This is a genomic window from Sphingomonas sp. MA1305 (assembly GCF_016107325.1).
Lineage (GTDB): Bacteria > Pseudomonadota > Alphaproteobacteria > Sphingomonadales > Sphingomonadaceae > Sphingomonas.
The window spans coordinates 170665-218703 of sequence record NZ_RCVT01000005.1 but is presented as its reverse complement, the minus strand read 5'-3'; the positions used below and the strand labels follow the sequence as shown (position 1 = coordinate 218703).

The window sequence follows — 48039 nt, the reverse complement described above, 5'->3', positions numbered from 1 at the left end:
TTGGCGCGCGTTGCGGTGATCTGCTGGCGCCACTGCGCCGCGGTCTCCTGGTCGGCGGTCTGGTAGAAGACCTTCGCCTGTTCGACCCGGTCGAGCATGTTGTCGACCATCGCATTGAGGAGGTCGACCGCGACGATCTCGGACAGCGTCTGGATCTCGCCGTCGGTCAGCGCATAATGCGCATAGGCCTGCACCGCGAGGATCTTGTAGAGCGGCACCGTCGCCATGTTGAGCAGCTGCTTCTCGGGCGCGGTCAGCGCGGAATCGCTCCTGATCTTGCCGCTCATGCTCTTGATCATCGCCGAGATGCGCGGCCGGAGCGCCGACGCCTCGGCGATGTTGAGCGTCTGCTCGCCGACGTCGGTGCAGGGATCGTTGTTGCACTTGAGGATCTTGACCGTCGGCGCGTTCGCGGTGCCGTCGAGCAGCGCGGTCACCACCGCCTCCTCGGCCGGCCCGTAAATGACGACTTTCGGCCCGGTGTCGCTGCCGGTGGGCGGCGTCGTGACGATGGTGCCGACCAACGTCATGACGTATTCCGAGAAGCTCTGGTCGAACGCGCCGAACTTCGAACTCTTCTTTAGCGCCTCCCAGGTGTAATTGTGCGGCTCGCCGACGAGCTGGTCCTTCATCCGCGGATCGGTGTTGCCCGCGATCGTGCCGTCGCGCTGCCCGCCGTTGTTGCAGCCCTGGCGGGCGGCCGCCCAGTCGGAGAACACGCCCTGGCTGTTGCCGACCGCCTCGCAGATCGTCGAGCGCGTCGTCTCCATCTGTGGCCAGATGCCGCCCACGAGCGCCTGCGCGGTCTCGCAGCTCGAGATATTCATCTGGTTGAGCAGCTGCGCCTTCTGGCTGAACTCGTCCATCACCTTGCCGATTTCCGGCGAGACGCTGTCGATCGCGAGCTTGAAGGCGAACCCCAGCGCATTGTTCGCCGTCGCCTTCAGCATGGCGACGATCTCGCTGGCGTTGATGAACGAGAAGGAGCCCGAGAACAGGTCGATCCCGCCGCAGCCGGCGCGCGCGCTCGGCAGCTGGAGGTTGAACGGACTGACGCTCTTCTGCGGAAACCGCGTCCACACGTTGCCGAGCGAGTAATAGCCGGCCGACTGGCCCTGGAAGGCGGTCGGGCCGGTGACGTTGGCGGCGCCGCCGGCGTCGTTGAAGAAGCTATTCATTTCGGCGCCCACGTCCGCATGGGCGACGTTGATGAGCGCGAAATGCGACGCCGCGACCAGCGCGACGAGGTGGCGAGCACGCCGGCCGAAGCGCGAGCGACGACGCGGGCGCAGAGAATCGTTGGCCATCAATAGTCGCTCCCCACCTTGGTGTTGGTCAGCATGAAGATGCGCTCCATGACCTCGTCGGCGCTGAGGATGCCGTAGCCGACCGGGATCGTGCGCTTGGTGGCGGTGTCGAAGAGCACCAGCGCCGGCGTCTCGTTGCCCTGGAGGCCCATCCGCGCACGCTGGCCGCTGTCTACGACGTAGCGCGGGAAGTCGCGGTTGGGGCCGCCGTCCATCGACACCGCCATGACGGCCATGCGGTGGCTGTCGGCGACCGAGCGGAGGATCGGCGAGAACACCTCGCACGCGGCGCAGCTCTGCGCGAAGAAGTAGAACAGCCCGTAGCGCTTGCCGAGATTGGTGAGCACCTGGTCGCGATCGACCTTTCGGATGTCCAGCCAGGCACGCTTGGCCACCGTGTTGACCGGGCGCTGCAGCGTGTAGTCGATGTCGGGGTTCTGCCAGAGCGCACGCTGCCAGGTGTCCGAGAAAGTCGATGCGCGATCGAGCTGCTCGCGCTGGAAGCGGACATAGGCGACCACGTTCGCCTCGGAGGGATCGAGGATCGCCTTCGCCTTGAGTTCGTCGAGCTCCTGCTTGATCGCCGCCATCCGCTCGGTCGCGCTCGGCTCGGGAACGCTCGACTCGGGGGCGGCCGTCTCCGGCTTGGGCTCGGCCTTCGGACGGGTGCAGTAGAACCACTGCCCCAGCCGGCGCTCCGCGCAGTAGAAGTCATCACCGCGATCCGCCCGCTCGACGCCGGCGGCTTCGGTCGATCGATCCTGCGCGACCACCGGGGGCGTGGGTCCGGCGAGCAGCAACACGAGCAGCGAGAGCGGAGCGAGCTTCATGGCATAATCTCCTCGGCCGACGTCGGCAGGCAGGATGCGGAATGGGGTGGGAGCGGGAAAGACGGACGCGCCTGGTTTGGGCGGATGGGTGCCGTCCGGCGCGCAGCGTAGGCCCGGGCATCAAGCCGGACACGCGATGCCCGGCGTCGCGACTGGCCGGCCGCCTCACTGACCATCGGGCGCATCGTCGAGCTCCCCCTGGCCGAGCCGCAGCACCGTCATCATCAATGCGACGTCGACCAGCCGCGTGCCGTGATCGATCATGCGGATGATCCCGGCCACCAGCGGACGGGCGGCCGCACGCCCCTCGCCGGTCGCAACGAGACGATCGCCTTCGACCGCGAGCCAGCGGGACGCGACCATGTGAGCGATCGGCTCCGCGGCCGTCTCGGGCGCGATCGGCTGCTCGAACCAGCCGCTCACGACCCGCGCCAGCTCGGCGATCTCAGGGGCGCGCCGCGCGCGGAACACGCCCATGAACAAGGCGAGCTCGAGCACCGTCATACCCCAGGCGCCTCCTGGGCCAGCGCCCGGCGCGAACAGGTCATTTGCCGTGTAGGGCATAATAATCCTGGATCTTCTGCTGGATGTCGGAGGCCGCCTGGACTTCGCTCGGGAGCTTCGCGGCATCCATGAAGTCGGCATAGACTTCGGTGAAATCCATTCGGCTGAGATCGAGCCGCGCGAACTCGTCGAGCGTGAAGCCGGTGCACTGCTCCTTCTTCGGGTCTCCCCACGGTTTGCCGAGCTGGGCGCGTCCCTGCTCCTGGAGGATCCGGCTCAGCTTGCTCTCGAAGCAGCAATGGGCCTCCTTCTTGGTGACGCAGATGCCGAGCACCTTGTCGGAGCAATAGGACCCGACCTTGTGGCACAGGCCCTTGTCGTCCTTGCGATCGAGGTCCTGCTCGGCGGCATCGCACAGCCAGGGCGTCAGCAGCGGCACGCCGCGTCCCGAACAGCAGTTCGACAGGCCGAACAGCTTGTGGTGGCAGGTGCTGCGCTGGCCCGAGAAGACGGTCAGGTTGTTCGGATCGAACCCTTTGGACGCATCGTCGACGGCGTGGAGCGCGACCAGCGCATCCTTGAACTCGGTCGACGCTTCGCGGACGATCGGCTCGCAGTCGCCGTTGATGCAGTAGACGTCGTTGCCGCAGATATACTGTTTGGGATCGTTGCCCGGTGCGGCCGGCGTTGGGCAGCGGTAGACCTTCTCCGCCACCTTGCACGGCCCGGAACGAGGGTCATCGAGACAGTCCTCGCGGAGATAGGTGCATTGGCCGTTCGCCGACAGCGCACTGCAATCGTTCGCCGGCGACAGCCGGTGGCAGGTATAGCGCCGCTCCCAGCCCCAGCAGGCCTTGGTGACCGACACGCCGTTGACGGTGCGCGTGATCGGATCGGGGTCGCTGCAGACTTCCTCGGCCAGCTCGCAGGTCTGATTGGCGGGCGCGGCGGCGCACTGGCTCTCGTCGCGCCGTTCGGTGATCGTCCCGCCGACCTGCTCGACCGTGTAAGGCCGCGCGACCGCCGCGCTGTCGCACTCGTAGGTGATCCGCTCGCCCTCCTCGATGTCGGGCTCGGTGCAGAACCGGGCATTGCCCTGGCGGCAGACCGGATAGGAGACGGTCTCGCGCGAACGCTCGCGGCACACCCCTCCCGCCACGGGGGCGACGAAGAGGTTGCCGCAGCGCCGCGCGCTGTTGCTCGGCCGCAGCGTCGCAAACGCATCGCACGTATAGATATATTTCGAGACGCCGGGGGTCGCGTCGACGACGAGCGGCACACGGCACGACGCAGTGCCTTCCTCGACCTTCGTGCCGCTGTTGCACGTCGCCTCATACCAGCCCTGATTGCCCTGCCCCGGCGGCAGCGGCGTGCAGCTGCCTTGCGACGAGCCCATGGTCTCGCCGGCGAGAAACGTCGTCGGATCGTTCTCGACCCCGGTCGCCCGCGCCGTCGTCGACAGGATCTCGGCGTTGCTGAACGTCGGGCGCGTCCGGTCGGCGTTGGTCGCCGCCCGATAGGACTGGTCGGTGCTGGACTGCGCCCGTCCGTCGGCCGCCAGCCGATCGGGATCGTCGAAATAGCCGCTTTGCGGCAGGGTTGTGCCATTATAGCCGGGGACGGCCCGCGCCTGCGCGTCGGATGTGGGAACGAGGGTCTGGTCGGCGCGCTTGCCGGTGGCGAGCGCCTTGCCGGCCTCGCGCGCCTCCTGGATCGTCATCTGCGCTGCACCCGCCCCCATGAGGACGAAGCCGAGCACGAATGCGAGGAGCGATTGCCGGATCACGGGATCTGCTCGCGATGCAGCCGCTTCAGCGCCACCTGCGCGACGCGAGCGCCTGGCCCCGAACCGCCGGCGAAAGCGTCGAGCGCATAGTCGACGCTGACATTGCCTTCCAACCGGTCGTGGGGCGGCACCCTGGTCCGGCATTCGAAGCCGGCGCACAGATCGAAGCTGGACGATACCGCGACGAAGGTCGGAACCGCCTGCACGTCGAACGCACGGAACAGCCGCGGATCGATCCCGATGCTGCTCGTGCTCTCCTTGCCGACGGCTTGACCGAGCCGCGCCACGAATTCCTTGCCCGAGTTGGCCGGGAAGCCGCGGAATACGACTACACCCCCGGCGCGGGCGGTATCGGCGATCAGCGGCTTGAGCGACGCCGGCGGCATCGACAGACTGGCGAAGACGATAAACTGCGGCGCGTCGCCGGACGGCGTCCGGGCGTTCGAGGCGGCGCCCTTGACGATCGCGTCGAAGTCGACCGCCCCGGCCGGGCCCGTCGGCAGGTCGGTGGCCGCGACCCGGCGCAGGTTCGCCATCCCGTCGTCGCGGCTCTTCGCCGCATCCTCGCGAAACGCGTCGCCGCGGTCCTTGACGTGCTGGACGAACGCCTGCGCGTCGGCCTGGAGATCGGCGGCGCGCTTCTTCACCGCCGCGAGGTCGACGCCGTCGACCGTCTGAGCGAGGAGAGCGGAGAGGCCGACCGTGGCGAGGAGGGAGGCGAGACCGAGGGTGGCGAGGCGCATCGTTCTCCTCCGTTAAAAGGCGCAGCAGTTGCGTTTGCGCCAGACGAGATACCCCATGTCCTCGCCTCCGGCGGGGTAGGCGCGGCCGGCATCGGGGGGCAGGGTCGAGGCGCCGATCGCCGAGCAGGCGAAGCGCCCGCTCACGGTCGGGATCGGGTTGACCATCTGGAACCGGTATTGCTGCTTGCGCATGATCGGCATCAGATACTTGGAGCACAGGCCCTTCGAACCCATCGTCCCCCAGGCCAATCCCTCGCGATGGAGCTTGTAGGCGAAGCGCGACAGCGCGAGGCGCGACGACTGGACGTGACCGATCGAGGCGGGGACGTTGCCGTTCAGCGGATACATCGAGCCCTGGCAGCCGGCGCACCAGAACAGCTCGTCGAGCGGGAGATGCGCGGTGCCGGCGATGCAGTCGCCCGCGCAGGCGGCCTGGGCGATCGGATTGGCGAAGACGACCGCTTCCGGGTTGATGATCGCGGTGAGCGAATCGTCCTGCCAGAGCGGATCGAGCTCGGTCATGTAGGCGATGTCGAACGAGGCCTGCTCGAAACAGGCGAAGTCGGTGAGGATCTCCATCCAGTAGAGCAGCGGATAGACGTACCAGTGGACGTGCCACTTGGCGGTAGATTGCGACCGCCCGCCGACCATCGAAGGTCCGGCGAGATAGCCCTGTCCGATGTCGAAGCCGGGCGCGATCCGCATGCCGCCGAGATTGGGGAAGCACCACGGCTTCATGGTCACGTCGGCGAGGCGCGCCGGCTCCCAGAACCCGACCGAGATGCCGATGCGCGGGATCGGCGAGCCGCAGGCGCAGACAGGGAGCACCGGATTCCTGGTGTCGGGTCGGCTGCTCGGCCACACCGGGAGCGCGCCGACCGAGAGCGGGAACAGGCACGACCAGCATACGTCGGTGATCGGATTGACGAACTTGCCCGTGCAAGTCGGCGCCGCCTCCGCCGGCGGCGTGAGCGCCAGCGCCGCCACCAGGAAGCCGAGCATGCCGGCGGCGCGGCGGAGCCAGCGCGTCACGCGCCTTCCCCGATCCGCAGGAGGAACGCGGTGTCGGCGCGGTGCTTGCGCACGAGATAGAGCCCGCTGTGAAGGACCAGCGCCACGAGCAGCCCCAGCGCGAGCGCGGCGGCCCGCTGGCCGAGCCAGGCGTGGAGCGGGCCATACCCCCCGATCGTCGCCGCGGTGAGCAGGCAGAGCAGCTGCCAGCTGCGCCGGAGACGCTTGAGCGCGCGGGTCTCGGGCGCCGCCATCGGCGTGCGCAGAAGGTCGAGCCACAGCGGCATCACCCTTCCCTCCCCTGCGGCAGCACGATCTCGGAGACGCGCAGCACCCGCCCGGCCTGGCTGACCACCGCCGGCACATGGGCGATCCGGAAACGATTGGTGAGCTTGCCCTCCTGATCGAAGAAGAAGCGCCGTTTGCGCGCGGTCATTTCCTCGAACGGCGAGCCCGACACGAAGACGATCTTGGCCTTGAGCTCGGGATAGCGCCGCGTCGCCCAGTCGAGCTGGCGCGGATCGTCGCCGTCGACGAAGACGATGTCCTGGCGCAGACCGACGAAATCGAGCGGGTTGATGCGCTGGCCGGCTGCCGCGATGAGGTTGCCCTTCTGGTCGCGAATGTCGCGCTCGAGCGCGACCGTCGGATCGAACGTCCAGCTGCGCGCCTCCTCGGTCGCGCCGATCCCGGCGACAGGCGCCGGCCGCCGGACCCGTTCCTCCACCCGCCTGGCGAAGCCCGCATTGACCCGTGCCATCTCGCCCGACGCCTGCGCGGCCCGCAGCCGCGACTCGATCGTCGCGAGCAGGTCGGGCTCGGCGATCGGGAACGTCGCGCCGAGGCGGCCGTAATCGCGCGCTTCGGTGCGCTGGGTGGCGACGATGAGCACCGCACCCGCGAGCGCGCCGGCACCGATCAGCGAGGCGAGCAGCCGCCTCACAGGATCGGCGTCCCGGTGCCGACGATCTGCCGCCGGCAGACGAAGCCTATCTCGGCGTAGCGACTATCGAACCCGTCCTTGTGCGGGGTGCCCGCGAAGTAGCAGCCGCGCGGCACCGCGCCGGTCGCGCCCGGCGTCAGCGGCTCGCCGAACCGGGTCCGGGGCTTCATCCGGGCGACGGGGCGGCCGTTGATCAGGACCAGCGGCCCGGCATGGCTGACTATGTCGCCGGGCATGCCATAGACGATCTTGCCGAACGGATGCGGCGATGCTCCGAAGTGCCGGCGCAGCAGCGCGCTCGGCGGCGGATCGAAGAACACATAGTCGCCGCGCATCGGAGTCGCGCCGAGATCGAGCACAAACGCCCAGTTCGGCAGCGATTCCGAGGCATTGACGAGCAGGGCGTGCCGGGCCCGCCAGTCGCCGAGCGCGGTCAGCGCGACGCTGCCGGCGACGAAGAGACCGAGCGCGGCCCACAGCCGCGGCCGCGGGCGCCAGCCCCCGGCGGCGGGGCGGCGATCAGCGGTTGCCGCCGGCATCGGGACCTCCGAAGGTCGCAACGGCAGCCGTCGGCATGGGGGAGGTCGCCGCGGGTGCCCCCGGTTCTGCCACACCGACCGGGGCCGCGGGTGGCAATGGCGCCGTGGGGCCGGCGAAGGCGGGCGCGGCATAGGGACCGGCCGCCGCCGGCAGGGCCTGGACTGCGGCCGCCTGCTGCTGGAGCCGCTGCAGGTCCACCGCCGACGCCTGGTGCGGCAGCGGCACGCCGCTCGCGAAGACCGCGCGCTTCAGGCTGTCGGTGATATCGGGCACGTTCTTGGTGAGGACCGCCTCGCCGACCAGGACGACCTCGCCGCTCGCGCTGCGGCGCTGGATCTCGCGATCGAGCCCGGCCATGAACGCCTTCATCTCGGCTTCGACCTGCGCCGGCGGGGCCGCCGACCGGGCCTGGGCGGTCACGTACTCGCCGACGATGCTCGACAGCCGCGCCGAGACGATCCTGTCCTGATGGGGGCTCGCCAGCGACCGCGTCACCCACATCGCCCAGATCGCGGCGCCGAGGAGCAGGACGCCGACCAGCAGCTGTGCCCGCGTGAGGCCGGCGAAGCCGCGCGCCGCCGCCGGCGTCGGTTGGCGCGGAAGGGGTGGCGGCAGGTCGAGTTCGGGTTGGTCAGCCATGACGGGGGCTCCGATCGTCGGCGGGCGGGAGAAGATGGTGGCGGCGCAGGACGATGATCGCCGCCGCGAGCAGCGCCTGCGCGACGAGCACGATCGTCTTGAACGACGCGACCCGTGCAGCATCGGCGTGGACGTAGCGGTCGGCGAGGTTCGCTAGCTGCGCCATCATGCCGTCGAGCGAGAACCCGCCGAGCGCGAGGAAGAGAAGCACGAAGCAGCCCCAGCTGAGGAGCAGCGTCGATGCGACGAAGCCGAGCGCGCGGAGATAGAACCAGGCAAGGAAGCGCAGGTCGATCGCGGGGCGCGGGCGATGCCTACCCGAGGATGCGGGCACGCGCTGGAGGACGGTGGCCATCGTTTTCACTCCGCCGCGACCGCGGCCGGCTCGTCGGCGGCGGTCCATTTCTCGGGATTGTCGGGGAAGGCGATCCGCTCGATCGCCTCGTCGATCGCGAGGCCGTCGGCGACCATCGCCTCGATCGCGGCGAAGGTGCGCGGACTCGAGGAGAACAGCGCCGCCGAGAACGGGTCGAGCACGAGGCGGCCGACCGCGAGGGTCTCGGGACCCTTGATCATCACATCCGAATATTCGAATCCGTTGCGCTTGAGCGAACGCAACAGCGCATCGGTATAGTCGTCCATCTCGAAGCGATCGTGCTTCTTGAAGTCGGCGATCGTCTCCGGCTTCTGCTGGAGGATCATGAACCAGTCGCTGTTCTCGAGCGCTGCGATCGAACCCGCCGACCGATAATAGTCGTTGAGCGACTGGGTCGCGGTGACCAGCGCGGCGCCGTATTTGCGGCAGGTGCGCGCATAGGTCTCGATGAACTCGGCCATCGCACCGCCGCGCAGCATCTGCCACGCCTCGTCGAGGAGCAGCGCCTTGGGGATCGCGCGATCGACCTTGCGCATCATCTGCTGCGACATGAACATGATCGCGGTCAGGACCACCGACCGCAGTTCCTCGCGCGAGGAGAGGTCGGACAGCTCGAACACGGTCAGCTGCGCCTTCAGTTCGAACGAGACCTCGCCCTGGAAGAACTTGCCGTAGGTGCCGGTCGACGAGAACGGCAGCATCGCGATCGCGAGGTGCTCGGCGAGGTCGTTGCCGATGCCCTGGAGCGCGGCGATGACATCGTCGATCGAGCCGCGCCGCCCCTTCGCCTCCCAGACCCGGTTGACCGCGGCGTCGATCAGGCCGCGCTCAGTGTCATTGAGCCGGTCCATGTGCCGCGACATCTGGTTCACGATGGCCTTGAGCATGGCCATGCAGTCGAGGAGATAGTCCTCGTCCTCCTTCGCCTGCTCCTCGTCGATCATGGAGAAGGGGTTGAGGCAGAAGCCCGAGCTCATCGTGAACTCGACGAAGGCACCGCCCTGCAGCTTCGCCGAATGCTCGAACGAGCGCCCGTCGTCGATCACCACGACCTTGGCACCGGCGCCGCACAGCGAGGCACAGAGCTCCTGGAGCGCGACCGACTTGCCCGAGCCCGACTTGCCGAAGACCGCGACATTGTGGTTGCCGGCGGCATTCTCGAACGGCGACCAGAAGAAGGGCTGGCCGCGGCGGCCGATCAGCAGCAGGTGCGGCGTATGGCCGCCGAGATATTCGCCCTGCAACGGCGCGAGATTGGCGGCCGTCGTGCTCAGCAGCGTCCGCATCCGCTTCATCCGGGCGAGGTCTTTCGCCAGCCCGTTGGCCATCGTCATGGGCATCGCGCAGAGCAGGCCCATGATCTGGAGGTAGCGGTCGTCGAGCAGGTCCCAGCCCGCCGCGCGATACACCGACTTCAGCACCCGCTCGTTGGCGTCCCCCCTGCCCTTCGGCGAGAAGCTCGTGACGCTGTAGAACAGCCGGACGAGCTTCCTGCCCTGCCGGATCTCGTCGTTGACGTATTTCCACTCCTGGCTCTGGTCGCGCAGCTGCGGCAGGAAGCGCGCCGACTTCGAATCCGCGAGGCTCGTCGTCCGCATGAACTTGAAGCCGGCCTTGCTGGCGAGCGCCTGCGCGTCCGGGAATTCGAGACAGAGATTGGTCGCGACCGGGCACGGCATGCGCAGCTTGTCGGCGAACATGTCGCCGATCAGCCGGGCGCAGTCCCAGGGCGCCCAGCGCTGCGGCAGGTTGCGGACCGAGAAGGAGCGGACGTCGAAGGTGTCGGGATAAACCTCGCCGATCTCGGGCGCGCCGCCGACATCGCGGCCGGTCGGGCGGAAGCGCTCGGTCCGCAGCAGGATCCGGTCCGGGTCGATCCGCATCTCGATGTCGCGCCGCACCGCCTGGTCGGCGATCGGGTCGAACGGATTGTAGCTGACGACGTCGTCCCCGGCAGCCGTCGTCGGCGAGGTGATGTCGTCGATCCAGCCGATCAGCGCGACCGGGTCCATGCGCCGTGCGGCGACGCCGATCGAGCCGAGGCAGGAGATGAGACCCTCCATGACCGAGACGATCTCCTCGGTGCCGACGCTCGAGCCTTCGGGCGTGGAATAGGAGATCGCGACACGGTGGTTGCGCAGGCAGAAGGGCGCATCGGCCGACAGCGTCTCCCAGACCCCGCGGGTCAGGAAATCCACCCGGTGCTTGGCCATGCGCTCGTAGACGCCGCTCGCCGAGTAGCGCGGCAGATACCATTTCGAGAGCCGCTCGCTCACGCGCGGGCTCATCCAGTTGTGGAACTGGAGGCAGCCCGGGCTCGGGATCGCCTCGGACAGGAACTGGGTCAGGATCTCGCCGGTCCGCTCGTCCGCCCCGACCAGCGCCGCCGCCTCGATGACGAAGCCGCGCGACGCGCTGTTGTAGAAGATGCCGGTCTTGGGATCGTAGCTGCGGTAGGGCAGCCAATGCGCGAGCATCGGCACGCCGAGGTCGGGGCGGTCGCCCTCGGGCCGCGCGGTATCGCCGACCGCTCCGGTCAGCAGGCGATCGACCAGGCCGGATGCGCCGCCCATGTCAGTTCTCCTCGTTCGTCACGCCGGGAAAGCTGGTCGCGCGCATGACCGGCGTCCCTGCGGCAGCGCTCGCCGCGGTGCGGGCGGCGTCGGGTGCGGCCGTCGCCGCGCTCTTCCATCGCGGGTCGCCCCGCACGCGGGCGGCGGCCGCCTCGGCCGAAAGCGCCGGCGGACGCGCCGGCGCGGCGGCAGCGGCCGGCGCGACCGGTACGGACGATCGGGGCTGCGGGACGACGGTCTGACGGGCGACCGGCGCCGGCGACGCTCCGGCGATCACCCGGCGACGCGGACGCGCGGCGAGCCGCGCCGCGACGTCGGTCTTGATCGCCTCGACCGGGTCGGGCCTACGGGCGCGGGCCGCGGCCACCGCGGCCGGGTCGGGCAGGTCCGGATCGACCGCGGCCAGGGCGACCGGCGGATCGCCGCGCTCGACCGCCTCGGCGAGGCTGACGGCCGGCTCGCCGGGACGGAGCGCAGGCGAGACCGGCAGTGCCGCTTCGGCCGCCTGCCATTCGCCGCGGACCACCGTTCGGACCGCACTCGCCTCGTGGAGGCGACCATAATCGTCGATATAGGGCTGGAACACGATCCGCAGCATCCGCTCGCTCGACCGGCTGACACCGGCGGCGGGTTGGGCGGGGCGGGCGGCGGCGATCGCGCCGCGCCGCGGTTGCGCCGCCGGCGGCTCATAGGGTCCGGCGGGGATCGCCATGTCGCCGGCTTCGCCCGAGATCATCGCCAGCGCGCGGTCGTCGATCGTGGACGAGGGCGCGCAGACTCCGGCCGGGGCCTGGCAGGAAAAGCTGCCCTTCACGTTGCCGCCGAACGTGGCGCAGCCGTTCAGGAGCGCGAGCGCGGCGAGCGAGGGAACGAGCGGCGCGACGCGGCGGGCAGTCACGACCGGGCGCCCTTGATCCAGGCCTGCAGCACCTCTTTGGGTCGGTAGCCTTCGAGCACCTCGCCATCGCTGCGGACGATCACGGGGGTGGCGCCGAGCCCGTGCGCGCGCGCGAACCGTTCGTTGGCATCGAGCCCGCCGGTGTCGCACGCCGCGACCCGCTTCACCGGCTCGCCAGCATAGGCGGCGTGGAGCGCCTCCTCCCGGTTGCGCGCGCAATAGACCTGGTCGGCGAGGTCGCGGCTGCCAAGGACCGAGATTGGCCGCTCGACCACCCGCACGTCCATGCCGCGCAGCACGTTCGACAGCGCGCGGCAGTAGCCGCAGCGGAAATCGGTGAAGACGGTGACGGTGCGCCCGCCCGGGTTGCCCCAGACGATCGCCCCCTCCTTGGGCAACCCGTCGAGCGAGAGGATCGCGGGCCGCGCGGCAGGCGCCGCTGCCCCGGCCGCCGCGACGCGCCGGACCGGCGGGCCGCCGTCCTCGTCGCCGGTCCGGCCCGCGGCATTCGCCCTGGCGGCGCCGCCGACGAGGAGGTCGGGATTGATCTCGAGCAGCCGCGCGGCGGTCAGGTCCTGGCGCGTCTGCATGTCGTAGACCCGGCCGATCACGAGGTAGCGGGCTCCGGTGTCGACGTAGAAGAGGTTGGCGCCGGCGGTTACTTCGCACAGTCCCGCGACCTTGGTGCAGTCGACGTGGGACAACGCGGTTTTGGGCAGCCGCGTCTTGAGCAGCGTCGCTACCTTCGTGTCGAGCGGCGCGCGCAGGTTGGTGGCGAGCGCCACCCCGGCGAGACCGCCGACGGCGGCGGTGACCGCGAGGATCGCGGCGCGCACGCGCATTCGGCGCGGACGGTCAGTTGCGGACATAGACCCCCTCCAGGAAAACGATTTCGACGTCGATGCCGGTCGGCATCTCGATGACGGGCTGGTACTGCTCGGCGCGCTCGATCAAATATTTGGAGACGTCCTTGCCGGACTCGGCGGCGCCGGCGCCGAGCGCGCGGAGGCCAACCGACCCCAGGCTCGGTGTCCGGCTCAGCGCCCCGTCGCCGTCGCGGCTGAACGTGGCGAGCGGCTGCTGGAACGCCGAATTAAGCGCGTTGCCGCCACCGCTGACCAACCCGGCGAGGAACGCCTGCATGGTGAGCGCGCCTTCGCGGCTGACCACGCGGCCCCGCACGCCGGTCTTGCCGCCGAAGGCGATGAAGCCCTTGACCTCGGACACCGCGTAGCGGCCGCCGGGCTGCGGGCAGGTCATCTTCTGCAGCTTGACGTAGACCTTCTCGCTCGAGAGATCGCCGCGCGCCGCGCCGTTGACCAGGCAGCCCTGGATCTTGGTCATCAGCAGCTTGCCGTCCTGATAGACCGAGCGCGCCGGCCCCGTGACACGCAGGACGACCGGCAGCGGATCGGACTGGCTGTTGACGCCGGCGCTCGCGTCGACGCCGACGACGACCTTGGCCGAGGCGAAGCTGTTGGGCGGCAGGTAGTCGGGGCTGTCCGAATAGACCGTCGTGCCCTTGCCAACCTTGGAGGCGGTGCCGCCGTCCCCGGTCTGGAAGCTGACCATCTTCACTTCGGCGCCGTGCACATCGGCGGGCGCGGCACCGCCGGCGGCATCGGGACGCTGGTAGGCCGCGACGCCGCCCGGGCCGTACATCGCGCTCGGCCCCGGGGTTGGCGGCGGCGCTGCCGCCGAGCGGTCGGCGACCTGACGGCGGAGCTGCTCGTTCTCGGACTGGTAGGCCGAGAGCACGCGCTGGCCATCGGCCTGCATCGCCTGGTTCTGCCCGCGCAGCGCCTCGATCTGGGCGGCGAGCTGGTCGACCCGGCCCTGCTGGCCGTTGACCGCCTTCAACTGGTTCTCGGTCGACTGGAAGCGGTTCTCGGACAGCGCCATCCACTCCTGCTGCGACAGGTTGCGGTTGACCATGTCGGCGGTCGAGACCTCGACCTTCTCGGGTCCGTTGGGGTCCTTCACCTTGCGCTCGTCGTCGCCGCCGAAGATCCAGAAGGAGGAGAGCAGCAGCCCGACCCCGCCCGCGCCGGCGAGCAGCATCCGCTGCTTGCGCCGCACCGCCTCGTTCGCGCCGAGTTCGCCGCCGACCGGCGAGACGTCCGCGCCCTCGCCGCCGTCGAGCGGCTTGCGCCGGCGATTGAAGATGTCCGAGAAGGCCATGGCTACCTCGCGTTCTGGGAGACGAGGTAGGCCGTGGTGACCTTCCCCGGGGCGAGCTTGGGCTCGGCGATAGTGACGGCGAGGGCGCTGGCCGGCGCGACGGTCTGCTCGGTGAGCTCGACCGGGCCGTCACCGGTGTTCTCGATGCGCAGCACGCGCCCGGTCAGGTCGCGCCCGCGATATTCGGCGATCATCTGGACCTTGAGCTTGCCGACGAACACCGGGCGGAGGCTGCGCTGGCGCATCTCGTAGCCGTCGGCGACGCTGTTGGCGTACATCGCCTGCACGAGCCCGACGGCCGCCTCCTGCGGCCCGACCGGCGCCGCGGCGGCAGTGCTCGCCGGCGCACTCTTCTCCTTGGCGATCGTCGGATTGGAGACGAACACCTGGACCGCCTGCTCGCCGGCGATGCGGCAGACGAACTTGTAGACGTAGCCGCGCTTGCTGGTCGCGAAGAACGAGAGCGCGGTCTTGCGGAAGCCCTCAGGGACCGACAGGTAGATGTCGCCGCGCACCGGCTCGTTGACGACCGAGAAGTCCTCCTGCGGGCTGCCGGTAGTGATCTTCGAGACGCTGGCGAACCCGTCCTCGACCAGGCTGATCCGGGTGAGGTCCTTGGCCGACGCCTGGCAGTCGACCTGCGCGCTGTCGGCGGCGACCACCGTCTGATCGGCATGCGCGGGGGCGGCCCAGAGGAAGATCGCGGCACCGATCAGGCCGGCGCCCATCAGCCGGCTGAGCCAGCAGAAGACGCGGGTGACGAGGAGGCCGCCGGCGAGCGCGCAGCCGGTCGCGAGTGCGGGCGTCATCGGCCCTGCTCCTTGCCGGTCCTGACCATGCCGAAGCCGATCAGGCGCAGCGACAGACCGGTATATTCCCAGGTGTAGCGGAAGGTGCGCCGCTCGTTGCTCACCACCTTGTCGCCGACGACGGTGTGGAGATCGCCGCTGACTTCCGAGGTGAGGTGGGCGGGGTCGATCTCGAGCGACTGGATCGTGAAGAACTGCGCGATCGAGGAGCCGCGCTGCTCTTCCAGGATCTTGAGCAGGTCGGCCTTGACCTGCCCCTGGGTGCGCGGGCTGGTGATCGCCAGCACCTGGCTCATCCAATAGTCGAGGTTCTGCGGGCTGCGATCGAGCGTGAGGACCGCGACGTCGCGCGTCACCATCTCGAGATAGTCGCGGCTGACGCCCGAGCTGCTGATCGTCACCGGCGAGCGCAGGACCGGCTGGAGCACCACTTCGCGGTCGCGCGACATGCCGAGCAGCGCGAGGAGCGCGGTCACGCCGGCGAGCGCGGCGGCGACGATCACCAGCAGGTTCCGCTGCCGGAGGACGCGCTGGTTCAGCGCGTGGCTGTAGCTGAGTTCCATGTCACCCCGCCATCAATCGAAGGTAGGAGGGTGGCGTGGCCTTCAGACCGGTGAAGCCGGCCGGAAGATGCCAATAGGCGAGATGCAGCAACCAGGACGCGGCACGACCAGCCTTGGCTTTCTTCAGTCCCCACCAGCCGGTGAATGCCATCACCATGCCGACGAGAATGTGCTGGGTCATGATCCCCCAGACGAAGGGGCAAACCATCGCCAGGAACTCATCCAGGGTCCACAGCCCGATCAGCTCGGGATCATCCAGATGAGACGGGATCGCGTACTTGTCGCCTGCCATTCACCACCCCCAGGTCCGGCGCGGGGCTGCCACCCCGTCCGGCCCGTTCCGTTGCGTCAGATCGTCGCCGTCACCGTCGAGGTGACGATCGGAATGCCCGTCCCGGCGCCGACACCGACGCCGACCGGGATCGCGATCTGGCCCATGGAGAAGCGGCCCGACGCCAGCGCGACGATACCGCCCGCGAGCGACAGCACGGTGATGACCTTGCCGCCCGACCCTTCGAGGAAGTCGGAGAACTTGGTCAGTGCCGTGTTGAAGGTGGTGTCGGCACCGGCATAGGCCGGCCCCGCGAACCACAAGAGCGCGAACAGGAGAACGGCGAGCGCGAAGACCGCCGTTTCCATGCGCGTGCCCTGCCTCAGCAAGGTTTGCATTGATGCCTCCCTGATTGGAGGCGCGGCCTGTCCGCGCCCAAGGAGAGTTGGCGCCGCGATCCGGGAGCCAACAATGCGAAACCCGGCGGAACCTTTCGGTTCGAGGCGCTTTATGCAGATCGACCCGCGTTGCGTCGCTCCCATGCGAGACGCCCGTCCCGGCCACGGCCCATTCCGCATCACCAGAGTGACAAGGCGTCCCGGATCCGTGACGCTCGGCGCCACGAGCGAGACATTGCCGCGCGGTCGAAGCCTGCATAGGTTCCGCACCGTCCGATCGAGTCGCGCGCGGTGGCGCGCATCACGGCGCGACGGCGGGTCGCGCAGCAACGTCCAGGTGAAAGAGGTCGGATGCCAGCGTTCCGCACCGCTCGAATGATCGAAGTCTCCGAACCGCTGTTCCGGCTCGTGACCGAGGGGGTCCGGCTCCACTCGAACGAGGTCGTCGCGCTTTCCTCGCTGGCAATGCTCGTCGAAGCGCGCCGCCGCACCTTTCTCCTGTCGCTGCGACGGCACGAACGGGCGACGTTGCAGGCCCATTTCGCCGCGGTGCCCAGCGCCGGCGTCATCCGCATCGACCTCGACCTGTCGCCAGCCGCCGCCGACTGCCTCGCGAAGGCGCGCGCCTGGCTCGCCGCCGAGCTGGCGATGGAGGCGAGCGCTGCCGATGCGCTGTCGGCGCTGCTCTTCGATTACGCGGTCGAACGCGCCGCCGCGCGGATGCTGGAGCGCCTCGAAGCAGACAGCAGTTCAGCGCAAGGCGGCGCCGTGCCGGGCGGAGACGACTCGGCGAAGCCGATCCCGATCAGATAGTTACGTTTCCGTTATCGTCCGATCTGGATGTATAAAATTGTTGCTCGATCTTGAGCCTGTTGGTTACCTTTGAGGCCGAATCGGTCCGGGGGTAATCATGGCGTCCGTAGCGTGGGCGCAGGAACCTCTCCGCGTTGACGACGCGGACGGGTGTTCCCGCGTCGAAGATCGCTGGGTGGGTTATGTGTCGCTCATCCAGCACGAAATGGAGGCTCAGCATCTGAGCCTCCGCGCACTCGAGCTCAAATCGCGCGTCAATCGGGCGCGCCTCGGTCGCATCCTCCATCGCGATGCGTCGAAACGGCATCCGATGACGTTGGCCGAGTTCCAGGCGCTGCTCCGCGCCCTCGACATCGATCCGTTCGAGGCGATGGTCGCGGTCGAGCTGAACGACGATCTCGCCATCGCGCAGGACGAACGCTTCGCGAAACTCGCGGTGATGCTGTCCACCCTCTTCCGCGGTCTTCCGCAGCGGCTGATCGCAGCGCTCCACGACCTCGACGGGATGGACGGCTCGGAGATCCGCCAGGAGTGGGGCACCTATTTCCAGAGTGCCGTCGTCAACCGGATGGTGCAGGAGATCGGTCAGATCCTGGAACGCCGCGCCCGCATGTCGGCGAGTTCGGACCCTTTCTCCTTCTAAGCCGCTAACGGAAGGCCAGCAGCGTCGCCGAGCGCGCGAGGTTCGCCCGCGACGCCGTCACGTCGCTCGTCAGCCGGCGCGCGGCGACCGACTGCTCGAAGCCGCTCAGCCGGCCCCAATTGCGCAGGATATCGTCGACATAGGCCCGCGTCTCCGGGATCGCAGGAACCGCACCACGCACCCGGCCCGGACCGGCATTATAGGCCGCGAGCGCGAGATGATATTGGCCGAAGCGATCGAGCTGGCTGCGCAGATAGCGCGCGCCGCCGCGCAGGTTCTGCATCACATCGTAGCGGTCGACCCCGAGCTCGGCGGCGGTGCCCGGCATGAGCTGGGTCAGGCCGAACGCCTTCTTGGGCGAGACGACGACGGGATCGTAGCGGCTCTCGCGGATGATCATCGCGTCGAACAGCCCGACCGGCAGGCCGTAGTCGCACGCGATCCGGCTCATCATGCCGTAGAAGTTCAGCCGACGGGCCTCGGCGCCGACCGCGAGAAATCCGCTCGGCCGATAGGGCCGAGCGTCGCACCCCGGCGCGAAGCTGGTGCTCGACACGGCAGGCATGGTCACCGCCTGCATCCAGCCGGGGATGCCGACCACGGCAAGCGAGACGCCTGGTACGGTGCCGGTGAGGCTCGCACGCTCCTGCACCCTGAACGGATCGCCCGCCGCCGCCACGGCAGGCGCGCTGCCCTGCAGGCGCTGCGCCATCTGGAACTCGACCCAGCGCCGGCTGAGGTCGTGGGTCTGGAAGCCCGGCGGCGGAGCCGCCATCGGCTCCGGCGCGGCGTCGCCCGAGCCGACGTCGGCCGGCGCGTCGGACGTTGGCGGCGGCGGCGTCATCGAGATCAGCTGAACCGTCCGCACCGGCCGGTGCGCGATATGCGTCCGGGCCGCTGCCGGTGCGGCCGCGACGATCAGTCCGACCAGGAGAATGGACGATTTCATCGGCATGGTGGCCCTCCCCGAGCGTTCACAGGACCAGTCGGTCCGTCGAGAAATCGCTTGTCAAGCGCGGAAAGGTCGATCGAGACTTTGCGCGAAAGGGAGGCGGGGCGAGTCATGTGGCTGGTCCGACGGGATAGCGATGGGACCGGCGCGGGGCGGATCGAGCTCCCGGATGTCCTGCGCGCGGCGCTGGTCCGCTGGTATGTCGGGCGGGGAACGCGCGACGACGAGGAGGCAGGCATCGCGCTCGTGCAGCAAGCCCGGATCGGGGCGCGCTGGATCGCATGCGACTGCCTCGCCGGCGATGTGCCGCCGCCGATCCTGACGCCGGCGTTCCTCTCGGAAGCGGAGACCTACTACCTCCGCCGCCTGACCAGCGCGAAGCGACCCGAGCACCAGGCAGATTGCCCCTTCTTCCGCGATCAGGTCACGCACCGCCTGAGCGAGGTCCGCCATCCCGACGCGCCGGCCGACCCGCCCGACGGTTGGTTCGAGGTGCTGAAGCCCGCGCCGGAGAAGCTGGCGCAGCGACCCGACGAGACCGCGAGCGACGATCGCACCCGGCAGGCATCGATCCCGCGGCTCGCGCGCCTGTTATGGCGGCTGCTCGACAATGCCGGGCTCAACCGCTGCTCGCCGCTCGCCGACGAACGCGAGACGGCGATCGGCGACCAGTTCCGGCGGCTGGCGACCGCAGCGGCGCGGGTCGAGGTGGCGCCGGGGATCGAGCTCGGGCGAGTGCTCTGGACGCATGCCGCTGCGCTCCATGGTCGGCGGACGTTCGCCACGCTCCGCGCGCTCGCGGATCGCTGGCCCGCGGGGCATGCACCGCAGGGCTTCATCACGCTCTTCGCCACCAGCTTCCGGGGTTCGGAGATCGTCGTGTCGGGCGGCGATCCCGTCCGGATCGCGAACCGGATCCAGTCGCCGTCGACGCGCGCCAACCCGATCGACGGGCCGTTCCTCGTGATCGTGGTGGTCGGCGAATATCCCGAGGCGCACGGCTACGCGCCGCTCCGGGCCTACGCGCAGCCGATCTACTCGGGCCATCGCTTCATCCCGGTCGACACCGCGTTCGAGCGGCAGGCGATCAAGGCGCTGCTCGCCGCCCGGCGCTCGCTCGACCGGGCCGGCATCGACCTCGTCCTCGAGAAACCGATCTTCGACCGACTGACCCCGCTCGGCAGCTGTCGCCCCGATTTCCTCGTCGAAGCGCGCTCGCGGCTTACCGGGGAGATCAAGCTCGTCGCGATCGAGGCGCTCGGCAAGCCAACCGGCGAGCGCCTCGCGATGCGCAGGGCGGCGCTGGCGCCGCTGCGCGATGTCGTTCCGGTCATCGAGATCGCCGAGGAGCACATCACCCGCGGGCAGGTGGGAGACCTTCTAGCAGCGGGCCTCGACTTGTGATCGCCCTACCAGGAAAGCGACAGCGCGAACGATCCGACGACGCCGAGCGTGACCGGCGTCGAGAGAAGGTAGAGCTTCTGCCAACGCCACCAGGTACGCGGGAGCAGCAATGCCGCGGCGCGCAGCGAGCGGATGTCGCGCCACGGCCGCTCCTGCGCGAGCGCGAGCGCGAGCACGACCGAGGCGAGCGTCGCGGCCAGCGCGCAGCAGAGCCCCGTGGCGAGGTAGAGGGCACCCCAATTGGCCAACTCGAGCGATGTCAGACGATCCACGGTCGAGACCTCCGCCTTCTTGCGATCCTACGCGCGCGGCTATCTTCCGGTTCCGCCGCGCCCCGCCACCCTGCCCGCAGCCCGGTTGCGATCGGTTTAAGGAGCTTCGATGTTCGCCTGCCTCCTCTTCGGTGATAGCCTCGCGCTCGGCGCCGGGGCCGCCGTGAACACGCATCTTGCGCACCCGTGCGATGTGCGGGCCGCGACCGGCGCCGGCTCGAGGGCGATGGCGCGTTGGGTGCTACCGCCGCGCCGCTACGACACCGCGATCCTGTCGCTGGGCAGCAACGACGATCTCGGCGAGACGACGGCGGCAACCCGGCGGGCGGTGGTCTCCGCCGCGATGGCGAGCGTCCGCACCAAGATGCCGAGCGCCCGGGTCATCTGGCTCCTGCCCTACGATCGAACCCGCGCCTATATCGTGCGGAGCGTTGCGGCGACCTTCGGTGACGAGGTGCTCGACCTCACCCGCTTTCCGAGCCGCGATCGCCTTCATCCCAGCGATTATGGCGCGCTCGCGCGGGCCCTGCTCCGCTGACGACCGCCGCGACGTTACCAATATTTGGAGATCGCGCGGAACTGGTCGATCGCGTGCTGCGGCCCCTCCCCTTCCTCGGCATGGACGAGGCAATGGTCGATATGATCGTTGATGAGCGCGCGCTTGGCGCTCGCGATCGCATTCTCGACGGCCTGGAGCTGCTGCGCGATGTCGACGCACGGGCGTTCCGCTTCGATCATGTCGACGATGCTACGAAGGTGACCGCCGGCGCGGTTGAGGCGCTTGATGATCGCGGGATGGCTGGTGTGAGCGTTGTGGGCCATGGCCCCGATGTAGGATATCTCGGCATGAAATGTCCATGATCCCCCGTGGGGGATAGACGCGATCCCCTCGGGGGGATATGGGGCGGTCCACTTGAAGGTCGCCGGTGGGTTCGATTCTCCCGGCCGACCGATCTTTTCGGAACGCCCATGACCTCCTTCGCCGACCTGGTTCAACAAGGCAGCACCAACCTCTGGCTGTTCATCCCGAGCGCGCTGCTGCTCGGCGCTCTGCACGGGCTGGAACCGGGTCATTCCAAGACGATGATGGCCGCTTTCATCATCGCGGTGCGCGGCACCGTGGGTCAGGCGATCCTGCTCGGTCTGTGCGCCGCCCTGTCCCACACCGCGATCGTCTGGGCGATCGCGCTCGGCGGGCAGTATCTCGGGAGCGGCATCAACACCGAGACGACCGAGCCCTATCTGCTGCTCGGCTCAGCGGTGATCGTGCTCGGTATCGGCGTCTGGATGATCTGGCGCACCCGCGCCGACCAGAAGGCGGAGGCGGCGCACGACCATCATCACCATCATCACGGCGCCGACGAGGTCCGCACGATCGACACCGGGCACGGCACGATGCGCCTCGAGATCTTCGAGGACGGCGTGCCGCCGCGCTGGCGCGCGAGCTTCGCCAAGGGCGGCTGGAAGGCCGAGGACGTAACCGTCACCACCGACCGCGGCCCCGGACGCACGCAGACCTTCCGGTTCGTCGACCGCGGCGACTTCATCGAGAGCGTCGAGGAGATCCCCGAGCCGCACGAATTCGCGGCGCGCGTATCGCTCGGCCATGGTGGCCACAGCCACGACTACGATCTCGACTTTGCCGAGCATGACCGCGGGCACGATCACGATGCCCCCGAAAGCGGCCTCAAGGTGACCGGCGACGCCGCCTATATGGACGCGCACGAGCGCGCCCATGCTGCCGACATCAGCAAGCGCTTCGCCGACCGGAAGGTGACGACCGGGCAGATCGCGCTGTTCGGCCTCACCGGCGGGCTGATCCCCTGCCCCGCCGCCGTGACGGTGCTGCTGCTCTGCCTTCAGCTCAAGCGGCTGACGCTCGGCGTCGTCCTGGTCAGTGCGTTCAGCGTCGGGCTGGCCGTCACGATGGTCAGCGCCGGCGTGATCGCCTCGCTCAGCGTCAATCAGATCCAGAAGCGCTGGTCGGGGTTCGGCGACTTCGCGCGCAAGGCTCCGTACGCGTCCGCGGGGCTCATGCTCGTGATCGCGTGCTACATGGCCTATTCGGGCATCAGCGGCCTCGACCGGATCAGTGCGCTCTGATGCGCTCGCCCTGTGTCGACCTGTGCGGTTTCGACGCCCGCACCGGATGGTGCCGGGGGTGCGGGCGCTCGCGCGAGGAAGTCAGGCGCTGGCGCAACCTGCGACCCGGCGACGCACGACGCATCGTGAGCGGTCTGCCGCAGCGTCTGGCGAAGCTCGGCGCCCGACCCGCCGGGGAGGGACGGTCATGATCGTCTCCGCCCGTCCGGCAATCACCCTTGCGGCGCCGGAGTGCGAGCCATGCTGAGCGTTCTCGCCAACCGGACCTATCGCCACCTGTTCCTCGCCCAGGTCATCGCGCTGATCGGGACGGGGCTCGCAACGGTCGCGCTCGGCCTGCTCGCCTACGATATCGCGGGCGGCAGCGCCGGCGCGGTCCTCGGCACGGCGCTCGCGATCAAGATGGTCGCCTATATCGGCGTGGCGCCGATCGCCGGCGCCTTCGCCAATCGCGTTCCGCGCCGCGCGCTGCTGGTCGGCATGGACGTCGTGCGGGCTGCGGTCGCGATCTGCCTGCCGTTCGTGAACCAGGTCTGGCAGGTCTATGTGCTGATCTTCGTCCTGCAATCGGCGTCGGCGGCGTTCACCCCGACCTTCCAGGCGACGATCCCCGACGTCCTGCCCGAAGAGCGCGACTATACGCGCGCACTCTCGCTCTCCCGCCTCGCCTACGACATGGAGAGCCTGACCAGCCCGATCCTGGCTGCCGGACTGCTCACGGTGATGAGCTACCACTGGCTGTTTTCGGGGACCGCGATCGGCTTCGTCGCATCGGCGCTGCTCGTCGTTTCCACCGTGCTCCCGCGCCCGAAGCCGGTCGAGGATCAGGGCGGGATCTACGACAAGACCACGCGCGGCACACGCATCTACCTGAAGACGCCGCGGCTGCGCGGGCTGCTCGCGCTGACCCTCACCGCCGCCGCCGCGAGTGCGATGGTGATCGTCAATACCGTCGTGATCGTGCGTGGCATGGGGCTGAGCCAGCGCGACGTCGCGCTCACGCTCGCCGCCTTCGGCGGCGGCTCGATCACCGCGGCGCTGACGCTGCCGCGCATCCTCGACCGGGTGGCGGACCGCACCGTCATGCTGGTCGGCGCGGTCGTCCTGACGCTCGCGCTCGCGACGCTGGCGGCGGTCAGCGCCGCGATGAACCCGGGTTCCGCCTATTGGTATGCCATCCTGGCCGGCTGGCTCGTGATGGGGATCGCCTATTCGTCCAACGTGACGCCCTCGGGTCGCCTGCTGCGTCGCTCGGCCAACGCCGAGGATCGCCCTGCCCTGTTCGCCGCGCAATTCGCACTCAGCCACGTCTGCTGGCTGATCTGCTACCCGCTCGTCGGACAGCTCGGCGCGCGCGTCGGCATGGCCGCCGCGTTCACCGGCATGGCGATCATCGCGGCGATCGGCACCGTCGCCGCCGTCTTCCTCTGGCCGGCGAACGATCCCGATGTCGTCGCGCACGAGCACGGCGATCTCGCGGCCGATGACGCGCATCATCTCTCGCACGCCGCCGGCGAGAGCCACCCCTACGTCATCGATCGGCGGCACCGGCAATGGCCCAAGCAATGACGAACTTGCGGCCAAGCCGGCCGAACTCTAAGCAACTTGCGATGATCGCGCGCCGATCCCGCTTCGTAATACTTGCCGCAGCGCTGTCGGTGGTGGCGCTGTTCGGTTTCGTCGTGGTGTCGAGCTGGCATAGCGCGGTCGTTCATGACGATGCGGTCAGTGTCGCGATGGCAAGCGCCGCGCACGACAGCCACGACAACAGTGCCGACCCCGACGCGCCCATCCACGTCGCCGCACACGCCGCGGCCCAGGGGATGGTCGTGGCTCCGGAAACGGTCGCACCGAAGCTCGTCTATATCGACGCCATTCGGTGGCCGACGGCGGACGACCGCGGCATCGCTGGGTCGCGCGCCGATCGATTGATGCGCCCCCCTCGAGCGTGACGCCTGTCGGCGCTCGCTAGCGCCTCGGCTCACTCTCGAAGGATCATTATCTATGAACGGCAGTATCGGCCGACGGCGCAGGCTTGCGCTGATCGGCGGGCTCGCGGCTATGGTGCCCGCGGGCCCGGCGTGGTCACAGACCGCGCCACCTTTCGCGCAATTGCTCGCGCAGACCAAGGACACCCCGCGCGTGCTGGCGCTCGACGCCGACGTCGCACGGGCACGGGGCCTCGCGCAGCAGGCCCGCGCCCGCCCCAACCCCTCGGTCAGCGTCTATGCGGAAAACTTCACCGGGGATCTCATCCGCAATGCCCGCAACCAGGAGCAGACGACGTTCCAGGTCGACCAGCCGATCGAGCTGGGCGGCAAGCGCGCCGCCCGTATCGCGGCAGGCGAGGCGGGGATTGTCGCGGCGCGCGAGCGCAATCGCGACGGACGCCTGGCTTACGCCACCGATCTCGCGCGGGCCTATGCGGAGGCCGAGATCAGCGAGCGACGCATCGGGCTGGCGCAGGAAGAGCTCGACAACGCGGCCGGCGACCTGAAGGTCGCGCGCGCGCTCGTCGGCGCGGGCAAGGAGGCGTGGCTCCGCCAGGTCCAGGCGGAAACCGAACTCAACACCGTCCAGGCCGCGCTCGAGGGTGCGCGGGCGCAGCGCACCGTCGCGTTCGCCCGGCTCTCGGCGCTGGCGGGAAGCCCCACCCCCTATACCGGCCTCTCGGAATCACTGCTCGGTCGGCTGACCGCGCGACCGGTCATCGGCCCGATCGACCCGATGCAGACCACCACGGTGAGGGTGGCGGACGCGGAACGCGAGGCGGCCGCCCGGCAGGTGGCCGTCCAGCAGCGGCTCGCCATTCCCAACGTCACCGCGCAGCTCGGCGTCCGCCAGCTGCGCGTCGCCAGCGGCCCCGCGATCGTTGCCGGCGTGTCGGTGCCGCTCCCGTTCTTCGACCGCAATCGCGGCAATATCGCCGCGGCGCGTGCCGATCTCCAGGGCGCCGAGGCGAGGGCCGCGGCGGCTCGGCTCGACGCCGAGGCGAACACCCGTGCGGCGCTCGCCCTCGTCGAGGCGGCAGACCAGCGCGCGGCCGCCGCCGAACGGACGCTCGCGACCGCGACCGAAGCCTATCGGCTCGCCCGCATCGCCTACGAAGCCGGCAAGTCGCCGCTGATCGAACTGCTCGCCGCCCGCCAGAGCCTCGGCGCTGCGCGCGGCGTCACCCTCGACGCCGCGTCGACCAGGCTCGACGCGCGCACCACTCTCGCCCGTCTGCAGGGCGTCACCATCACTGGAGAACCGGTCCAATGACCGCCAACAACCGCCTCTATGCCGGGGCCGCCCTCGGTCTCGCCGCCGCGGCCGCCGTCGGCTTCGGTGCCGCCCGGCTGACGCAATCGCCGCCGCCGCCCGCTCCCGTCGAGACACCGGCGACGCCGAAGGGTGCGGCGAACGTCGTCGCGATGACCCCACGGGCCATCTCGGCCTCCCAGATCGGCGTGGCTCCCGCAGCCGCCGGGGAACTCGATGCCGCGATCCTCGCCTCGGCGACGGTCGAGGCGACCCCCGACGCCGAGGCGGTGCTGACCGCCCGCGCGCCGGGCACGGTCACCCGCATCTTCACGCGGATCGGCGACCCCGTGCGCGCCGGGCAGACCCTGGCGCTCGTCGAGAGCCGGGACGCCTCGCAGATCGCGGCCGACCGCGCCGCCGCCGCCGCGCGGGTGACGCTTGCCGGCCGCCAGCTGTCGCGCGAGCGCTCGCTGCTCAATCAGGGCGTCTCGCCCCGCGCCGATTTCGAAACCGCACAGGCGAACCTCGCGGTCGCGCAGGCCGATGCCCGCCGCTCGGCCGCCGCCGCGGGTGCGGCCCGGGTCAGCGCCGACGGCCGCTCGGTGGCGGTGGTCAGCCCGGTATCCGGCCGGGTCACCAGCGCCGGGGCCAATCTCGGCCAGTTCGTCGCCGCGGAAACCGAGCTGTTCCGCGTCGCCGACCCGTCGCGGCTGCAGATCACCGCCAGCGTGCCCCCGGCGGAGGCCGGGCGCATCCGACCGGGCGATCGGGTCGAGCTCACGACGAGCGACGGTCGCACGATCGAGGGTCGCGTCCGCTCCGCGACCGGCGTGGTCGATCCCCAGTCGCGCACCGCGACGGTGGTGGTCACTCCCACGGCCGGCGGCAGCACGCTCGTCCCGGGCCAGCTGATCCAGGCCAAGATCCTCGCGAGCGGCGGCGCGGTCCGCAACGGCGTCACCGTGCCGCAGGACGCGGTGCAGACGCTGGGCGATCAGACAGTGGTCTTCGTCCGGACCCGCACCGGCTTCGTCGCGCGGCCGGTCCGGATCGGCAGCCGGTCGAGCGGCATGGTCGCCATCGCCGACGGGCTCGCCGCGGGCACCCCGATCGCCACCACCAACGCTTTCCTCCTCAAGGCCGAGATCGAGAAGGAGACGGCGGAATGATCGGCCGCATCCTCGCGACGTCCGTCCGACTGCGATGGCTGGTCGCGTTCCTGACCCTGGTCGTCGTCGGGTTCGGCCTCTGGCAGATCACCAAGCTGCCGATCGACGCGGTGCCCGACATCACCAACCGGCAGGTGCAGATCAACACCTTCAACCCGACCCTCGGCCCGGTCGACATGGAGAAGCAGGTCACCTTCCCGGTGGAGACGGCGCTCGCCGGCATCCCGGGGCTTACCCTCACTCGCTCGCTCACCCGCAACGGTTTCAGCCAGGTGACGGCGGTGTTCACCGACTCGACCGACATCTATTTCGCGCGGCAGCAGGTTACGGAGCGGCTGGCACAGGCCAAGGACAGCCTGCCGGCCGGCGTCCAGCCGAACCTGTCGCCGCTGTCGACGGGCCTCGGCGAAATCTTCTTCTATTCGGTCGCCTTCCGCCACCCCGACGGAAAGGGCGTGAAGACCGTCGACGGCAAGCCGGGCTGGCGGTCGGACGGCAGCTACCTCACCCCCGAGGGCGAGCGGCTGACCACCGAGCTTGCGAAGGCCGCCTATTTGCGCACGGTGCAGGACTGGATCATCCGCCCGCAGATGCGGACGGTGCGCGGCGTCGCCGGCGTCGATTCCAACGGCGGCTACGTGAAGCAGTATTTGATCGAGCCGAACCTGACCGCGCTCGCCGCCTACGGTCTCTCCGTCACCGACCTCGCCAGCGCGATGGAGCGGGCGAACCTCTCGGCCGGCTCCAATTATGTCAGGCGAGCCGGCGAGAGCTTCCTGGTGCGGGCCGACGCGCGCCTGAAGTCGATCGAGGACATCCAGGACGCGGTGGTCGCGACGCGCAACGGCGTGCCGGTCCGGGTGAAGGACGTCGGCCAGGTCGTGATCGGCGGCGCGGTGCGCACCGGCTCGGGCAGTCGCATGGGCTCCGAGGCGGTGATCTCGACCGTCCTGATGCTGGTCGGCGACAACAGCCGCATCGTCGCGACCGACGCCGCGGAGAAGCTGACGCAGATCAACAAGGCGCTGCCACCCGACGTGTTCGCGGAGCCGGTCTACAACCGCTCCAAGCTGGTCAACGCGACGATCGGGACGGTCGAGAAGAACCTGACCGAGGGCGCGCTGCTCGTCATCGTCGTGCTCTTCCTGCTGCTCGGCAACATCCGCGCGGCGCTGATCACCGCCGCCGTCATCCCGATAACCATGTTGATGACGGCCGCCGGCATGAACGGGCTCGGGGTGTCGGGCAATCTGATGAGCCTCGGCGCGCTCGACTTCGGGCTGATCGTCGACGGTGCGGTGATCATCGTCGAGAACGCGCTCAGGCGCCTCGCCGAACGGCAGGAGCATGAGGGCCGCCTCCTCACCCGCGACGAGCGGATGGAGGAGACGACGCTCGCGGCCCAGGAAATGGTTCGCCCGACCGTCTACGGCCAGCTCATCATCTTCCTGGTGTTCGTGCCGCTACTCACCTTCCAGGGGGTCGAGGGCAAGACCTTCGCGCCGATGGCGATCACGCTGATGATCGCGCTCGCCTCCGCGTTCGTGCTGTCGCTGACCTTCGTGCCGGCGATGATCGCGATCGTCGTCAAGGGCAAGGTCAGCGAGACCGAGGTGAAGCCGATCCGCTGGTTCAAGGAAAAATATGCTCCCGCGCTCGCGAAAGCGGTCGCGCGGCCGATGCCTTTCATCCTGGGCGGCATCGGCATCTTCGTGGCGGCGATCCTCAGCTTCGGGCTGCTCGGCGAGGAGTTCATGCCGCAGCTCGACGAGAAGGACATCACCGTCACCAACTTCCGCGTGCCGTCCGCCTCGATCGACCAGTCGACGCAGATGCAGATGCGGCTCGAGAACGCGTTGAAGACGCTGCCCGAGGTGGCGCTGGTCTTCTCCAAGAACGGCAACGCCGACCTCGGCACCGACCCGATGCCGCCCAACGCGTCGGATACCTACGTCATCCCCAAGCCCGAGAAGGAGTGGCCCGCCGAGGTGAAGAGCAAGGAGGATATCCTGCGGCGCATCGAGGAGAAGATGAAGACCATCATCGGCAACCGGACCGAGATCCAGCAGCCGATCCAGATGCGCTTCAACGAGCTGATCGCCGGCGTCCGTGCCGACGTCGCGATCAAGCTCTACGGCGACGATCTCGAGAAGATGAACGAGCAGGCGCGCAAGATCGCGGGCGCCGTGCGCACCATTCCCGGTGCGGGCGACGTCAGCGTCGAGCAGACCTCGGGCGCACCGACCTTCGACGTGAAGATCGATCGCCAGGCGGTCGCCCGCTACGGCCTGTCGGTCGAGGAAGTGGCCAACACCGTCGCCGCCGCGCTCGGCGGCCGCGAGGCGGGGCTGCTGTTCGAGGGTGACCGCCGCTTCGACGTGGTCGTGCGCCTGCCCGACGCCCAGCGCGACGACCTCGACACGCTGGGCGCGATCCCGGTGATGCTGCCGGCGGCCGAAGGGCAATCGGCCCGCTCGATCCCGCTCCGCGAAGTCGCGCAGTTCAACTACACGCAAGGGCTCAACCAGATCAGCCGCGAGAACGGCAAGCGCATGGTGATCGTCCAGGTCAACGTGCGCGGGCGCGACCTCGGCGGCTTCGTCACCGATGCGCAGGCCAAGATCGCGGCGATGGAGCTGCCGGCGGGCATGTACACCGGCTGGGGCGGCACCTTCGAAAGCCTCCAGTCGGCGCGGCTGCGGCTGATGATCGTGGTGCCGATCTGCTTCCTGGCGATCTACGCGCTGCTCTACATGGCGCTCGGCGGCTTCGTGCCGGCGGCGATCGTGTTCTCGGCGGTGCCGATGGCGCTCGCCGGCGGCGTGTTCGCGCTGCTGCTGCGCGGCATCCCGTTCTCGATCACCGCGGCGGTCGGGTTCATCGCCTTGTCGGGCGTCGCCGTGCTCAACGGCCTCGTGATGATGAGCGCGATCGGCAAGTATCGCGAGGAAGGCGCGGAAGAGGACGAGGCGATCGAGCGCGGCGCGATGGAGCGCGTCCGGCCGGTGCTGATGACCGCGCTGGTGGCGTCGCTCGGCTTCGTGCCGATGGCGCTCGCCACCGGCACCGGCGCCGAGGTCCAGCGACCGCTGGCCACCGTGGTGATCGGCGGGCTCATCACCTCCACCGCGCTGACCCTGCTGGTGCTGCCGGCGATCACCGCCTGGGCGTCGCGCCTCATGGCGCGGCGTGCCGTGCGCCCCCCTTCCCCCCGTCCCGCCGTCACCCCCACGGCGTGACCTCGGCGGCGTCGTGGCCTTCGGGTCGCGACGCCGCCGAGCAGTTCAGTAGAGGAGCGTGAACAATGGAAACACAACCGCACTGCTTGCTCAGGATCTATACCGACGAGGCGGCGCTGCTCGGCGATCGCCGGGTATTCGAGCTGTTGCTCGACCGCGCGCGCGAGGCGCGGATGCTCGGCGCGACGATCCACCGCGCCCAGACCGGGTTCGGCCATAGCGCGCACGTTCACCGGCGCGGATTTCTCGACCACAATTATCCGGTCATCGTCGAAATCGTCGACGTCGAGGACCGCATCCGGGCATTCTGGGCCGAGATCGCGACCACGAGCGGGATCGGCCTGGTGACGCTCGAACGCGTGGAGACGCTGCGCGGCGGCCGGGTCGATCCCGCTCCAGGCGACGCGGCACAGCCGTGATGCCGGGTGGGCAGCTCTTCGGTCTCATGCTGCTGCCATCTGCGGCAGTGATCGGGGCCGGCGTCTTCGGCGGCGCGGTCTCGCTCACCAGGCTGTGGCGCAGTGCGGTGCAGCATCTCGCCGCCGGCGTCGTGTTCGCCGCGATCGCGACCGAGATCGTCCCGGGCGTCATCCACGGTGGCGCGCCCGGGGCCGCGATCGCGGGCTTCGCGACCGGCGTGGCCGCGATGTTCGCGATGCGCTGGCTCGCCGAACGCCTCGAAGCGCGCGATGCGGGTCGCGCGGAGCTGCCGCTCGGATTTCTCGCCGCCGTCTCGATCGACTGCGTCATCGACGGCGTGGTCATCGGCACCGGCTTCGCGGTCGGCGCTCGCCAGGGCCTGCTGGTCTCGGCAGCGCTCACCCTCGAGATGTTCTTCCTCGGTCTCGCCACCGCCGACACGATGCGAGGTGGCGGCGCGCGCCTGCAGACGGTGCTCGCCACCTGCACGGGGCTGGCGGCGATCCTCGGGGTCTCCTCGATCGTCGGCTATTTGCTGCTCGCCGGCGCGCCCCCGGTCGTGCTGACCGCGCTGCTCGCCTTCGGGTCGGCGGCACTGCTCTACCTGGTCACCGAGGAACTGCTCGTTCGCGCGCACGATCTCGGCGAGACGCGGCTGGTCACCTCGCTGTTCTTCCTCGGTTTCCTCATCGTCTTCGCCGCCGAATTGCTGGCGGTGCCGCGATGAGCCGGGCGCACCCCATGGGCGGTCACAGGGGGCGGACACTGCCTCCGGCCCGGCGCGGAGGCCATACAGCATGCTGACATTCGAGCGCGAGACGACCGTCACTGCCTCGCCGGAGAGCGTCTACGACCTTCTTGCAGATCTCGACGGGCATCGAAGCTGGAAGCCGTTCTTCCAGCTGAGCGGGTCGGTCGACCCGGGCGGCGACGTGATGGTGAACTTCTTCCTTGGACGCGGTCGAAAGATCTCGACGCCGGCGGACATCGTCGCCGCCAAGCGACCGCACGTTTTCGCCTGGCGGTTCGGTGAACCCTGGATCTTCGCGATCGAGGAGCGCTACACACTTGCGGCCGCCGCGGGCGGCGGAACGAGCGTCGTCCATTGCCTCCGGATCATGGGGCTGCTCGCCCCCCTCCCCGCCCTGTTCGTCAGCCGAACGCTGCGCCGCAGCCTCGAGCGCAGCGATACCTGCCTCGTCGACCGGCTCCAGAAACGGCAATCGATACCGTCGCCTGCGCCCACGCCCGCGACGTCGCGATTCCGCGCCAAATCGCCGTCCCGCCGACGCCGGCGCTGATGCGTGGAGGCCGTGCCGGCAGGCGGTGGGGACCCGTGGCAGCGCTCGCTCTTCTCCTCGCCGGCTGTTCAGATCGAGCCAGCGAGACCCCGGCAGACGAGCAGCAGCTGCGCCCCGATCACGAGCACATCTATCGCTGCGAGGACGGCCAAACCGCGTTCATCGCGTTCGAGAAGGGCGGCCTGCGCATGCGCCTGCGCGTCGCGACCGAGCGCGCCATGGTCGTCCTCACCGCGCGCGCCCAGGGCCGACCCTATCACGGCACGGGCGGGTCCGCGGCGTTGCACGGAAGCGTCCTTCGGCTCGCGCTGCGTGACGGTCCGGCGGTGAACTGCCGGCGCGCCTGATGGTCGGGGCAACTCACACCAGGTCCGCTCGCAAAAAGCGCAAGACGATCAGGGTGCAGACCCCACCGATGACGAGCCCCCAAGCGGTCGGGCGTCGGATCGCCCGCGTCGCATCCGCCGCCGGCGCGGCCGCCGAGCCACCCAACCCGCGCCACTTGCCCCCGTTCGTCCGCCAGACCGCGAAGCCGATCCGATAGACCCGTCCCGCAGCACGGCACCAGGCGAGCGCTCGACGCGGAGTCATCAAGCCGGCGCGACGTGCTTCGCGAGCCGAGGTCAAGATCGCGCGCGCGAAGAAGAGCCAGCCGCCCGCCGGAACGAGCCGGTGGTAGATGCTGACCGCGCGCACGACCGACATCGCCTCCGAGCCAGGTCCGCTCAGCGGTGGAGATGATCGCCGGCGTCGCACGCGGCGGCGGAGCGCTCGGTCTGGACGGTGCTGTGCTCGATGTCGAACTTGTCCCGGAGCAGCATTTGCACCGCCGCGCGCGTGTCATCGACGGGGGCACCCTCCGCCAGCACCACGTGAACCGTGCAGCTCACCTCCTCGTTGCTCATCGACCAGATGTGCAGGTCGTGGAGATTCGCGACTCCGGGCACGGCCCCGATCGAACGGCGGACCTCGCCCAGATCGAGGCCGCTCGGCACGCCTTCGAGGAGGACGTTGGTAGTATCGCGGAGCAGGATCCAGGTGCGCGGCAGGACCCACAGGCCGATCGCGACTGCAACGATCGGATCGATCCAGGTGAAGCCGGTGAAGCGGATCGCGAGGGCGCCGAGGATGACCCCGACCGAGCCGATCATGTCCGCCCATACTTCGAGATAGGCGCCCTTGACGTTGAAGCTCGCGTCCTTGCCGGCGGTCAGCAGCCGCATCGAGACGAGGTTCACGACGAGCCCGATCGCGGCGACGATCATCATGCCCCAGGACTGGACTTCCTGCGGCTCGTTGAAGCGCTTGATCGCCTCCACGAAGACGTAGATCGCGATGCCGAACAGCAGCACCGCATTGAAAGCGGCGGCGAGGATCTCGAAGCGGCGGTAGCCGAACGTCCGCTTGTCGTCCGCCGCCTTCGCGCCGAGCTTGATCGCCAGCAGCGCGATGACGAGCGCCGCGACATCGGTCAGCATGTGGGCGGCGTCGGACAGCAGCGCGAGGCTGTTGAAGACGAACCCGCCGATCACCTCGGCGACGAGGTAGGTGGCGGTGAGCGCCAGCGCCCAGCCGAGCATCTTCGCGTTCGCGCCGGCGGTATGGTCGTGCGCGTGCCCGCCTTCCGCACGTCCGTGATTCTCTGCCATCAGTCTTTCCTCCAATTCTCGTGTGTCGCGCGCGGGCGCGGCGCCCGGTGCCGGGTCACCCCAGCAGCTCCTCGATCAGCAGCAGCGCCAGGAAGCCGGCGAAGAACATCGCGCTGATGAGGGGCGTGTCCGGCTTCTCGTGGGCCTCGACGAGCAGCTCCTCGGTGACGAGATAGAGGAGCGCCATCAGCCCGAAGCTCAGGAATCCCGACACGACCACCGGCGAGAATGTCGCGACGGGCAATGCCGCCAGCGCCCCCACGGGCAGCAGGAGCGCGAGCCCGGCTACCGCGGCGACCACCTTCAAGCGGCTCTTCATCGTCTCGCCAAGCTCGGTCGCGAGCGTCACGCCGAGGAACAGCACTTCCAGCGTCAGCGCGATCGTCAGGAGCACGCCGGCCTTCGCACCGGCGGCGAAGGCGAGGCCCAGCACCAGCCCGTCGACGAATATGTCGATGCCGATCGCGCCGAGCAGCGCGAGCGGCCCGGCCGCCCTCCCCTCGAGGCTCTTCAGGCCGAGCATGACAGCCACGCCCAACGCCCCACCGAGCAGCGTCGCCGTGGGGCTCGCCTGGTGCATGACCTGCGGCAGGATTTCGGCCGCCGCCGCGGCGAAGACGACGCCGGCGGCCAGATGCTGCATGGCGGCGACGAAGCTCTCGCCGGGCTTGCGGATGGCTGCCGCCGCCGCGCCGAGGATGACGGCGAACACGGGTATGACGGTGTAGGTCAGCGCCAGCATGACAGGTTTCCGATCGTCAGATGCTCCTGCAAGCCGAAGCGACCGATCGGCTCGACATGGACCGCGGTGCCATCGATGCTGGCGTCGAGCCGCTCGCCGGATCGCCGTGGGCCGGTCAGGGCGCCGCTCGGACCGTCGGCCCGCACGAGGAACAGGTGGCTGCCGCTGCCCCGCAGCGTCGCCTGCGTCCGATCGTCGCAGCGGAACACCCGCTCGACCACCGGTGCGGCACGATCAGGATGCCGCTCCGCGACCTTGTGGTGACAGCCGGCGATTAGCAGGCTCGCCGGGACGGCCAGCACCAGCAATCGCGCCATCGCGTTCGCAGCGGATCCCCACCCTACCACAACACCCCCTCGACGGGCTTGAGCGGCGGTGGGGCGTCGCGCCCGAGCGACTGCAGCAGGTCGATCTCGATCGTCCGGCACATGGCGGTCAGCGGCACGTCGTGCACCGAGTTGGCGAACGGATCGGTGAGATCCTCGCCGATGCTGAGCACCGCCAGGAAGACCAGGCCGATCAGGGTCGAGCCGACGGGCGTGGCGATGCCGAGATTCTCGACCAGCGCGATCGGCACCAGCACGCAGAAGACGCGCGTGAAGAAGTTCGGGAAGAACCGGAAGCCGTTGGGCAGCGGCGTGTTCTTGATCCGCTCCATGCCGCCCTGCGCGTTGGCGATGTCGGTGAGCGTCTGCTCGACGATCGACTGCTGGATCGGATTGATCCGGCCCGCCTCGAGTTCATCCGCGGCGGCCGCGGAAATGCTTTCGAGCATCGCATTCGCCGGCCCGCGGCGTGTGGCGGCCCGCGCTGCAAGTTCGTCGCCGGCGAGCCGCCCGATCTCACCTACCGGATCCTCGCCGCGCAGCTGGCAGCGCATCGCCTGGACGAAGGCGATCTGACGCAGCACGACCGCCTCGCGAAATGCGAGAGCCTCGGCGGTGCCGCTTCGGGTCAGGCTCAGCGCCAGCCGCGCGAGCGAGCGCGAGGCGTTGATCATCGCACCCCAAAGCGTCCGCGCCTCCCACCACCGCGCATAGGCGGCGTTCGTCCTGAAGCCGAGGAACAGGGCGAGCGCGGTGCCGAACAGCGTCATCGGCAGCGGCGGTTCGCGGAACGTCGTAAGCAGATGGAAGGCGGTGACGGCGACGTCCCAGACGAACAGCACCGCCAGCGGCTTCCACACCTCGATGATGATCTGCCGCAGCCGCGGCGATGCGCCGACGATCATCGGCGGGTGATCCGTCCGGCCATCACCCGCGCCCCTGTCGCCGGCAGATCCGCTTGCCGAGCTCGGGACCGTCGGTCTCGAGCTGCGTCCCGCGCAGGACGACGCCGCCCGCGTCGCCCACATATTGCAGACCCTGGAGAGGCGCGGTGAAGCGCTTTGGCCTGCCGCCCTCGCCGACGCGGAGATCGAGCTGGAGGCCCTTGTCCGCGAAATCGACGAGCAGCGTGGACCCGTCGTCGCAGCGGTAGACGTGACGCCCGAGCCGGCCGGAGGGAACGCCGCTGTCGGCGCTGTGAATCTCCTGGTCGGTCGGCGGCGGGGCGGGCGTCTTTTCCGAGCAGGCCGATAGTGCCGCGACCGGCACCAGACCTACGACAAGACCGATGGTCGATCGCTTCATCGCGTCTTTCCCTTACGGCGCGTCGGACGGGCGGCGCGCTGGGCCCGCGCGGGGGCGCGCACGATCCGCCAGCGCAGGTATTTCTCGAGGCGTTCGTCGCTCTCCAGCATCAGCTTGTGCATCCGCTTGAGGATCATCGGCCCGAGCAGGCGGCCCAGCAGCCCGCGCGCGGAAATCGAATGCATCATCGAGGTGCCGCCGTCGTCGCCGCTGAGCTCGAACAGCTCGGTGAATACGTAGACGCCGGGAAGACCGCACGACCAGGCGAAGATCTCCGGCTTCTCGAACCGGTCGATCGTCGCCGCCATCCTTACCGGCCGGGCCAATCCCTTGACCGCCCAGCCGCAGTGCGCCGGCCCCGCGCGCGCGGTGTCGTCGAGGTCGACGAGCGGACCCCAGGCGTCGCGCTGCGCCCGGTCGGTCAACGCGGTCCACACCCGGACCGGCGCGCCCTGCAGCACCACGGTGTTGACGAATTCGGGCATCACCGACCCCGCGCGATCATGGACCCGGCTCGCCGGGCGTGCGGCGCCCGCGCGGCACGCCGGGGCGCCATGGCCGCAGCGACGACGGCAGCTGGAGACCGAGTTGGGCCGCTCGCCCGCGGACGGCATCGACCGTCCGCCCGATCTCCCGCGCGATGTCGGCGATCTTCTGGCGCCGGCCAATCCGCGCGCGCAGGTCCGCGTCGTCCTCCTCGCGCCATCTGCGCCGCGACGATGGGGGCCGCTCCACAGCCGATCCTCCTCATACGACCTGATCGGATTCGAGCGTGCACGGCGTGCCGGCGTCGGTCTCGACCTGGATCGTGGCGTGGTCGATCCCGAACCGCTCCGCGAGGTCGGCGGCGACCGCGGCGGTGAAGGCGTCCCCGGGATACCCGTCCGGCACGAGGAGGTGGACGGTCAGCGCGGTCTCGGTCGTGCTCATCGGCCAGACGTGCAGGTCGTGGATGCGGGCGACGCCGTCGCGAGCGCGGAGGAAGGCGGCGATTTCGTCGGGATCGATGCCCGGCGGCGCCGCCTGCAGGCTCATGTTCACCGAATCGCGCAGCAGCCCCCAGGTCCCGATCGCGACCACCGCCACGATCAGGAGGCTGACCACGGGATCGATCCAGGTCAGCCCCGTCTTCAGGATGACGAAGCCCGCCACCACCACGCCGGCTGACACCGCGGCGTCCGCCGCCATGTGCAGGAAGGCGCCACGGATGTTGAGATCGCCCTTCCGGCCGCTCGCGAACAGCATCGCGGTGATGCCGTTGACGACGATGCCGATCGCCGCGACGATCATCACCGTCCCGCCGGCGACGGGCTCGGGGTCGGCGAACCGGCCGATCGCCTCGACCGCGATCGCGGTTATCGCGATCAGCAGCAGGAGCGCGTTGAGGAAGGCGGCCAGGATCGAGGAGCTGCGGAAGCCGTAGGTGTAGCGGCCCTGCGGGCGACGCCGCCCGAGCGTGGCCGCCCCCCAGGCGATGAGCAGCCCGAGCACGTCGCTGAGATTGTGTCCGGCGTCGGCGAGGAGCGCCATCGACCCCGCCGCGACGCCGTAGATCGCCTCGACCACCACGAAGGTGACGTTGAGGGCGGTGCCGATCGCGAAGGCCTTGCCGAAGGTCGCCGGGGCATGGCTGTGGCCATGTCCAGCGTGGTCGTGACCATGCCCATGCCCGTCTTCCCGGTGGTGGTCGTGACCGTGCGCGTGCTCTGCCATTACCCGTCTGCCTCAGAGGTTGGGTCGGGTGCCGCGGACGGCCGCCGACCGGCCGGCTCCGTCGTCTCCGAGCGGAGTTCGTCGGCCCGCGCCGCGTATTGCTGCGCGATCGCGCGATGTGCGTTGGCGGCCGCGAGGGTCTCCGCATGTTCGGCGGTCTCCCGTTCCTGCGCGGCGCGGCGCCGCCAATAAGCGGCATCAGTCTCGCCGAAGCTGTCGTCGTTCGCCGGCTCGTCTTTCATCGACTGCGATCCCTGGAAGTTGCTGTCTCGAAACGGGGTGACGGTGGCCCGGCCGAGGCGGTCGGCCTCGTCGCCGCGGGCGCGGTGTGCCGACGCATCCGGTCGACGGTGCCCGATGGGATGCTCTGCGGCGCCGCGGAACGGCCCGGTGCTCATGACCGCGCCCTCCCGCCGGGCGGTCCCGCGCCATCGTGGCGGTGCAGCAGCCGTTTCAGCAGCGGTGTCCGGCGCGCGAGCGGCTCGAACATCTCGGCCGGCCCCTCGGGATCGAGGAGCTTCGTGTCGGCGAGCCAGCGCTGTACCGCCGGCAGCTCGCCATGCTCGAAAGGCTGCAATCCACGTCCGCGGCTGGACAGACCGGCGATGGTCACGATCAGTGAGCCCGTCGTCGAGAGGATCGCCTCGACGGTGGCAGGATCGCTTCCCAGATGCTCCGCGAGCAGCGCGTTGCGGATCCGTCGGATCGACGACGCACCCGCAGGATCGTCGCCCGCTGGATCGAGCGTGACGTCGCATTCGGTGTCGAGCCGGAGCGAGCGATTGTTGAAGTTGGACGAGCTCACCCGAAGGATTTCGTCGTCAATCACCATGACCTTGGCATGGACGTAGATCGGTCGGCCCGCTGCCGTCACCGGATGGTAGATGCGGAAACGATTGTGAAGGTCGCACTCGCGCAGCGCCGCGACGAGCCGTGCCCGCGCCGAATCCATCGCGATCGGCTCGAGCCAGCCGTCCGCCGTGATCGGGTTGACGATGACCACCTCGGGCCCGTCCGCCTCGTGGAGGCGGCGGGCGATCGCCTCGGCGATGCGCCGTGACGCGAAATACTGGCTCTCGGCGTAGATCCACCGCCGCGCCCGCGCGATCAGGGCGACGTACAGCTCCTCGATCTCGTGGACGGCACCGCAATCGCGCATCGCCGGCAGCGTTCGCGAAATGCCGACCTCGACGTCCTGGAAGTCGGGCGCCAGGTCATCGGGCCAGCAGTCGCCGCCGGTCTCGACCGGCTCGAGCTTCCTGCCTCCCGCGGCGCGCCAGCGCTCCCGGCTCATGTCACCGAGTGCGCGGGCGGCGGGACCCTCGAGCGCCATCGCCGCATCGTGCCAGGGGCCGTAAGGCGAGCCGTCCGGATTGCGACGGCGCGGCTCGTGGTCGGCGTGAGCGCGAGAGTCCCAGCGCCGACGGGTCATGTCGATCCCGCCGCAGAAGGCGACGTCGTCGTCGATCACCACCACCTTCTGGTGGTGCGATCCGGCGACGGGATGGTGGCTGTCGAGCTTCAGGTGGATCTGCGGGTCGCGGATCCACCGCAGGACGGTGAGCAGGGTGCCGGCGTGGAACAGCGCCTTCAGCGTACCGGTATCCCAGCGCAGGATATGGACCTGCAGCTCGGGTCGCCGCCGCACGAGCCAGGTGATGAATTCCCCGATCGCCTCCGGCCCGCCGTCCCCTCCCCCACCGGCGAACGCGATCCGGGCGTCGAAGTCCCAGCCGACCAGCACGATGCGGCGCCGCGCCTTCAGCATCGCCGCGCGCAGGTGGGTGAAATAGTCCTCCGCATCGACGATCATCGCCGCGCGCGTCGCCTGCTCGACGCGCCAGAACGCGCCGGGCGTCTCGCGAAAGATGCTCGGCCGCCGCCCATCGTCGTTGGCGGCGGAACGCGGCGCTGCGGTCGGGAGCGTCATTTCGCGGGCCCCTCAGTCGTCGAACAGACCGCCGAGAAAGCCCCGGCGACGATGACCGCCGCCGTGCCGGTCGCCACCGTGCCGGCCGAAGCCGCGATGCTCGTCGTGCTGGCCCCACGGCCCCGCGGGCGCGGCGTCGCGCAGCGACGGATAGCGCGGCGCGTCCGCGCGGGGCGCCGCCGCCTGATAGTCGGCGTTGCGCTCGATCATCTTGTCCAGCTCGCCCCGGTCAAGCCACACGCCGCGGCATGTCGGGCAGTAGTCGATCTCGATGCCCTGCCGCTCGGTGAGCAGCAGATCCACCTTGCAGGGGGGGCACAACATCCCCTGCGGGCGCGGTGCGGGCGTGGCGGTATCGGTCATGGTCGGTCCTTTCTGGTGCCGGCGCGTGGCCGGCAGCGGGTTCGTGCGGGGGTCAGGCGTGCTCGGGCTGGGCCGCACCCGTTTCGATCACTTCGACCCGTTCGAGCGTCATCAGCCCGATGCCGGCGAGGTCGCGCTGGTCCGTCATGAAGGCGCGGAGGCGTTCCTCCTGGTCGACCAGCTCGATGACGACCGAGCGATCGTTCTCGAGGATATGGCGGCGATGCATGTGCGCCGACCGGCCGAAGCCGATCATCGCCTCGATGACCGTCGCCCCGGCGAGCCGCGCGTCGCGCGCGCGCTCGGCGACGATCTCGAAGACCTTGCGATCGCCGCAATAAGCGGTCTCGTCGGTGTAGATGCGCAGCAGCGCGTGCCCGGCCGTCATCGCCGTTCTCCTCTCGTTATCGAATGCTCGAATGGTTGACCGCCTTGCCGAGCAGCCAGACCAGGACGGTCACGACGGCGAAGACGAGCCACGACCAGGAAACCCGATGGTCGAAGACCTGAAAGTCCGAGATCATCAGCGGACCGCCGTCGCCGCTCCCTTCGGCATGGAAGGCGTTGGCGACCAGCAGCGATGCTCCCGTGCCGGCCATCACCGATTTGACGAGTGCCATAGTGTCTCTCCTCCATCGGAACCGAGCGCCGGCGCGGTTGCGGCGGCCGGCTGCAGCGTTTCGGATCGATTGTCGGCTCGGCGGATTCGGCCGAGCCGAAGCTCGACCGGCCCGCCGTCGGCACGCCAGGGGGTATGGCGTGCCGCATCGCCAGGGGGAGCGATGCCGGGCCGTCCGGGAATGGGGTTCGCGCAGCGTCGGCGACGAGGCAGCAGGCGGTCATGCACCGGCCTCCGCCGGCACATCGCCGTCCCGCCGCTCGTCGCGGGCCTGTGCGCCGCCGAAGCGGCCGAGGACCACGGTCGCGATCGCCGGGAGCACCAGGAGCGTCAGGATCGTCGCCGCGATCAGGCCGCCGATGACGGTCGTTGCGAGCGGCTTCTGCACCTCGGCGCCGGTGCCGTGCGCGAGCGCCATCGGCACGAAGCCGATCGCCGGCACGAACCCGGTCATCACGACCGCGCGCATCTTCTCGCGCATGCCCTCGCGGATCGCTTCGGCGAGCGGCAGCCCGTCCTCGCTGCGCCGCCGGATCTCGGTCATCACGACCAGCCCGTTGAGCACCGCGACGCCCGCGAGGCAGATGAACCCCACCGCCGCCGATACCGAGAAGTTGATGCCGGTGAGCGCCAGCGTGAAGACGCCGCCGGCAAGGCCGAGCGGCACCGCCAGGAACACCGCCGCCGCTCGCCCGAACCCGCCGAGCGCCAGATAGAGCAGCCCGAAGATCGCGAGGAAGCAAAGCGGCACCACGATCGACAGACGCGACGTCGCCGCGGCGAGGCTTTCGAACTGCCCGCCCCATTCGAGGTAATAGCCCGCCGGCAGCTTCAGCTGGCCGATCTTGGCCTGCGCCTCCTGGACGAACGACCCGGCGTCCCGACCGGCGAGGTTGACCTGGACGACGACGCGGCGCTTGCCGTTCTCGCGGCTGACCTGGTTCAGGCCTTCCGTCAGCCGGATCTGCGCGACCTGGGCGAGCGGCACCTGCGACCGCGGCCTCCCCTCGACCGCCGGCAAGAGCACCGGCAGCGAGCGGATGTCGTCGAGGTTCGCCCGGGTCGCCTCCGGCACCCGCACGGTGACGTCGAAGCGGCGATCGCCTTCGTAGACGAGCCCGGATTCGCGACCGCCGAGCGCCGCCGCGATCGTGTCCGAGACGTCGCGGACGGTGAGGCCGAGCCGCGCGATCGCGGCGCGATCGAGCTTGATGTCGAGCGTTGGTGCGCCGCCGACCTGGTCGGCCTTGACGCTCGCCGCGCCCGGGATGCCCTGCAGCACCCGCACCATCTCGTTGGCGGTCCGTGACATGAGATCGAGATCGTCGCCGTAGAGCTTGATCGCGACGTCGCCGCGGACACCCGCGATCAGCTCGTTGAAGCGCAGCTGGATCGGCTGGCTGACCTCGTAGAGGTTGCCGAGCTGTCCGCCCGCCGCCTTCTCGATCCGGGCGATGGCGTCGGCCTTGGTCTTGACGCCGTCGGGCCACTCCTCCTGCGGCTTCAGAATGACAAAACCGTCGGAGACGTTGGGCGGCATCGGATCGGTCGCGACCTCGGCGGTGCCGGTCTTCGAGAACATCGTCTCGACCTCGGGCAACTGCTTCACCGCCGCCTCGACCTCGCGCTGCATCGCCAGCGACTGCTCGAGGCTCACCGACGGCACGCGCGTCGATGCGAGCGCCAGGTTCTTCTCGTCGAGCTGCGGGATGAATTCCGAGCCGAGCAGGCCGAACGCCGGGATCGCCGCGAGGAAGAAGGCGAGGCCGCCGAGGATGAACGGCCATGGCTTCGCGATCGCCTTGTCGAGCAGCGGCAGATACCGCTCCTTCGACTTGCGGATGAGCCACACGTCCTTCTCCGCGACCTTGCCGCGGATTAGGATCGCGACGAGCGCCGGGACCAGCGTGATCGCCAGCACGAACGCCGCCACGAGGGCGAGCATGATGGTGATCGCCATCGGCGAGAACGTCTTGCCCTCGACGCCGGTGAACATGAGCAGCGGCGCGAAGGCGAGCAGGATGATCGCCTGACCGAAGACGGTCGGCTTGATCATCTCCTGCGCCGCCCGCATCGTCTCCTCGAGCCGTTCGCGCAGGCTGAGCAGCCTGCCCTCATGCTCCTGCCGATGGGCGAGGCGTGCCAGGCAGTTCTCGATGATGATCACCGCGCCGTCGACGATCAGGCCGAAGTCGAGCGCGCCGAGGCTCATCAGATTGCCGGGCACACCGAAGACATTCATCCCCATCGCCATCATCAGGAACGAGAAGGGGATCACGAGCACCGCGATCAGTGCCGCCCGCCAGTTGCCGAGCAGGAGGAAGAGCGAGACGGCGACGAGGATCGCGCCTTCGGTCAGGTTGCGCTCCACCGTGCCCACGGTCGCGCTCACCAGCTTGGCGCGATCGAGCACGACCTTGACCTGGACGCCGGGCGGCAGCGACTTGGCGATCTGGTCGAGCCGCTTCGATGCGTCTTCGGCAACGATGCGGCTGTTCTCGCCGATCAGCATCAGCACGGTGCCGATGACGGCCTCCTGGCCGTTCAGGCTTCCCGCACCGGTGCGCAGGTCGCCGCCGATCTTCACGTTGGCGATCTGTCCGATCGTGATCGGCACGCCGCCGCGGGTCGCGGCGACGGCGTTCTGGATCTGGTCGACCGTCCGCACGCGGGAGTCGACGCGGACCAGATAGGCCTCGCCGCCCCGGTTGTAATAGTTCGCGCCGACCGCGAGGTTGGCGTTCTCGAGCGCCTGCCCGAGCTCGGCATAGGAAATGCCGAAGCTGGAGAGCTTCACCGGATCGGGTTCGACGACGAACGTCTTCGCGAAGCCGCCGATCGAGTCGACGCCGGCGACGCCCTGCACCGCGCGCAGCTGCGGGCTGACGATCCAGTCCTGGACCGTGCGCAGGTAGCCGGCCTTGGCGACCGGATCGGTGAGCCGCTCACCCTCGGGGGTGAGATAGCTGCCGTCGGGCTGCCAGCCGGGCTGGCCCGCGACCTTGCGGGCGCCCTTGCCGTCCGGGTTGGCGTAGCCGACCGTGTACATGAGGATCTCGCCGAGACCGGTGGTCACCGGTCCGATCTGCGGTTGCACCCCGTCGGGGAGGCGATCGGTCGCCTGGCGCAGCCGCTCGCCGACCTGCTGGCGGGCGAAATAGAGGTCCGTCTTGTCGGTGAAGATCGCCGTGACTTGGCTGAAGCCGTTGCGCGAGATCGAGCGCGTCGTCTCGAGGCCCGGAATGCCGGCCAGCGAGATTTCGACCGGATAGGTGACCAGCTTCTCGATCTCGACCGGCGACAGCCGCGGATCGATCGTGTTGATCTGGACCTGCTTGTTGGTGATGTCGGGGACGGCGTCGATCGGCAGCTTGGTGAGCTGCCAGACGCCGACGCCGGCGACGACGAGAAACAGCGCGAGCACCGCCCAGCGTGCGCGGACGGAGAGCGCCATGAGATTGGCGATCATTGCTTGATATCCAGATTGGGCGTCGCCGCGTCGCTCGTCGCGACGTAGGCGACGGAGACGGCGGCGAGCGTGCGGGTGTCAGCGACCGGGACGGTGGCGTAGAAGTCGGCGAGCCGGGACTTCCCTCCCGACATGCTGCCCCAGTTCGTGTCCACCACGATCGGCGCGCCGCCGTCACGCGGCGTCGCGACGACATGAAGGTGGCCGTGGATCGGGCCGAGCGCCAGCGGCGCGCCGCGGACGACGCCGTGGACGAGCAATCCCTCCTCGACCCGTCGCGTGGCGACGGTCCAGATCGTGAGATCGCGGCCCGACGCGCGGGTGACCGGCAGCCTCACCGGCTCTCCCGGCAGACAGCCCTGCAACAGCCCTAGGACGGGCACCATGGCGAGGAGCGGCCGGGCGGCGACGGCGGTCACTCCTCCTCCCCCGCGCCCTTCCCGAGCTCGGCTTTCAGGAGGAAGGCGTTCTTGGTGGCGATCCGCTGATCGTTCGCCAGCCCCTTCACAATCTCCACGCGGCCGTTGCTGCGCTCGCCGATCGATACGGTCTGGGCGCGGAAGCCGGCCGCGGTGCGCACGAACACCACGTCGCGGCCCTCGAGCGACTGGACCGCGTCCTCGGGAACGACGATCGCGCTGGAGACGGCGCCGCGGCTCGGCAACAGCCGGACGCGGACGGGCAGGCCGGGCTGCAACGCGCCCGGCACGTCGAGCACCGCGGTCGCGGACCGGGTCTCGGTGGCGAGACCCGGCGTCACCGCCCGCACCCTCCCCTCGAGCGCCTTGCCGTCGGGCAGCTCGACGATCGCGCGATCGCCCGGCGCCAGCCGCTGCGCGTCCGTCGCGCCCACCGCGGCCTCGATCTGGATCTTGGTCGGGTCGGCGACGCGGAACAGCTCGGTCTCGGGCTGGACGAAGGCGCCGAGTGACGCAGCCTCGGCGGTCACCCGACCCGAAATCGGACTTGACACGATCACGCCGCGGCCGTCGGCGGTGACCTTGGCGGCACCGGCGGCGACGCTCGCACGGCGCGCCTCGGCGGCGGCTGACGCGGCTTCCGCCTGGGCCTGCTCGAGCTCGACCCGCGCCGACACCTTCTGGCGGTAGAGATAGCTTTCGCGCGCGAGCGCCTTTTGCGCCAGCACCGACTTGGCCACCGCCGCGGTGCGCTCGGCGGCGATCTGCGCGGCGTCGCGGCTCTCGACGACGGCGAGCGTCTCGCCCGCGCGCACCGGATCGCCCAGTCGCTTCATCAGCCGCGTGACCGCGCCCGCGGCGCGCGCGGTGACGATCGCCTCGCCCGACGGCGCGGCATTGACCGTCGCCTGGGCGACGATTTCCGCGCCCAGGCCGCCGGCGCGCACGACATCGGTGGCGATCCCGGCCTGCTCGATCGCCTGCGCCGTCATCGCGACCGTATCGGGCGCCTTCTCCTGCGGCGCGGGCGCTGCGGCGTTGCCGGCCGCAGTCTCGGTCGTCGCGGGGCTGTCGCCGCTGCACTTGGCGACGGAGAAGCCGCCGATGGCGGCAACGAGGGCAATCGCGGCCGCGCCGCCGAGCAGGCGCGGGTTCTGGCGTGCAACATCGATCATTGCGGGGTGTCTCCGAAATTCGTGGGAGCCGGCGTCGTCAGCCGGTCGAGCCGTGCCTGCGCGTCGTGGTACGCGGCGAGCGCATCGACGTAGGACTGACGGGTCTGTGAGAGCGTGCGCTCGGCATCGAGCAGCGCGATCTGGTCGAACTTGCCCTGCGCCCAGCCGATGCGGGCGATGCGCGCCGCCTCCTGCGCGGCGGCGAGCCCGGGACCACCGGCCGCGCGGGCCGTCGCCGCGGCGTTCGCGACCTCGGTCTGGGCGCTGGCGATCGCCTGACGGGTATCGATCACCGCCAGATTGCGCTGCGCGACCGCGACCGTCTGCTCGGAGCGCGACTGCGCGACGAACGCGCTGCCGTTGTTGAACACCGGCAGCGGGATCGAGATGCCGACCACCGCGGCAGTGTCGTTGGTGGCCTGCAGCCGCCGGGCGAAGGTGCTGACGGTCAGATCCGGCACGCGCAGCGAGCGCGCCACGCGCACCTGCGCGTCGGCCGTCCGCACGTCGGCCTGCGCGGCGGCGAGCGTCAGCGTCCCCTCGACCTCGACCGGGCGCGGCGGGCCATAGCCGTCGATTCGATCGAACCAGGCGCGATCGAGCGGCCCGGTCACCGGCGCACCGAGTAACGTGGAAAGGTTGGCACGCGCCGCCGCGGCCTGGCGGGTCGCGCTCTCGGCGGCGATCTGCGCGTTGATGCGCAATACCTCGGCGCGCTGCTGCTCGATCGGGCCGACGTCGCCGACCTGGACCCGGTCACTGGCGATCCGGAACGCGTTTCCGGCGATCGCGGCCTGCTCGCCGAGCACCTCCGACCGCCGCTCGGCGGCGGCTGCCTCGACATAGAGCTGCGTGATCCGCAGGCGCAGGTCGGCGCGCGCGATCTCGGTCTGGATCTGCGCGCGCGTCAGTCGGGCATTCGCGAGCGCGACCCGCGCCGGCCGCTTGCCGCCCAGCTCGAGCGGGAGCGCGACCCCGACCGTCGTCTCGGAGCTTCTCAGCCCCTTGTAGACCCCGGTGCCGGCGATGTTCTCGACCTGCGCCTGCAGCTCCGGATTGGGACGCAGCCCCGCCACCCGCCGCGCCGCGGTCGCGGCATCGACGCTGGCGGTCGCCGCCGCCACCGAGGGCAGACCGACCGGACCGCTGACGCCGGACTGCAGACTGCCGCTCGGCGCACCGGCAGGAGCACGGTCGGCGGCAGGCAGCGCGGCCGACCCGACCCCGCCTGCCCTGAGCGCGCTCTCGAGAGAGAACGTGTCGAGCGATTGCGGCGCCGTCGCCGCCGGAAGCCCGGGCGGCGGCGCCGTTTGCGCCGCGGCCCCAGCGGCCAGCGACGCCGCGGCCAGCACGGCCGCGATGATACGATGCATTATGGACAACTCCTGACGAACCGGGGTCGCCCCGCGCGGCATGGGCCGGCGGGGTCAGCGGGTCGTCAGGCTTGCGGTGGCCTCAGCGCCGGATCGGCGGTCGCGCGCGGCAGCATGCCCCGGACCGTGGACGACGGGATCGCGCGGAGATCCGCCGTCCACGCCGTCGAGGCGATCTTGATGGGAGCTGCGGCATGATCGCCGTGGCAGCCGCCGTGATGATGGGGGTAGCCCTTGTCCCCGTCCGCGGGGACCTGGTCGGCATCGCCCGGGCTGTGGCCCTCAGCGAACTGCTCGGCGATCGGGGCCTGCGCGGACACGCTGACGTCCGGACGCTCCAGCGCGTGCGCCATCGCCGTCGACCCGAGGCCGACGACGAGCGTCAGGCAGGCAAGGATGTTCAGCAGCAACCGCACGGACACGGCCCTAGCAGTAGCATGTCGCACGCGATAGTCCCGACGACGGCAAGATGCGCACGCGCAGCGGCAAGTTGTCGGCGAGATGATACATTGTCTCCGATGACCATCACGCGTGCGAACATTATCGCAGCACCTCGGGCGGTAATGGACGCGCCGACCGCCAGGCGGGGATAGCCTCGCCAAGCACGCGCCATGCCGAGCGCAGGAAGATGAGAGCGATGATCGCGGCGACCGCCACGTCGGGCCACGCCGCGCCCGTCACGCCGACCAGCCCGGCGGCGGCAAGGACGCCGACGTTCGACGCGACATCGTTGCGCGAGCATTCGAAGGTGCTCGACATGTTCACGTTCGCCGACCGGAAGCGCCAAAGCAAGGCGAGGCAGGTCAGGTTGGCCGCGAGCGCGGCGCTGCCGAAGGCGAGCATCAGCGTCGACGACGGCGCGACGCCGTTGATCAGCTTGTCGGCGATCTCGGCGAGGACCGCCACGCCGAACGCGAGGATGATGCCGCCCTTCACGATCGCCGCGCCGGCCTCCCATCGCGGGCCGCGGCTCAGCGCATAGAGGCTCAGGGCATAGACGACCGCGTCGCCCAGCATGTCGA

Annotated in this window: 57 protein-coding genes (1 of these 57 only partly in view); 15 read left to right on the top strand and 42 right to left on the bottom strand. The window is 69.8% G+C overall.

Annotated features, from left to right (window positions below; genetic code table 11):
• The 19 genes from D9601_RS17670 to D9601_RS17580 form a co-directional block, all read right to left on the bottom strand.
• A partial coding sequence (locus D9601_RS17670; protein ID WP_198355414.1) for a conjugal transfer protein TraH occupies window positions 1–1238 on the bottom strand: 1238 nt, incomplete at its 3' end.
• 68 nt (window positions 1239–1306) lie between these two features.
• A complete protein-coding gene (locus D9601_RS17665) occupies window positions 1307–2137 on the bottom strand; it encodes a conjugal transfer protein TraF (protein WP_198355387.1) in 831 nt (276 codons plus the stop codon).
• 165 nt (window positions 2138–2302) lie between these two features.
• A complete protein-coding gene (locus D9601_RS17660; RefSeq protein ID WP_198355386.1) occupies window positions 2303–2641 on the bottom strand; it encodes a hypothetical protein in 339 nt (112 codons plus the stop codon).
• Between the two features lie 40 nt (window positions 2642–2681).
• Window positions 2682–4427: a conjugal transfer protein TraN gene (locus tag D9601_RS17655; protein ID WP_198355385.1), complete on the bottom strand. Its 1746-nt coding sequence runs from the start codon at window positions 4425–4427 to the stop codon at window positions 2682–2684.
• Window positions 4424–5170 carry a type-F conjugative transfer system pilin assembly protein TrbC gene (gene trbC, locus D9601_RS17650; RefSeq protein WP_198355384.1) on the bottom strand — a complete coding sequence of 249 codons (747 nt, stop codon included), beginning with the start codon at window positions 5168–5170 and terminating at the stop codon, window positions 4424–4426. The genes D9601_RS17655 and trbC overlap by 4 nt, the downstream gene beginning before the upstream one ends.
• A 12-nt stretch (window positions 5171–5182) precedes the next feature.
• Window positions 5183–6172 (bottom strand): conjugal transfer pilus assembly protein TraU, encoded by a 990-nt coding sequence (traU, locus tag D9601_RS17645; RefSeq protein WP_198355413.1) that lies wholly within the window; start codon window positions 6170–6172, stop codon window positions 5183–5185.
• Between the two features lie 26 nt (window positions 6173–6198).
• The gene (locus D9601_RS17640) at window positions 6199–6468 is read right to left on the bottom strand and encodes a hypothetical protein (protein ID WP_198355383.1); all 270 of its coding nucleotides are present in this window, start codon (window positions 6466–6468) and stop codon (window positions 6199–6201) included.
• Window positions 6468–7124, bottom strand: a complete 657-nt coding sequence (gene traW, locus D9601_RS17635; protein ID WP_198355382.1) for a type-F conjugative transfer system protein TraW — start codon at window positions 7122–7124, stop codon at window positions 6468–6470. The genes D9601_RS17640 and traW overlap by 1 nt, the downstream gene beginning before the upstream one ends.
• A complete protein-coding gene (locus tag D9601_RS17630; protein WP_198355381.1) occupies window positions 7121–7663 on the bottom strand; it encodes a S26 family signal peptidase in 543 nt (180 codons plus the stop codon). Before D9601_RS17630 ends, traW begins: the two co-directional genes overlap by 4 nt.
• A complete protein-coding gene (locus D9601_RS17625) occupies window positions 7644–8303 on the bottom strand; it encodes a TrbI F-type domain-containing protein (protein ID WP_198355380.1) in 660 nt (219 codons plus the stop codon). Before D9601_RS17625 ends, D9601_RS17630 begins: the two co-directional genes overlap by 20 nt.
• Complete coding sequence (locus tag D9601_RS17620; RefSeq protein WP_198355379.1) at window positions 8296–8658, bottom strand: hypothetical protein; 363 nt, start codon at window positions 8656–8658, stop codon at window positions 8296–8298. The genes D9601_RS17625 and D9601_RS17620 overlap by 8 nt, the downstream gene beginning before the upstream one ends.
• Before the next feature lie 5 nt (window positions 8659–8663).
• Window positions 8664–11252, bottom strand: a complete 2589-nt coding sequence (traC, locus tag D9601_RS17615; RefSeq protein WP_198355378.1) for a type IV secretion system protein TraC — start codon at window positions 11250–11252, stop codon at window positions 8664–8666.
• 1 nt (window position 11253) lies between these two features.
• A complete protein-coding gene (locus D9601_RS17610) occupies window positions 11254–12150 on the bottom strand; it encodes a conjugal transfer protein (protein WP_332838049.1) in 897 nt (298 codons plus the stop codon).
• A complete protein-coding gene (locus D9601_RS17605) occupies window positions 12147–13019 on the bottom strand; it encodes a DsbC family protein (protein ID WP_198355377.1) in 873 nt (290 codons plus the stop codon). The genes D9601_RS17610 and D9601_RS17605 overlap by 4 nt, the downstream gene beginning before the upstream one ends.
• The gene (locus tag D9601_RS17600) at window positions 13006–14331 is read right to left on the bottom strand and encodes a TraB/VirB10 family protein (RefSeq protein ID WP_198355376.1); all 1326 of its coding nucleotides are present in this window, start codon (window positions 14329–14331) and stop codon (window positions 13006–13008) included. The genes D9601_RS17605 and D9601_RS17600 overlap by 14 nt, the downstream gene beginning before the upstream one ends.
• A gap of 2 nt (window positions 14332–14333) precedes the next feature.
• The gene (locus tag D9601_RS17595) at window positions 14334–15140 is read right to left on the bottom strand and encodes a type-F conjugative transfer system secretin TraK (protein ID WP_198355375.1); all 807 of its coding nucleotides are present in this window, start codon (window positions 15138–15140) and stop codon (window positions 14334–14336) included.
• Complete coding sequence (locus D9601_RS17590; protein WP_198355374.1) at window positions 15137–15703, bottom strand: type IV conjugative transfer system protein TraE; 567 nt, start codon at window positions 15701–15703, stop codon at window positions 15137–15139. Before D9601_RS17590 ends, D9601_RS17595 begins: the two co-directional genes overlap by 4 nt.
• 1 nt (window position 15704) lies before the next feature.
• Entirely contained in the window at window positions 15705–15995 is a 291-nt protein-coding gene (traL, locus tag D9601_RS17585; protein ID WP_198355373.1) for a type IV conjugative transfer system protein TraL, read from the bottom strand.
• Window positions 15996–16051: 56 nt separating this feature from the next.
• Window positions 16052–16372 carry a TrbC/VirB2 family protein gene (locus tag D9601_RS17580; RefSeq protein WP_198355372.1) on the bottom strand — a complete coding sequence of 107 codons (321 nt, stop codon included), beginning with the start codon at window positions 16370–16372 and terminating at the stop codon, window positions 16052–16054.
• Between the two features lie 375 nt (window positions 16373–16747).
• Between D9601_RS17580 and D9601_RS17575 the strand changes: the two genes are divergently transcribed.
• Together D9601_RS17575 and D9601_RS17570 are read left to right on the top strand one after the other, a co-directional pair.
• Entirely contained in the window at window positions 16748–17185 is a 438-nt protein-coding gene (locus D9601_RS17575) for a hypothetical protein (protein WP_198355371.1), read from the top strand.
• 310 nt (window positions 17186–17495) lie between these two features.
• Entirely contained in the window at window positions 17496–17828 is a 333-nt protein-coding gene (locus tag D9601_RS17570) for a hypothetical protein (RefSeq protein WP_232474356.1), read from the top strand.
• Window positions 17829–17832: 4 nt separating this feature from the next.
• On the opposite strand, the gene D9601_RS17565 is transcribed toward D9601_RS17570, so the two are convergent.
• Window positions 17833–18783: a lytic transglycosylase domain-containing protein gene (locus tag D9601_RS17565; protein ID WP_232474355.1), complete on the bottom strand. Its 951-nt coding sequence runs from the start codon at window positions 18781–18783 to the stop codon at window positions 17833–17835.
• Window positions 18784–18891: 108 nt separating this feature from the next.
• Here D9601_RS17565 and D9601_RS17560 point away from each other — a divergent pair, with 108 nt between their 5' ends.
• Window positions 18892–20184, top strand: coding sequence for a hypothetical protein (locus D9601_RS17560; RefSeq protein WP_198355369.1), 1293 nt, complete (start codon window positions 18892–18894; stop codon window positions 20182–20184).
• 5 nt (window positions 20185–20189) lie between these two features.
• Here D9601_RS17560 and D9601_RS17555 read toward each other — a convergent pair whose 3' ends face one another.
• A complete protein-coding gene (locus D9601_RS17555) occupies window positions 20190–20456 on the bottom strand; it encodes a hypothetical protein (protein WP_198355368.1) in 267 nt (88 codons plus the stop codon).
• A gap of 109 nt (window positions 20457–20565) precedes the next feature.
• On the opposite strand from D9601_RS17555, the gene D9601_RS17550 reads away from it, so the two are divergent.
• Window positions 20566–20994 (top strand): SGNH/GDSL hydrolase family protein, encoded by a 429-nt coding sequence (locus D9601_RS17550; RefSeq protein ID WP_198355367.1) that lies wholly within the window; start codon window positions 20566–20568, stop codon window positions 20992–20994.
• A 14-nt stretch (window positions 20995–21008) separates the two neighbouring features.
• Here the strand turns inward: D9601_RS17550 and D9601_RS17545 are convergent, their stop codons facing one another.
• Window positions 21009–21278, bottom strand: a complete 270-nt coding sequence (locus D9601_RS17545; protein WP_198355366.1) for a metal-sensing transcriptional repressor — start codon at window positions 21276–21278, stop codon at window positions 21009–21011.
• A gap of 147 nt (window positions 21279–21425) precedes the next feature.
• On the opposite strand from D9601_RS17545, the gene D9601_RS17540 reads away from it, so the two are divergent.
• From D9601_RS17540 to D9601_RS17490, 11 genes are all read left to right on the top strand, one after another.
• Window positions 21426–22559, top strand: coding sequence for a nickel/cobalt efflux transporter (locus D9601_RS17540; protein ID WP_198355365.1), 1134 nt, complete (start codon window positions 21426–21428; stop codon window positions 22557–22559).
• Window positions 22559–22750, top strand: a complete 192-nt coding sequence (locus D9601_RS17535; protein ID WP_198355364.1) for a DUF1289 domain-containing protein — start codon at window positions 22559–22561, stop codon at window positions 22748–22750. Before D9601_RS17540 ends, D9601_RS17535 begins: the two co-directional genes overlap by 1 nt.
• A gap of 49 nt (window positions 22751–22799) precedes the next feature.
• On the top strand, window positions 22800–24128 hold the full coding sequence (locus D9601_RS17530) for an MFS transporter (protein WP_198355363.1): 1329 nt from the start codon (window positions 22800–22802) through the stop codon (window positions 24126–24128).
• 41 nt (window positions 24129–24169) lie between these two features.
• On the top strand, window positions 24170–24511 hold the full coding sequence (locus tag D9601_RS17525; protein ID WP_198355362.1) for a hypothetical protein: 342 nt from the start codon (window positions 24170–24172) through the stop codon (window positions 24509–24511).
• Window positions 24512–24563: 52 nt separating this feature from the next.
• Window positions 24564–25823, top strand: a complete 1260-nt coding sequence (locus D9601_RS17520) for a TolC family protein (protein ID WP_198355361.1) — start codon at window positions 24564–24566, stop codon at window positions 25821–25823.
• Window positions 25820–26974, top strand: a complete 1155-nt coding sequence (locus D9601_RS17515) for an efflux RND transporter periplasmic adaptor subunit (RefSeq protein WP_198355360.1) — start codon at window positions 25820–25822, stop codon at window positions 26972–26974. Before D9601_RS17520 ends, D9601_RS17515 begins: the two co-directional genes overlap by 4 nt.
• The gene (locus tag D9601_RS17510) at window positions 26971–30213 is read left to right on the top strand and encodes an efflux RND transporter permease subunit (protein ID WP_198355359.1); all 3243 of its coding nucleotides are present in this window, start codon (window positions 26971–26973) and stop codon (window positions 30211–30213) included. The genes D9601_RS17515 and D9601_RS17510 overlap by 4 nt, the downstream gene beginning before the upstream one ends.
• A 65-nt stretch (window positions 30214–30278) precedes the next feature.
• Entirely contained in the window at window positions 30279–30632 is a 354-nt protein-coding gene (locus tag D9601_RS17505; protein ID WP_198355358.1) for a DUF190 domain-containing protein, read from the top strand.
• A 26-nt stretch (window positions 30633–30658) separates the two neighbouring features.
• Window positions 30659–31360: a ZIP family metal transporter gene (locus D9601_RS17500; protein ID WP_198355357.1), complete on the top strand. Its 702-nt coding sequence runs from the start codon at window positions 30659–30661 to the stop codon at window positions 31358–31360.
• Between the two features lie 70 nt (window positions 31361–31430).
• The gene (locus D9601_RS17495; protein ID WP_198355356.1) at window positions 31431–31934 is read left to right on the top strand and encodes an SRPBCC family protein; all 504 of its coding nucleotides are present in this window, start codon (window positions 31431–31433) and stop codon (window positions 31932–31934) included.
• Window positions 31935–31969: 35 nt separating this feature from the next.
• Window positions 31970–32281 carry a hypothetical protein gene (locus D9601_RS17490; protein WP_198355355.1) on the top strand — a complete coding sequence of 104 codons (312 nt, stop codon included), beginning with the start codon at window positions 31970–31972 and terminating at the stop codon, window positions 32279–32281.
• A gap of 13 nt (window positions 32282–32294) precedes the next feature.
• On the opposite strand, the gene D9601_RS17485 is transcribed toward D9601_RS17490, so the two are convergent.
• The 20 genes from D9601_RS17485 to D9601_RS17390 all read right to left on the bottom strand — a co-directional run.
• Complete coding sequence (locus D9601_RS17485) at window positions 32295–32639, bottom strand: hypothetical protein (RefSeq protein ID WP_198355354.1); 345 nt, start codon at window positions 32637–32639, stop codon at window positions 32295–32297.
• 20 nt (window positions 32640–32659) lie between these two features.
• Window positions 32660–33583, bottom strand: coding sequence for a cation diffusion facilitator family transporter (locus D9601_RS17480; RefSeq protein ID WP_198355353.1), 924 nt, complete (start codon window positions 33581–33583; stop codon window positions 32660–32662).
• Window positions 33584–33638: 55 nt separating this feature from the next.
• Window positions 33639–34325 (bottom strand): ZIP family metal transporter, encoded by a 687-nt coding sequence (locus D9601_RS17475; RefSeq protein WP_198355352.1) that lies wholly within the window; start codon window positions 34323–34325, stop codon window positions 33639–33641.
• The gene (locus D9601_RS17470) at window positions 34313–34642 is read right to left on the bottom strand and encodes a hypothetical protein (RefSeq protein ID WP_198355351.1); all 330 of its coding nucleotides are present in this window, start codon (window positions 34640–34642) and stop codon (window positions 34313–34315) included. Before D9601_RS17470 ends, D9601_RS17475 begins: the two co-directional genes overlap by 13 nt.
• 23 nt (window positions 34643–34665) lie before the next feature.
• The gene (locus tag D9601_RS17465; protein WP_198355350.1) at window positions 34666–35556 is read right to left on the bottom strand and encodes a bestrophin family protein; all 891 of its coding nucleotides are present in this window, start codon (window positions 35554–35556) and stop codon (window positions 34666–34668) included.
• A 22-nt stretch (window positions 35557–35578) separates the two neighbouring features.
• On the bottom strand, window positions 35579–35956 hold the full coding sequence (locus D9601_RS17460; RefSeq protein ID WP_198355349.1) for a hypothetical protein: 378 nt from the start codon (window positions 35954–35956) through the stop codon (window positions 35579–35581).
• Window positions 35953–36441 carry an SRPBCC domain-containing protein gene (locus D9601_RS17455; RefSeq protein ID WP_198355348.1) on the bottom strand — a complete coding sequence of 163 codons (489 nt, stop codon included), beginning with the start codon at window positions 36439–36441 and terminating at the stop codon, window positions 35953–35955. Before D9601_RS17455 ends, D9601_RS17460 begins: the two co-directional genes overlap by 4 nt.
• Before the next feature lie 16 nt (window positions 36442–36457).
• Window positions 36458–36691, bottom strand: a complete 234-nt coding sequence (locus D9601_RS17450; protein WP_198355347.1) for a hypothetical protein — start codon at window positions 36689–36691, stop codon at window positions 36458–36460.
• A 12-nt stretch (window positions 36692–36703) separates the two neighbouring features.
• A complete protein-coding gene (locus D9601_RS17445) occupies window positions 36704–37669 on the bottom strand; it encodes a cation diffusion facilitator family transporter (protein ID WP_198355346.1) in 966 nt (321 codons plus the stop codon).
• Complete coding sequence (locus D9601_RS17440) at window positions 37669–38067, bottom strand: hypothetical protein (RefSeq protein ID WP_198355345.1); 399 nt, start codon at window positions 38065–38067, stop codon at window positions 37669–37671. The genes D9601_RS17445 and D9601_RS17440 overlap by 1 nt, the downstream gene beginning before the upstream one ends.
• Window positions 38064–39482: a phospholipase D-like domain-containing protein gene (locus D9601_RS17435; RefSeq protein ID WP_232474374.1), complete on the bottom strand. Its 1419-nt coding sequence runs from the start codon at window positions 39480–39482 to the stop codon at window positions 38064–38066. The genes D9601_RS17440 and D9601_RS17435 overlap by 4 nt, the downstream gene beginning before the upstream one ends.
• Window positions 39483–39611: 129 nt before the next feature.
• Window positions 39612–39962: a TFIIB-type zinc ribbon-containing protein gene (locus D9601_RS17430; RefSeq protein ID WP_232474354.1), complete on the bottom strand. Its 351-nt coding sequence runs from the start codon at window positions 39960–39962 to the stop codon at window positions 39612–39614.
• 52 nt (window positions 39963–40014) lie between these two features.
• Entirely contained in the window at window positions 40015–40350 is a 336-nt protein-coding gene (locus tag D9601_RS17425; RefSeq protein ID WP_198355343.1) for a DUF190 domain-containing protein, read from the bottom strand.
• A 16-nt stretch (window positions 40351–40366) separates the two neighbouring features.
• A complete protein-coding gene (locus D9601_RS17420) occupies window positions 40367–40582 on the bottom strand; it encodes a hypothetical protein (RefSeq protein ID WP_198355342.1) in 216 nt (71 codons plus the stop codon).
• A gap of 219 nt (window positions 40583–40801) precedes the next feature.
• Window positions 40802–44050: an efflux RND transporter permease subunit gene (locus tag D9601_RS17415; protein WP_198355341.1), complete on the bottom strand. Its 3249-nt coding sequence runs from the start codon at window positions 44048–44050 to the stop codon at window positions 40802–40804.
• Window positions 44047–44469: a hypothetical protein gene (locus D9601_RS17410; RefSeq protein WP_198355340.1), complete on the bottom strand. Its 423-nt coding sequence runs from the start codon at window positions 44467–44469 to the stop codon at window positions 44047–44049. Before D9601_RS17410 ends, D9601_RS17415 begins: the two co-directional genes overlap by 4 nt.
• On the bottom strand, window positions 44466–45644 hold the full coding sequence (locus D9601_RS17405; RefSeq protein WP_198355339.1) for an efflux RND transporter periplasmic adaptor subunit: 1179 nt from the start codon (window positions 45642–45644) through the stop codon (window positions 44466–44468). Before D9601_RS17405 ends, D9601_RS17410 begins: the two co-directional genes overlap by 4 nt.
• Complete coding sequence (locus tag D9601_RS17400; RefSeq protein ID WP_198355338.1) at window positions 45641–47017, bottom strand: TolC family protein; 1377 nt, start codon at window positions 47015–47017, stop codon at window positions 45641–45643. The genes D9601_RS17405 and D9601_RS17400 overlap by 4 nt, the downstream gene beginning before the upstream one ends.
• 65 nt (window positions 47018–47082) lie before the next feature.
• Window positions 47083–47433, bottom strand: coding sequence for a hypothetical protein (locus D9601_RS17395; RefSeq protein ID WP_198355337.1), 351 nt, complete (start codon window positions 47431–47433; stop codon window positions 47083–47085).
• A 124-nt stretch (window positions 47434–47557) separates the two neighbouring features.
• Window positions 47558–48039: the 3' portion of a cation transporter gene (locus tag D9601_RS17390; protein ID WP_198355336.1), read on the bottom strand. Its footprint extends 169 nt past the window's final position; the window shows 482 of its 651 coding nt (coding positions 170–651); its start codon lies off the right edge, out of view — the gene reads right to left on this strand; it ends in the stop codon at window positions 47558–47560.

What these genes read in the sequence shown, in the direction of transcription:
- D9601_RS17525 (WP_198355362.1), top strand. Translation starts at nt 24,170, where the DNA reads ATGATCGCGCGCCGATCCCGCTTCGTAATACTTGCCGCAGCGCTGTCG.
- D9601_RS17580 (WP_198355372.1), bottom strand. Translation starts at nt 16,372, where the DNA reads ATGCAAACCTTGCTGAGGCAGGGCACGCGCATGGAAACGGCGGTCTTC.
- D9601_RS17630 (WP_198355381.1), bottom strand. Translation starts at nt 7,663, where the DNA reads ATGCCGGCGGCAACCGCTGATCGCCGCCCCGCCGCCGGGGGCTGGCGC.
- D9601_RS17480 (WP_198355353.1), bottom strand. Translation starts at nt 33,583, where the DNA reads ATGGCAGAGAATCACGGACGTGCGGAAGGCGGGCACGCGCACGACCAT.
- D9601_RS17665 (WP_198355387.1), bottom strand. Translation starts at nt 2,137, where the DNA reads ATGAAGCTCGCTCCGCTCTCGCTGCTCGTGTTGCTGCTCGCCGGACCC.
- D9601_RS17540 (WP_198355365.1), top strand. Translation starts at nt 21,426, where the DNA reads ATGACCTCCTTCGCCGACCTGGTTCAACAAGGCAGCACCAACCTCTGG.
- D9601_RS17475 (WP_198355352.1), bottom strand. Translation starts at nt 34,325, where the DNA reads ATGCTGGCGCTGACCTACACCGTCATACCCGTGTTCGCCGTCATCCTC.
- trbC (WP_198355384.1), bottom strand. Translation starts at nt 5,170, where the DNA reads ATGCGCCTCGCCACCCTCGGTCTCGCCTCCCTCCTCGCCACGGTCGGC.
- D9601_RS17560 (WP_198355369.1), top strand. Translation starts at nt 18,892, where the DNA reads ATGTGGCTGGTCCGACGGGATAGCGATGGGACCGGCGCGGGGCGGATC.
- D9601_RS17400 (WP_198355338.1), bottom strand. Translation starts at nt 47,017, where the DNA reads ATGCATCGTATCATCGCGGCCGTGCTGGCCGCGGCGTCGCTGGCCGCT.
- D9601_RS17435 (WP_232474374.1), bottom strand. Translation starts at nt 39,482, where the DNA reads ATGATCGTCGATGCGGAGGACTATTTCACCCACCTGCGCGCGGCGATG.
- D9601_RS17570 (WP_232474356.1), top strand. Translation starts at nt 17,496, where the DNA reads ATGACGTTGGCCGAGTTCCAGGCGCTGCTCCGCGCCCTCGACATCGAT.
- traC (WP_198355378.1), bottom strand. Translation starts at nt 11,252, where the DNA reads ATGGGCGGCGCATCCGGCCTGGTCGATCGCCTGCTGACCGGAGCGGTC.
- D9601_RS17505 (WP_198355358.1), top strand. Translation starts at nt 30,279, where the DNA reads ATGGAAACACAACCGCACTGCTTGCTCAGGATCTATACCGACGAGGCG.
- D9601_RS17625 (WP_198355380.1), bottom strand. Translation starts at nt 8,303, where the DNA reads ATGGCTGACCAACCCGAACTCGACCTGCCGCCACCCCTTCCGCGCCAA.
- D9601_RS17445 (WP_198355346.1), bottom strand. Translation starts at nt 37,669, where the DNA reads ATGGCAGAGCACGCGCACGGTCACGACCACCACCGGGAAGACGGGCAT.
- D9601_RS17620 (WP_198355379.1), bottom strand. Translation starts at nt 8,658, where the DNA reads ATGGCCACCGTCCTCCAGCGCGTGCCCGCATCCTCGGGTAGGCATCGC.
- D9601_RS17550 (WP_198355367.1), top strand. Translation starts at nt 20,566, where the DNA reads ATGTTCGCCTGCCTCCTCTTCGGTGATAGCCTCGCGCTCGGCGCCGGG.
- traU (WP_198355413.1), bottom strand. Translation starts at nt 6,172, where the DNA reads ATGCTCGGCTTCCTGGTGGCGGCGCTGGCGCTCACGCCGCCGGCGGAG.
- D9601_RS17660 (WP_198355386.1), bottom strand. Translation starts at nt 2,641, where the DNA reads ATGACGGTGCTCGAGCTCGCCTTGTTCATGGGCGTGTTCCGCGCGCGG.
- D9601_RS17405 (WP_198355339.1), bottom strand. Translation starts at nt 45,644, where the DNA reads ATGATCGATGTTGCACGCCAGAACCCGCGCCTGCTCGGCGGCGCGGCC.
- D9601_RS17430 (WP_232474354.1), bottom strand. Translation starts at nt 39,962, where the DNA reads ATGACCGATACCGCCACGCCCGCACCGCGCCCGCAGGGGATGTTGTGC.
- D9601_RS17590 (WP_198355374.1), bottom strand. Translation starts at nt 15,703, where the DNA reads ATGGAACTCAGCTACAGCCACGCGCTGAACCAGCGCGTCCTCCGGCAG.
- D9601_RS17510 (WP_198355359.1), top strand. Translation starts at nt 26,971, where the DNA reads ATGATCGGCCGCATCCTCGCGACGTCCGTCCGACTGCGATGGCTGGTC.
- D9601_RS17455 (WP_198355348.1), bottom strand. Translation starts at nt 36,441, where the DNA reads ATGCCCGAATTCGTCAACACCGTGGTGCTGCAGGGCGCGCCGGTCCGG.
- D9601_RS17425 (WP_198355343.1), bottom strand. Translation starts at nt 40,350, where the DNA reads ATGACGGCCGGGCACGCGCTGCTGCGCATCTACACCGACGAGACCGCT.
- D9601_RS17415 (WP_198355341.1), bottom strand. Translation starts at nt 44,050, where the DNA reads ATGATCGCCAATCTCATGGCGCTCTCCGTCCGCGCACGCTGGGCGGTG.
- D9601_RS17565 (WP_232474355.1), bottom strand. Translation starts at nt 18,783, where the DNA reads ATGCCGATGAAATCGTCCATTCTCCTGGTCGGACTGATCGTCGCGGCC.
- D9601_RS17440 (WP_198355345.1), bottom strand. Translation starts at nt 38,067, where the DNA reads ATGAGCACCGGGCCGTTCCGCGGCGCCGCAGAGCATCCCATCGGGCAC.
- D9601_RS17460 (WP_198355349.1), bottom strand. Translation starts at nt 35,956, where the DNA reads ATGAAGCGATCGACCATCGGTCTTGTCGTAGGTCTGGTGCCGGTCGCG.
- D9601_RS17545 (WP_198355366.1), bottom strand. Translation starts at nt 21,278, where the DNA reads ATGGCCCACAACGCTCACACCAGCCATCCCGCGATCATCAAGCGCCTC.
- D9601_RS17520 (WP_198355361.1), top strand. Translation starts at nt 24,564, where the DNA reads ATGAACGGCAGTATCGGCCGACGGCGCAGGCTTGCGCTGATCGGCGGG.
- D9601_RS17465 (WP_198355350.1), bottom strand. Translation starts at nt 35,556, where the DNA reads ATGATCGTCGGCGCATCGCCGCGGCTGCGGCAGATCATCATCGAGGTG.
- D9601_RS17535 (WP_198355364.1), top strand. Translation starts at nt 22,559, where the DNA reads ATGCGCTCGCCCTGTGTCGACCTGTGCGGTTTCGACGCCCGCACCGGA.
- D9601_RS17600 (WP_198355376.1), bottom strand. Translation starts at nt 14,331, where the DNA reads ATGGCCTTCTCGGACATCTTCAATCGCCGGCGCAAGCCGCTCGACGGC.
- D9601_RS17640 (WP_198355383.1), bottom strand. Translation starts at nt 6,468, where the DNA reads ATGCCGCTGTGGCTCGACCTTCTGCGCACGCCGATGGCGGCGCCCGAG.
- D9601_RS17500 (WP_198355357.1), top strand. Translation starts at nt 30,659, where the DNA reads ATGCTGCTGCCATCTGCGGCAGTGATCGGGGCCGGCGTCTTCGGCGGC.
- D9601_RS17575 (WP_198355371.1), top strand. Translation starts at nt 16,748, where the DNA reads ATGATCGAAGTCTCCGAACCGCTGTTCCGGCTCGTGACCGAGGGGGTC.
- D9601_RS17420 (WP_198355342.1), bottom strand. Translation starts at nt 40,582, where the DNA reads ATGGCACTCGTCAAATCGGTGATGGCCGGCACGGGAGCATCGCTGCTG.
- D9601_RS17515 (WP_198355360.1), top strand. Translation starts at nt 25,820, where the DNA reads ATGACCGCCAACAACCGCCTCTATGCCGGGGCCGCCCTCGGTCTCGCC.
- D9601_RS17485 (WP_198355354.1), bottom strand. Translation starts at nt 32,639, where the DNA reads ATGTCGGTCGTGCGCGCGGTCAGCATCTACCACCGGCTCGTTCCGGCG.
- D9601_RS17470 (WP_198355351.1), bottom strand. Translation starts at nt 34,642, where the DNA reads ATGGCGCGATTGCTGGTGCTGGCCGTCCCGGCGAGCCTGCTAATCGCC.
- D9601_RS17605 (WP_198355377.1), bottom strand. Translation starts at nt 13,019, where the DNA reads ATGTCCGCAACTGACCGTCCGCGCCGAATGCGCGTGCGCGCCGCGATC.
- D9601_RS17595 (WP_198355375.1), bottom strand. Translation starts at nt 15,140, where the DNA reads ATGACGCCCGCACTCGCGACCGGCTGCGCGCTCGCCGGCGGCCTCCTC.
- traL (WP_198355373.1), bottom strand. Translation starts at nt 15,995, where the DNA reads ATGGCAGGCGACAAGTACGCGATCCCGTCTCATCTGGATGATCCCGAG.
- D9601_RS17530 (WP_198355363.1), top strand. Translation starts at nt 22,800, where the DNA reads ATGCTGAGCGTTCTCGCCAACCGGACCTATCGCCACCTGTTCCTCGCC.
- D9601_RS17495 (WP_198355356.1), top strand. Translation starts at nt 31,431, where the DNA reads ATGCTGACATTCGAGCGCGAGACGACCGTCACTGCCTCGCCGGAGAGC.